We start from the raw sequence: 57671 nt of genomic DNA, 5'->3' as shown, positions 1-57671 counted from the left end.
TACGGCCTCGGGGACGACGACGTGCGGCGGCTGATCGCCGACGGATGCCCGCAACGCCCGGGCGACGGCGAGGTGCCGGCCCACCTGACGCAGGCCCTTGTCACGGCGGCGGTGGCCGTGGGGCTCCTGGCGGGCGAGTGCGGTGCCCCCGCCGACGGCGGGCGGACCAAGGAACCGGTCGTGGCCGCCGCGCTGGCCACGCTGGTGCCGGGTGGACTGCGCAACTTCGTGGACGGCCATGCCCTTCCCACGGTGAGTGAACAACTCGCACCTGTCGTGGACGCGGCGGCGCAGTGGGGCCTGGAAACGGCGCGAGGGACGTCCCGCTCCGGCCGCGACCTCCCGGCGGCGCGTCACTCTTCCCGGTAGACCGGCCCTGTTGATGATCAATCGGGCCGCCGATAGGCTCCCCGAACTTGGTGGTCGGCCCCCACGCCGATGACCGTGGGTGACATGGGAGGTTCGGTGGCACCTCTGGCGCTCGCCATCAGGGATCGGTCCACCCGCTGGCTCCAGATGCTCCGCCTGTTGCCGCACGCGGGGCGCGGACTGGCCCTCGGCGCACTCGCGCTGAACATCACGCTCGGCCTGCTGCCGTCGGCGTTCATCGTCTCCACCAGCATGCTGCTCTCTCGCGTGCCGGCCCTCGCCGCGGAGCCCACGGGGCTCTCGTGGGACGGCATCGTGGTCGTCTTCGCGGTGGCCCTGGGCGCGTTCACCCTGCAACAGCTGCTGACGCCGTTCCAGTCCGCGGTCACCGAGGTCATCGCGCGCCGGGTCGACGAGGTGTGTATCGGGCGGCTGCTCAACGCGGCGCTGGACGACGCGCCGATCGCCCTGCTGGAGAATCCCGAGGCGCTGGACGTGCTCGCCGACGCGCGGGCGGCGTTCGAGCGGCAGGCGTACACCCCCGGCGATGCCGTCGGCGCGATCCCCGCGTTGGTGTCCCGTTACTGCCAGCTGACAGCTGCCGTGGTCCTCGTCGGTGTGGTGTTGAGTCCGCTCGCGGGGATGATCCTGATGATCACCGCACTGGTCATCCGGGTGGGGGTGCGCGGCACGCTCGGGCGGTTCGCGGCGGTGTCGGAGTCCCTGGCCGGGCACCGACGCAGGGCCGGGTACATCGGTGGCCTGGCGACCGGTGCGACCGCCGCCAAGGAGATCCGCGTGTTCGGGCTGCTCGGCTGGCTGCGTGAGCGGCTGCGCTCCGACACCATGGCCAATCTCCGGCTGATGTGGGCCGGTAGCCGACGCCTGCAGTTCTGGCCGTTCGTCGGGTTCTCCGCGGTCGGCTTCGTCGGCGGAGCGGTCGCCATCACGATGCTGGCCGTGGCGGCCGGCCGGGGGCAGGTCGACCTTTTCGAACTCGCCGTCGCACTACAGGGGATCCTGATCCCCATGCGCTTCGGCGTCTACTTCCCGGAATGCGATGTGCAGACGCAGTTCGGACTGCACTCGTTCCACGCCCTGGAGCGTTTCGAACAACAAGCGGGCGCCGCCCGGCCCGTCGGTGCGCGGGCGACGACGATGCCGGTGCCGCCGAGCCGGGAGATCCGTTTCGACAACGTGAGCTTCCGGTACTCCGCGGACGGTCCCACCATTCTCGACGGCCTGGACCTCACGCTTCCGGTCGGCCGTTCCACCGCCATCGTCGGCCTGAACGGCGCCGGCAAGACCACCCTGGTGAAGCTGCTCGCTCGCCTCTACGAGCCGACGAGCGGGCGGATCACCGTGGACGGGGCCGAGCTGGCCCGCTTCGACCCGGATGAATGGCGCCGCCAACTCGCGATGACCTTCCAGGACTACGTCCGCTACGAGCTGACGGTGGCGGAGAACATCGGTCTCGGTGCGCCGCGGCTGCTCGCGGACGACGAGGCGATCACGGCCGCGGCCGAACGGGCCGGTGCCCTGGACGCGTTGCGCGGAGCGCCGGACCCGCTCCGGACGCCGCTGTCCTCGCGCTATCCCGGTGGCACGGACCTGTCGGGCGGCCAGTGGCAGCGGATCGCCCTTGCCCGGGCGCTGCTGGCCGTCCAGGGCGGCGCCTCGGTGCTGGTGCTCGACGAGCCGACCGCGCAGCTCGACGTCCGGGCGGAGGTGGAGTTCCACGACCGGTTCCTGGCCACCGCGAAGGGGATCACGAGCGTCCTGATCTCCCACCGTTTCTCCACGGTCCGCCACGCGGATCAGATCGTGGTGATCGAGCACGGCCGGGTCGTCGAACGCGGTAGCCATGACGAACTGATTCGGCACGACGGCCGGTACGCCGAGCTGTTCGAGTTGCAGGCGAGGAGATTCCGGATGGACGCGGCCGAACCGACGGCGGTGGGATGAGAAAGATCGCCCTCGCGGCCGGTTTCCTCCTGCGCCTCGGCTACCGAACCGACCGCCGCAGGCTGTTCACCGCGATCGTCCTGATGACCGTGGGCTATCTCGCGACGCCGTTGATCGGTGTCGTCCTCGCGGCTTTCACCAACGCGGCGATCGGCCGGGACGGCACTGCGGCCGTGCTGCTTGCCCTGGCCGTAGCCATGCTGCTGGTCTTCGAGCTGACCATGATGCACTTCGCGCACCTGTCCTACTTCGAATTGGGAGACCTGGAGCAACTGGCCCTCACCGACGAGGTCGCCTCGATCGTCCACGGCAGCGCCGGCATCGACCACTTCGACAATCCGAGGTTCGTCGAGGCCCTGACCCTGGTGAACGAGAACCTGATCCGGGTGCGGAACGCGCTCGAGTCGACGCTGCAGTTGGGCGGAGTCGTGCTGCAGATCGGTCTCACCGCCGTGCTGCTGGTCAGCGTCGACCCGTGGCTCGTCATGCTGCCGCTCGCCGCCCTGCCGCCGGTGCTGCTCAGCAACCGCGCGCAGCGGGTGATCGACGACGCCCAGGAGGCCGCCGCCGTCGACATCCAGGTGTCCCGGCACCTGGTGAAGGTGGCTACGACTGGAAGCTCCGCGAAGGAGATCCGGCTCGCGGGTGCCCGGGACGCGGTGATCTCGCGGCAGCGGGCGGCCTGGGCCGCGACGACCGGCCGGCTGTGGCGGGCGCACTGGCGCAGCGCCCTGTTGCGGGCCGGCGGGCAGGTGCTGTTCGCGGCTGCGTACGGGACGGCGATCTTCCTCGTCGTCCGCGGCGCGGTGCGCGGCGAGGCGAACATCGGGCAGGTCGTCCTGGTGCTCACCCTCGCGGTTCAGGTCAGCGTGCAGGTGGCCGGTCTGCTGGGGATGCTCGGGACGTTGCAGCAGATGGGTCGTACCGTCGAGCGCATCGACGTGTTGCGGCAGTTGACGGCCGGTCCGGGGAGTGCGCCCGCGATCGGCCCGGTCCGTCCTCCTGACGGGTCGCCGCCGACGTCGGATCCGTTGCAGGAGCCGGCCGGCCAGAAGGTGGTGTCGTGGACGCCCGCCCGGCTGCGTCGGGGGATCCGGCTGGAACAGGTCTCCTTCGCATATCCGGGTGCCGACGCGCCAGTGATCCGGGACGTCTCGATGGAGATCCCGGCCGGCAGCACGTTGGCGCTGGTGGGTGAGAACGGTGCGGGCAAGAGCACCCTGGTGAGGATGATCTGTGGCCTCTGCCAGCCGACCTCGGGCCGGATCACCGTTGACGGAATCGACCTGCGGGAGTTGACCCCCGAACACTGGCGGTCCCGGGTCGCCACGCTGTTCCAGGACTTCGCGCGCTTCGAGCTGTTGCTTCGGGAGAACGTCGGGCTCGGCCGGCCGGCAGCCGTCGACGCCGACCAGGAGATCATGACAGCGCTCGACCGGGCCGGTGCGCGGGGCATTGTGCGGAGGGTTCCCGGTGGCCTGAACGGTCTGCTCGGGCACAGCTACGGGGACGGGGCGGAGTTGTCCGGCGGGCAGTGGCAGACGTTGGGGCTCGCCCGTACCCTGATGCGACGCGACCCGCTGCTCGTGGCCCTCGACGAGCCGGCGGCGGCCCTGGACGCCCTGGCGGAGAACGCGCTGTTCGAACGACTCGTGAACACCGCGGCGGACGTGCGCGGAGAGCGCGGAGTGATCACTCTCTTCGTGTCACACCGCTTCTCCACCGTCCGGGCGGCGGATCAGATCGCCGTCCTCCATGGCGGACGGCTGTGGGAGATGGGCAGCCACGACGCGCTGATGAGCGCGAACGGCCTCTACGCCGACCTGTTCACCGTCCAGGCGAGCGCCTACCGGTGACGGTGGCCGCGCGTCGGCGGCCGGGTCGCCCCGGCCGCCGACGGTGAGCGGCGTCAGGTCGACGGTCACCCGGCCGACGCCCTACCTCGTGCGGGCGAATCTCCCGTCCACCGGGTACCGGACCTCGGTGCGGGAGGACGCCGCCATGAACTCGCAGTAGGCGAGGTGATAGGCGAGGCCGGCGAAGTGCGGAACCGTCTCGTTGAAGAGGTACGTGAAGTGGTCGATCTCGACGCGCCCGCGCCAGTCCTGCAGGAGGAGACCAGCGTTGCGTTGGGCGACCCCGCGCAGGATCTCGGCGGCGGCCTCGTACTCCTCCCGGGCCTGGCGGATCAGCCCGCGGTTGATCTCGGCGTGCAACAGGTCGGGTTCCAGCGCGAGCGCCCCCTTGAAGGCCGCTTCGGCCTCCTCCAGCTCGTTGAGCATGAGGTGCATGACGCCGACCATGTTGAGGAAGATGGAGTCCTCCGGGGCCAGCTTGGCCGCGGTCTGGAACGCCGCGAGGGCGTCGTGCGGACGATCCGCCGCACGGAGCACGTGGCCGTGGTAGGCCCACACCCGCGGTGCCGACGGGTCCGACTCGACGGCCTTGGAACTCCACTCGACCGCCTGCTCGAAGTTGCCGAGGGCGCGGTGCAGGAAACCCGCGTAGGCGGGCCACAGGCCGAGGTCGGGGTAGTCGGCGATCTGCTTCTCGGTGAGGTCGAGGTAGCGCCGCAGCTTGGCGGTGCGGTCCGCGACCGGCCGGACGTTGCCGGGATGGTTGAGGACCAGACCCGAGGACGCGATGACGCCCCCCATGTCCTGCACCGCCTCCTCCACCGATTCACCGACGAGCCGCCGGTACCGGATGTCCGGGTGGCTGCGGAAGAGCCGCACCGGGCGGTCGACCCAGATCGCGCCCACGGCCGTGAGATTGAACCGAAGGACGGTGTAGGCGAGATGGTCGTCGGGCGCCTGCTCGATGAGGGCGGCGACCCGTGGCCACTCGGTGGCGGGAAACTCCTCGTCCACGTCGAGGAACAACACCCAGGGCGTCTTCACCTGCTCCAGGGCCAGGTTCCGCGCGGCCGAGTAGCCGCCGTCCATCGTCGTCTGGATGAACGTGTCGGTGTGGGAACGCGCGATGTCCTGAGAGCCGTCGGTCGAACCCGTGTCCACGATGACGACGTCGCCGCAGACGGGCCCGGCCTCCGCAAGGCACCTCGGGAGGAACGCGGCCTCATCCTTGACGATGAGGCACAGCGTCAGCTCCGGAATCTTGATCTTGTTCACCATTTCTCCATCTCTCGGATCAGGGCCCGGCTAACCGCGCCCCATCGCCCGCCGGACCGTCGTCGCCCAGGCCCGCTCGGCGGCCAGTGCGTCGTCGTAGGTCTGCGCGAGCGCGTCATCGAGCTTCCCGCCGTCGGCGAGCGCCCGCTCCACGAGCGCACGCCAGCGGCCCGCTGCGGCTGCCGCCGCGAGCTGGCAGGCCGCCGCGTCGGCAGGGCTCGCCCCGGCCCGGTACAGGATCAGCCGCGCCGCGGCGCCCAGGATGTGTTGGCTGTCCACGTACCCGAACTGACGCCACGACGACTCCGGCACGACCCCGGCCAGGAACTCGGCTTTGGCCCGTACCGGCTCCTCGCCGGCGAGAACCGCGTCGGCCACGTCCGCGAGCTCGCTAGCGGCGTCGCGGACCACCTCGGCGGCAGTCGTCGGCGTCGGCCCGGCCGAGACGGTCAGGACCTGCCCGACCAGGTAGGGAACGCCGTGGGCCGCCCAGGCCGCGTGCGCGCGGGCGAGGTGTTCGCTCGGCACGTAGGCCGTCGTGCAGATGTCCCCGAGGACCTGCCGGAGGGTGACCGTCGGTTCGAACGGCACCGCGAACCGCAACGGTGTCTCCCAGGGGTCGAGCGGTGCCTGCCCGCCCGTCGAGTCGACGTGGAACAGCCTGGCGTTCGTCAGCGACTCGAGATGCAGCCCGTCCAGCACGGTGAACATCTCGCGCTGCTCGCGGTAGCCGGTCACCACGATGACGTGCCCCGAGTGGTGGCCGTCGTAGTAGGCGCGGCACGACGGCAGCTCACCCATGTCCATGGGGAGCAGCGGGACGCGGCCGTCGCGCAGGAGCCCGGCGAGTGTCTCCACCACGTTCTCGCCCCCGGAGCTGAACGTGTCGAGACGCAGTCCCAGGTGGGTGCGGAAGATGCGGTCCTGCACCGCGTCCACCTCGGCGCCCAGCCCGGTGTCCCAGCCCGTCGCGCTGTCGGCGCCCCGCCAGCGATCACCGACGTCGTAGCGATCCCACCGGTGGTTGTAGTGGACCCAGAGCTGGAAATGGACGTAGAAGGCGTCGTGCCGCTCCCGGCCCCACCGGGACGCGGCGAGCGCCCGGGGCACCCAGAAGCAGTGCAGCCCGTCCCGGTCGTACATGAGTGGAACGTGGGAGTGGGTGAAGCCGTCCAGGTCGATGTCATCCATGTGTTCCCCCACGCCCGTGGTCGTGCCGCATCGGCCCCTCCGATGTCCGGCGTCCAGATCCGGTGTCGACGGTCATGCGTCTCCCGCTCGGGGTCAGCGGGCGGCGTCGGGACCGTCGTGTGCCGACGCCGCCCGCCCCGATCAGGCCGGCGGGGACTCCTCGCAGAGTTCGAGGTGCCGCCGCCGGTTCGCGTTGGTGCTGGCGAAGCTGCGCAGATAGATGCGTCGGATGTCGTCGTTGCCCCGTGCGTCCCAGAGCCGTTCGTGGTGCTGGTAGCCCTCGATCCGCAGGGAGAACCTCGCCGGTGCGGCGAGGGCGAAGTCGGCGAGCGGCTGCCTGAAGTTGGAGTTCTTCCACCCGACCAGGTCGTAGCCGGACTCCAGGACCACGGTCTCGGGCACGGGCTCGTGCAGCGGGATGAACGACTGGATCTGCAACTGGGTGATCACGTCCAGCTGCTCCCGGAACGAGTCTGACGGCGTCTCACCGGTCAGTTCGCGGTGGAGCCGGAGGCCGCTCTGCGCGAACTCGTGGACGACCTCGGCGAACCGGCCCTCGGTGAACAGGTCGCTGAAGACCGCGTACTGGTAACGCATCGCCCCGAACTGGTTGTCGGTGACCTGCTCGGGTTGACTCTCGGCCAGCTCGCGGATGAGCTCGGCGACCTCCTCGCGGGTGTCGCGCATCATCGCCCGATGGCCGGTGAGGAACCGGCTGGCGAACTCGGCCAGGGTCGGGCACTGCTCGGGATCCGCCAGCATGGAGCGGATCACGGAGGTCGCCCGGACGCCGTTGGTCTCGAAGAAGAAGACCAACTCCCGCAGCCAGCCGTAGAACAGCGCGAAGTTGAAGAAGAAGATGAACTTGAAGAACCGGAGGTACTCCTGCTCCGGGATCGTCGAGGTCGCGACCACGAGCTCGTCCATCTCGAAGGTCTGCACGGAGTCGTACTCGGAGTAACCGTTCTCGGACAGGGCGAATCGGGTCTTCAGGCCGAACTTCTCGCGGTACTCCGCGAAGGCCATCTCGGCCTGGTCGAGGATGTTGAGCGCGTAGATGACGACGTTGTCGAAGCGGTGGTCGAGAACCTTGTCCAGGGAGTTCGTGAAGGAATCGATCGTCTCACCAGGCAATCCGAAGATCAGCTCGGTGGAGAGCACCAGGCTGTGCTCCCGGGCGAAGGCAGCAGCCTCCTCGATCGCGGTGTCCTTGACGTTGACCCGCTTGATGTTCTTCAGGACCTGCTTGTCCAGCGACTGGAAGCTGATGTTGAGCGGGATGAGGTCCCGCATGAGCAGGGTCACCTGCTTGACGTTCTTGGTCAGGTGCTTGTCGGTGTAGACCTGCACCACGGAGGGGTAGGAGAACGTGTCCTTCACCTTCCGGATGTGTTCGGCGATCTCGACGTCGCGGGGGAGGATCCCGAAGTTCTCGTCGGCGATGCGCAGCAGGGGATTCGACGTTCGAGCCTGGATGTAGTCGATCTCCTCCTTGACGCGCTCCACGCTGAACGCCCGCAGCTTGGACCACCAGTCGTGACCCGCCACGCAGAACGTGCACCGGTACGGGCAACCGCGTGACGTCTGGAGCAACGGGATGAACTCGGGATTCGCCAGGAAGTCGTCACACAGGCCGGTCAGGTAGGGCGACGGGATCTCCTCCAGGACGCCCACCCGGTCCAGCGGGTCACCCTGGAGGATCAGCCCCTCCTGCGTGAGCGAGTAGCACCCGTCCACCACCGTCCCCTTGACGTCGCTGGGGTCAGCCAGACCCAGGCACGTCTCGACGAGGTTGGCGAGCGGGTGCTCGCCCTCGCGGGAGATGTAGAAATCGGCGGCCTGGTTCCTGCGCAGGCCGGCCTGCGCGATGGGCTTCTCGGTGGGGATGTTCGGCCCGGCCACCGCGACGACGACCTTGGGGTGTCGCTGCTTCACGACACCGATCACCGCGTTGGTCAGTGCGGTGTTCCACGAGTAGTTGCCGAACGCGAAGACGTCGGGCACCTGCTCGTTCAGCGCTTCGTTGATCTGCTGCGTCGTGGCGAGTTGCTTGATCTGGATCGCGTCGCCGAACCGCGCCTTCAGATAGGAGTGCACGTAGGTCATCCCGAGCGGAACCGTCACGCGCAGGTTCTTTCCGGTCGTGCTGTGCAGGTGCGCCAGGAAGACGACCAGCGGCCGGCCGATCGCGGCTGCCCGGGCGCCGTGCCCGAAAGTGCGAGCATTGAGGCTCTCGACAGGAATGAAGGTTTGTCCAGGCTGCTCGATGACCATGTTTGCCTGCCCTCTCGGCATGGTGGACTGGCGACTCGTCTGCCAGCTCGGTGGAGCTGCCCGGGACGGTCGCTCGACGTGGGGGACGGAAGGACCAGAGTGGATCGCCGCAGCCGGCGTGAGCGTCGACAGCGTCAGGCCGGACATCATCGCGCCGCTGCGATGCGGAGTGCGCCGACCGGCGCGCTACGTCGGGTGTGCCGACGTGGGAGGGGAAACGCGACGCCGCCCGCTCCCCATGGATCGGGCCCTCAACGGATCCGATCCGGCGCTGCCGAGCCGAGGCTGGCTGTGCCGGGGCCGGCGACAGGCTCAGGCGGAGGGTGAACAGGGGATACCTTCAAGCCGCTTCCTTCCCGTGGAACGCCGGTCGGCGCGGTGATCTTGCCGAGGTCGGTTCGACGTTACGCGATCTACCGTCCTGGCACGACCCGTCACGGGCCTCGATTTCTCTGCGGCGGCGTATCTGTTCAGGGGCCCATGACGGTGTGAGACGTTGACGTAGCGAACGGTGCGGTGCCGCGGCGGGCGACGGCAGGATGGCAGGATATATAGCCGATGTCGGCATTTGCCAAGTCTTAGGTAGGTTCATGGAGATCGGTCTGGTCAGCCTCGCCGACCTCACTCCCGATCCGCACACCGACCCACCAACCACCGCCGAACAGCGGATCCGCGGGATCGTCCGGGTAGGACAGCTCGCCGACGAGGCCGGGCTGGACGTCTTCGCCGTCGGCGGACACCGTGCCGGTCAGTGTCCGAGGACGTCTTCGCCGTCGGCGAACACCGTGCCGGTCAGTGTCCGGCGAGCAGCCGGTCGCGGACCTCCCGGCGCAGGACCTTGCCGATCTGCGAGCGGGGCAGGTCCTCGACGATCACCACTCGGCGGGGGACCTTGTAGCCGGCCAGGTGCTCACGGCAGCCGGCCCGCAGTGCGGCCGCGTCGAGGTCGGCGTCGGGGTGCGGGACCACCGCCGCGACGACCTCCTCGCCGCCGTGCTCGCCCGGCAGGCCCACCGCGGCGGCGTCGCGTACGCCGGGCAGCCGGCGCAGCGCGTCCTCCACCTCGGACGGGTAGACGTTGAAGCCGCCGGTGATGATCAGTTCCTTGATCCGGTCGACCACCGTGACGAAGCCGTCCGCGTCCATCGTCACGATGTCGCCGGTGCGCAGCCAGCCGCCGGGCAGCAGCACCTTCGCGGTCTCCTCGGGGCGTCGCCAGTAGCCGGTGAAGACCTGCGGGCCGCGGACCAGCAGCTCGCCGGGCTCGCCCGGGGCCCGGTCCCGGGACGGGTCGTCGGGGTCGACGACGCGCACATCGGTGGAGGGGAAGGGCACCCCCACGGTGCCGGGCCGGCGGGCGGGGGAGACCGGGTTGCCCAGGGTGATCGGCGAGGACTCGGTCATGCCGTACCCCTCGACCAGCAGGCCGCCGGTCACCGACTCCCACAGCTGTACGGTGGCCGGCGGCAGGGCCATCGCGCCGGAGAGGGCGTACCGGACGGAGGTGAGGTCGACGCCGCGCTCCCGGGCGGCGGAGGCCAGCCGCTCGTAGATCGGCGGGACGGCGGGCAGGAACGTCGGCGGGCGGCGGCGGGCCGCGTCGAGGACCTGGTCGAGGTCGAAGCGGGGGAAGAGCACCAGGGTCGCCCCGATGCTCACCGAGAAGGTCAGGCAGAGCGTGAGCCCGTACGCGTGGAACAGCGGCAGTACCGCGTACACCGTCTCCGCGCCGTCGCGCAGGCCCGGCACCCACGCGCGGCCCTGCGCGGCGTTGGCCCGCAGGTTGCGGTGGGTCAGGACCGCGCCCTTCGGGGTGCCGGTGGTGCCGCCGGTGTACTGCAGCAGCGCGGTGTCGTCCGGGCCGGGCGCGGGATGGTCGGCCGGCAGCGGCCCGGCGGCGGCGAGCAGGTCCGCCCAGCGCGTCGCGCCCGGGGCCGGGCCGGTCATCGCCGCCCGGGTCGCGCGGGCGCTGGGCAGCGGCAGCCGCAGCGCCCACCGCTTGAGCCGGGGCAGCGCGCCGGTGAGGTCCACCGCCACCACGGTCTCCACCGCGCCCCGGCCCCGCACCAGGGGGGCGACCTTGTCCCAGACCACCGCCACCCGGGCGCCGTGGTCGGTGAGCTGCTGATCCAGCTCCTGGGCGGTGTAGAGCGGGTTGTGCTCGACCACCACCGCGCCCAGCCGCAGCGTCGCGTAGAAGGCGACCACGTGCTGGGGGCAGTTCGGCAGCACCAGCGCCACCCGGTCGCCCCGGGCGACGCCGAGCCGGCGCAGCGCCTCGGCGGCGCGGGCCACCTGGTCGGCCAGGTCCGCGTACGTGGTGGTGGCGCCGTAGAAGTCCAGCGCGACCCGGGGGCCGAACTGACTGGCGGCGTCCCGGAGCAGGTCGACCAGCGAGCCCGGGGGCTCGGCGATGGTGGCCGGCACGCCGGGGGCGTAGCTGCGCAGCCAGGGCCGGTCGGCGGTGGGTTCCACTCGGCTCTCCTCGGGCGTCGGGCGGCCGTCGGGGACGCCGTCGACCGGCCGCCAGCTTAACCCTACGCCCCGGTAACCTACGGTCGCGTAGGACGGCCTTTCCCGGTCCCGCCGCCGCCATGCCTGCCCAGGCGGGCGGGCGTGGGCCGGCTACCGGCGGGCGACGTAGACAGTGTTGGCGGACTCCCGGCCCTGCAACGGGTTGGGAAAGCGGACGACGTGGGCCAGCGAGGTCGGGAACACCCCGGTGAGCACCCGCTGGAAGTCGGTGTCCGGCGGGTCGTTGGACCACAGCGCGAAGACCCCGTCCGGGTGCAGCAGGTCGGCGAGGCGGCGCAGGCCGTCGGCCGTGTAGAACGGGGCGTGACTCGGGTGCAGCACGTGCCGGGGGGAGTGGTCCACGTCCAGCAGGATGGCGTGGAACCGTCGGCCGGCCTCGTCCGGGTCGAAGCCGGCCCCGCCGGCCACCGCCGCGAAGAAGTCCGCCCTGACGAATCGGGTGCGCGGGTCGTCGGCCAGCCCCGAGGCGAACGGCAGCAGCCCCCGCCGGTGCCAGTCGATGACGTCCTCGATCGCCTCCACCACCACCAGGGAGCGGACCCGGGGGTCCTCCAGGGCGGTGCGGGCCGTGTAGCCGAGGCCCAGGCCGCCGACCACGACGTCGAGGGCCGTGCCGGCAAGCGGCGCGAGCCCCAGCCGGGCCAGCTCGATCTCCGCCACCGGGAAGAGGCTGGACATCAGGAACTCGTCGTCCAGCTTGACCTCGTACACCTCGCGGTCCAGCGCGGGGTCGTGCCGCCGGCGCAGGCTGATCTCGCCGATCGGGGTCTCCCGCCAGGCCAGTTCCTCGAATCGCACGCTCACGCGGTTGCCTCACTTCGGCCGGGGTCCGAGCGGATGTTACCGCCCGCGCCGGCCCGGCCGCCGCAGCGACCCCATCCGGTACGCCCGCGGCGCATCCTCCGATCCGTCCCGGGTAACCCCGCCCGGAGGCGACCGAGCCAGGGCGACCGGCGGGGAGGGGTGGTGCTCGTGGCGGCGGAGATGCTGGCCGGACGACTGCACGTGGCGGACCGGAGGCTGCGGATGGAGACCGTGCCGGTCCCCGAGCCGGACCGGGGCCAGGTGCGGATCAGGGTCGAGGCGGCCGGGGTGTGCCTGTCCGACGTGCACCTGATCGAAGGCGCGCTCACCCCGCTCTACCTGCCCGGCGACGTGGTGACCCTCGGCCACGAGGTGGCGGGGGTCGTCGACGCCCTCGGCGACGACGCCGACGGCTGGGAGCCGGGGCAGCGGGTGCTGCTCCAGGCGGGGGAGCGGGACCGCACGGGGACCGTCTTCACCAGGGGCGTCGACTACGACGGCGGCTGGGCCGAGTACGCCCTGGCCCGCCAGGACACCGTCGTGCCGATCCCCGACGACCTGCCCTTCGAGCAGGCGTGCATCATCCCCGACGCGGTCTCCACCCCTTGGGCGGCGGTCACCGACACCGGCCGGACCCGCCCCGGCGAGGCGGCCGGCGTGTGGGGCGTCGGCGGCCTCGGCGCGCACGCCGTGCAGTTGTTGCGGCTGGTCGGGGCGGCCCCGGTCATCGCGGTGGAACCCCTCGCGGCGGCCCGCGAGCGGGCGTTGACCCTCGGCGCGGACGCCGCCCTCGATCCGGGTGACTCCGCGTTCCGGGACGCGGTCCTCGAGCTGACCGGCGGGCGCGGCCTGGACGTCGCCTTCGACTTCGCCGGGGTCACGCCCGTGCGGGAACAGGCGCTCACCGTGCTGGCGCGGCGGGGCCGGCTGGTGCTCGCCGGCATCGCCAACAAGCCGGTCACCATCGCCTCGGACAGCACCTTCAATTACCTGCAGCAGGCGGTGCTCGGCCACTACGGCTCGGAGGCCGGGCACGTCGAGCAACTCGTCGCCCTGGCCCGGCAGGGCCGCCTCGACCTCGCCGCCTCGATCAGCGACGTGCTGCCGCTCGCCGAGGCGGAGCAGGCCGTGGCACGGGTGCAGTCCAAGCAGGGCAACCCGATCCGCCTGATCCTCCACCCCTGACCCACCCACCACCCACCACGCCCACCCACCCACCCCACATCGCGCTCTTTCAGGGAATTAGTGGCCTCCTGCGCCGGAGAGGCCACTAATTCTCTGAAAGAGGGTGATCAGGTGGGGTGGGTTCAGGTTCGGGCGGTGAGCCGGGCTTCGAGCGCGTCGAGGTCGGGCAGGAACCAGACGTGCTCGGCCCGGTTCGACTCGTGGACCAGGGCGCGCAGGGCCGAACTGGCCGCCAGGTGCCGCGAGATGTCGCCGAGGACGGCCAGGCGTAGCTGGTAGTTGACGAACTTCTGCATGACCTCGCCCGCGAACCGGGTGTCCAGGGCGAAGAAGTCCCCGTCCAGCCGGCTCGCGGGCACGGCCACCACCTCGGCGCCGAGGAAGGCCGCGCCGATCAGGTCCAGCGCGTCCTGCACGGTCGTCACCGGCGGGCCGGCCGGGTCGCAGATCAGCACGGCCACCCCGGCCAGCTCCCGTACCTGGTCAGGCATGGTCGACCCTCCCGGCGAACAGGCCGTTGTCGCCGTCGAGCACAGCGTCGAGCAGGCGCAGCAGGTCGGCGGTGGTGGCGGCGTCGCCCAGGATCACGATCTTCATCCGGTCTCGTTCCTCGTCGTGGACGGTCTGGATGCGCAGCGGGCGCGCGGGGTCGTGGCCGGTGTTCGCCCCGGCCAGGACGAGCGTGCCCAGCCGGTCAGCCGCCGCCCGGTCGACGCCGTCGATCTGCACGATGCTGGACACCTCCACCGACGCGCCACCGGCCCGGGTCGGCAGCGGCTGGGACCGCCCGGTCAGCGCGTCGAGATCGGCACGGGCGATCCGGTACTGCTTGCCGATCCGCACCGCCGCGAGCCGGCCCGAGCGGATGTAGCCGCGGACCGTGCGCACGTGCAGGCCGAGCAGCTCGGCCACCTGCTCGACCGAGTACATTTCTTCCCTCATCGTGACCCATCATAGGCGCGATGGGGAAGGATGAGGAGTGGGGGTGGCACAAAAAGCCGTGGCCTCCGCCCGAAGGAGGAGGCCACGGTTCATGATCGTTGCAGCGGGACCGTCAGCGCAGGCGGGACTCGATGGACTCGATGATCCGTGGGCGCAGTTCCGCGGCGCGGATGACGGCGTCGACGGAGCCGACCTCGACCGCGCGTTGGATGTTGTGCACGCGGTCGAACTCCGTGGCCACCTCGCCGAGCTTCTCCGGGCGGACCGTCGAGCGGAGCTCGTCGAGCTCGGCGGTCAACGCGGCGCGGTCGGCGCCGGAGGCCGCCGCGACGCGGGCCTCCAGGTCCCGCACCCGCGGGTCGGCCGCGGTGCGGGCGTTGACGTCGCCGGAGAACACCACCGCGGCGGCGGGAGCGCCGCCGAGCACCGAGGCGAACGAGCCTTCCAGCGCGAGCACGGTCATGTTCGGGTTCAGCGCCTTCGAGAACACCACGAACGCGCCGCCGTGGTACCGCGAGATCACGCAGAACACGATGGGCCCACGGAAGTTCACGATCGCCCGGCCGATCTCGGCGCCGTACTCCAGTTGAAGCTTCCGCATCGACTCCGGCGAGCCGTCGAAGCCCGACAGGTTCGCCAGCACCACCAGCGGCCGGTTGCCGCTGGCCGCGTTGATCGCCCGCGCGGCCTTCCTCGACGACTGCGGGAACAGCGTGCCAGCCGTGTAGGTGTCCGGGCCGTCGGTGGGCGGGAAGCCCCGCCGGGACACCGACCGTGACTCGATGCCGAGCAGGCACACCGGCATGCCGCCGAGATGCACGTCCTGCACCACCGCGGTCTCCGCGTCGGCCATGCCCGCCCAGCGTTCCAGCACCGGGTGGTCCTGGTCGGACAGCGCCCGCATCACGGACCGGATGTCGAACGGCTTCTTGCGGTCCGGGTTGGCCTCGGCGGAGAAGATCTCGCCGACGGTGGTGAAGTCGCTGCCCGCCACGGTGTGCGGGAAGTCGGAGATGTCGCGGTCGACGGGGTCGGTCGTCCTCGCCCGTCGCGGCCCCTCCTCGCCGGGCGCGACGTACGTGTGGTCGTAGTGCGACATCAGCACGGCCCGCGCGGCGGTCAGGCTCGGCGCCCAGTACTGCGCCTGCCCGTTCGGGCCCATCACCCGGTCGTAGCCGCCGATGCCGAAGTTGTCCTCGGCCGACACGCCACCGGAGAAGTCGAGCGACTGCTTGCCGGTGAGCACCATCGCCGAGTCCGGCGTCATCACCAGGATGCCCCTGGTGTGCATGAGCATCGTCGCCTCGGCGTTCCAGTACGGCTGCGCGCCGACGTTGATGCCCGCGACCACGATGTTGATCTCGCCGCCGTCCTGGGTGAACTCGACGATCCGCTTGAGCGTCGCCGCCACCCAGTCCATGTTCTCCGTGCCGGACTCCATGGAGATCCGCGCGCCGGAGGACAGCGCGTACCACTCCAGCGGCACCTGCATCCGCTCGGCCAGGTCCAGCGCGGCGTTCACGCGGCGGCACTCCGGCTCCGACAACGCCCCGAGCGACTTCGTCGGGTCGCCGAGCAGCACGACCCTGGTGACGCCCTGCGGGTGTCGCCGGGTCGGCGTGGCGACCACGCCCGCGACGATCGCCGCCCGGTTGCGGCCCTTGGGCCGGTCGACCGGAACCAGCACGTGGTTCTCGTCGAGGTCGTGCTCGACGAAGTCGCCGAGCAGCCCGGTCAGCTCGTACGGGTACACCGTGTTGCGGCTGCTCGCCCGCAGCACCTTCAGCCGGTAGTCGTCGAGCGGCTCGACCGGCTCGTCCGACGGCTCGCCGATGGTCAGCTCGGTGCCGCCGGTGGCGTCGAAGGAGACGCGTACGGCGATCTTGGTCAGCTCACCGGTCGTCCGGTCGCGCTGCCGCGCGATGAACAGGATCTCCTCCAGCCCGGCGCCCGCGGTCGTCGGCAGCACACGCCCGGCGATCGTCTCCAGCTCGGCGCGGGTGAGGTCGCTCGGCGGCCAGACGTAGATCACGATCCGGTTGGTGTTGAAGCGCTTCTTCGACGGCCGCCGCGACTGCGCGCGGCGGATGGAGTCGAGGCAGGTGGCGACGGTGTCCTCGGCCGTGGGCAGCGCGATCAGCCTGCCGTCGTGCTCGCGCAGCTCGGTCAGGTCGCGTACCTGGGCGAACGCGACGAGTCGGTCGTCCGACGGGTTCTCCCGCGCCTCGCACTGGAAGAGGTAGACCTCCTCGTCCGACGACGGCAGCCGGGTGAGGTCGAACTTGCGCAGCCGCTCAAGCTGCATCCGCTGCGCGATGTACGGGTGCAGGCCGCGGATCAGCCGCTCCTCGGCCATCCCGGTGGTCGACGGGCGGAACGTGAAGTGGTGGTGCATCACCGCGCCGCGGCTGCCCGCGACGGTGGCGGTGAGCCTGCTGACGTGGCTCGGCAGCGGGTGCGCGGCGATGACCTCGTGCAGGGCGGCGGCCATCGCGTCGGAGTCCTCGGGCTGCCCCTCCCACGCGAGGTAGATGTCGGCGTCGATGGCCTCCTGGCCGTTCGCCAGCTCGGCGAGCCCGCGCAGCGCGTCGCCCAGCGCCTCGAACCTGACCGCCGAGGTCACCAGCCGCGAGCCGGCCCGCTCGGCGACCACGAATCTGCAGCCCGAGACGTCGCCGGTGCGGACACCGGTGAGGCCCTTGTTGCCGTAGTACCGCCGGGTCAGCACCTCCAGCAGCACCGAGTTGTCCATGGCGCCGCGGACGAGCCGCTGGCCGAGCAGCCGTACCAGGGGCTCGGTGCTGCGTACCATCTCGGCGATGCGCTCGGCGCGGTCCGGCGTGTCCGGGTGCTCGTCGAGGAAGCGCAGGTGCTTGCGGACGCCGGCGTACACGAGGGCGCGGTTGCGGCGCAGCAGCGGCTGGCCGAACCACGCGAACACCACGCCGCGGGCGAGGTCGGCCACCACGGGGAAGCGGACCTGCGTCGCGGCCACCAGCCGTTCCAGCGCGAGACCGGCGGGCTCGCGCAGCGTCTCGTCCGGCGGCGGCTCGCGCAGCCACGCCCGCAGCAGCGTCGTGACGACCATGGCGTCGGTCGACGCCCGCTGTAGCGCGAGGAAGATCCGGAACACCGCGGCTTCGAGCTCGGGCGAGCGCTCCAGGTCGGGTACGCCGTAGTGCCCGAGGGCCTTGGCGAGCTTGGCCTGGAACGCCTCCGGCAGCCCGGCCCGCTCGACGTCGAGGCTCTGCAGATAGGTGTGGAAGTGCTCGCGGTCGCTGTGCACGTGGCCGTCGCCGCCGCCGTCCTCACCCGCCGGCCGGTTGCGGCTCAGCTCCGTCAGGTCGGCGAACAGGGAGACGAGTTCGAGCTCCTCGGCGAGGGGGCGCGTGCGGTCCTCGGTGCTCTTCCGGCGCGCGGCGAGGTAGTCGTCGAGCACACGGCGCTCGTCGTGCGGGTCGACGTCGTAGCCCAGCAGCAGGCTGCGCAGGTCTTCCTGGCCGCGCCGGGTGCGCTCCCGCGCCGGCACCTCCTCGGGCGCGGCAGGCAGGTCCAGCTCGACGGCGTTGCCGGCCGAGGCGTTCTCGGCGTCGGCGTCGTCGTCGGCGAGCGGCTCCAGCCGCAGCAGCGGGGCGCCGGTCTCCACCTGGCTGCCCACGAACACGAGGCATTCCTTCAGCCGGGCCTTGAACGGCGCCCGCAGCACCGTTTCCATCTTCATGCTCTCCAGCACCAGCAGCGGAGCGCCCGCCTCGACCTCGCCCCCGACCTTCAGCGGCGTCGCGACGACCAGCGCGGGCGCGGGGGAGCGGACGACGCCGCCCTCGTCGCGGCTGACCCGGTGCGTCACGCCGTCCACCTCGACCAGGTGGATCGGCCCGTACGTGCTGGTGAGCAGGCGGTACCGGGTGCCGTTGACGAGAACCTGCCCGGTGTGCCGGTCGAAGCGGTCGAGCTCGACGTCGGCGGTGCGGACGTCGTCACCCGCCTCGACGCCGACGCGGAATCGGTGCGCGCCGACCCGCGCCACGCGGACGCGGTAGCCGGCGCCGCGCAGCTTCAGATCCAGCGGGCGGCCGCTCTCGTGCTGCACCTGCGGGCGTCCGCCGAACGCCGTCGACACCAGCCGCTGGCGCTCGGCGCGTTCCTCCTCCTCGTACGCCTCGATGGCGGCGGCGGCCAACGCGACGGCGGAGTGCCGGTGCGTGACGAGCCGGCCCTCGCCGCGGACGCGGTCGATCCAACCGGTGTCCGCGCTGGCGTCGATCACCTCGGGCTGGTCGAGCAGGTCGAGCACGAAGCTCTTGTTCGTCGCGCCGCCCTCGATGATCACCGTGGTCTGGGCCATCGCCCGGCGCAGCCGGCCGAGCGCCTCGTCGCGGTCGCGGCCGTAGGCGATGATCTTCGCGATCATGGAGTCGAAGTCGGCGGGGATGGTGTCACCCTCGCTGACTCCGGTGTCCACCCGGATGCCCGGCCCGGCGGGCAGGGCCAGCCGCGCGATGCGGCCCGGGGAGGGCGCGAAGTCGCGGTCGGGGTCCTCGGCGTTCAGCCGGGCCTCGATGGCGTGCCCGCGCTCCGCCGGCGGCTCACCTTCGAGCCGCCCGCCCGAGGCCACGTGCAGCTGCGCCTTGACCAGGTCGAACCCGGTGGTGGACTCGGTGATCGGGTGCTCGACCTGCAGGCGGGTGTTGACCTCGAGGAACGCGAACAGCTTGTCGCCGGGGTGGTAGAGGAACTCGACGGTCGCCGCGCCGCGGTAGCCGACCGCGAGGGCCAGCCGTTCGGCCGACGTCTTGAGCTCGGCCGTCTGCGCGGGGCTGAGCACCGGCGACGCCGACTCCTCGATGACCTTCTGGTTGCGCCGCTGCACCGAGCAGTCGCGGACCCCGAGCGCCCAGGCGGTGCCCGCGCCGTCGGCGATCACCTGGACCTCGACGTGCCGGGCACCGGTGACCAGGCGCTCCAGGAACACGACGCCGCTGCCGAACGCCCGCGCGGCCTCCTGGCTGGTGCGCTCGTAGGCGTCGGCGAGTTCGGCCTCGTTCGTGACCACGCGGATGCCGCGCCCGCCGCCGCCCGCGGTCGCCTTCAGCATCAGCGGGTAGCCGATCCCGGCCGCCGCCGCCAGCGCGGCGTCCAGGGTCTCGACCGCGCCGCGGCTCCACGGCGCGACCGGAACGCCGACCTCCTCGGCGATCAGCTTCGCGCCGATCTTGTCGCCGAGCTTGCGCATGGCCTCCGCGCTCGGCCCGACGAAGGTGACTCCGACCTTCTCGCACAGCTCCGCGAACGCCGGGTCCTCCGCGACGAAGCCCCAGCCGACCCAGGCGGCGTCGGCCCCGGTCTCCACCAGCGCGCGTTCCAGCACCTTCAGGTCGAGGTACGGGCGCGCGGACGCGGGACCGAGATCGTAGGACAGGTCCGCCTCGCGGACGAAGGTGGCCGCACGGTCGACGTCGGTGTGCAGGGCGACAGTCTCGATCCGGGTCCTGGTCTCCGCGGCGATGTCCCGTACGGCGTGGATGAGCCGCATGGCGGCCTCACCACGGTTGACGATGGCGACACGACTGAACACCCGACCGAGCCCTTCTGTAGTCCGACGACGGGTGTGCCGCGACACGGCGACCCCCGGCAGTGTTCACCCTTCCGTCTGCCGGTGGGGAACGCCATGTCGCAGACAACGCACGCTGGACGGCGACAGTTGTAGGAAACCTACAAAGACCGTTGGCCGCACACGCCTAACCAGGGCAGGTGCGAACGGAGTGGGGGCAATTTTCGCTATACGTCGACTGTGACGCGGATCACGATCGCAGCGGGGGGCGGCGCAGGCCGATCCCCGGCCGCCCCGCCGCCCCGCTATCCCGCCGTCCCGTCGGTCAGTCCCACCGGTCCTGGTTGAGGAACCGGGCGAAGCCCCGCCACGAGTTCGGCCCCATCGCCCCGTCGATCGGGCCGGTGTAGCCGTAGCCTGCGGCGAGCCGCTGCACCGCCTTCCACGAGTTCGGCCCCATCACCCCGTCGATCGGGCCGGTGTAGCCGTAGCCGCGCATGGCCCGTTGCAGCGCCGCGTAGGTGTTCGCCCCGGGCACGCCGTCGATCGGGCCGGCGTAGCCGGACGTGATGGACAGCCAGTTCTGGGCGCGCATCCACATGACCGGCCCAGGGGTGCCGTCCTGCTCGGTCGTGGTCTTGGGCAGCGGGTCGTCCGCCGGCGGGTCGGTCGGTCCGCCGTTGACGATCTCGAACGCGCTCGGCTTGGCCACGTTCAGGTCCACCCGGGCGATGCCGCCGGTCGATCCCGCCGAGCTGTACTGGTGCGCGCTCCAGGTCGGGTAGGCGCCGCCCAGGTTCGGCTCACCGGGGTAGCTGCCGTTGTTGGCGCCCCACATCGCCACCCAGAGCTTCACGCCCGCCGCGATCGTTCGCGGCCACGTCCGGGAGCGCAGGTCGGTCGCGCCCAGGTACAGCCAGGGCACGTGGTTGCCGATCCGGTCGCGCATCCGCTGGAAGAAGGTCGTGACCTCGGTGTCGTTCCACAGCCTCGTCGAGTCGTCGAGCACCTCGTTGTCCAGCGCGATCACGTCGCCGGGCCGGTAGTCGCGCAGGTGGGCGGCGAAGTAGTCGGCGGCCTGGGTGGGGGTCTGGAAGTCCCCGGCCAGCCAGTAGTGGCCGACCCTGAGCCCCGCCGCCCGCGCGCCGTTCACCTGGATCGCGTACTGCGAGCCGATGTACGGGCCCTCTGACAGCTGGGAGCCGCCGGCCTTCACGATCACGAACTGGTGGCCGTCGGCGCGGACGTCGGCGAAGTCGATGCCGGCCTGCCAGGTGGCCACGTCGATGCCGGACACCGTGCCGGGCGGCACCGCTGCGGCGGCGGGCGTCGCGGTGGCGGGCGTCACCCCGACGCTCATCGGCAACGCGACGGCGATGGCGACTGCCACCGCGAGCCGCCCCAGAACGGCGGTCATGCCGGGTCTCCTGCCGGAGCGCCCGTGCCGCCGCGTGGCGAGCTGGTCGTTCTACACGCATCGATGATCATCGAGCAATGGTAGAGGGTGGCCAGGCGTGGCACCACCCCTACGCCGGGCGTGCGGGCCGGGCCTTCAAGCATTGATGTACGCCACTTCAAGGGCTACCCTCTGCACGTCAATGATCACCTACGACCGTGCGGAGGAACGATTATGGGCCGTGAACACCTGCCCGGCTGCTGTGGCGGTGGCGGAGAGCAACCGCAGGCCGGGCTCAGTCGCCGTACGCTGCTGCGCGGCACCGCCCTGACCACCGGCGCCCTCGCCGTCGGCGGTGTCTTCGGGCTGCCCGGGATCGCCCACGCCGCGCCGTCGATCTACAACCCGTTCGCCGGCTACGCGATCACCGGATCCTGGCAGGACCACCTCAACAGCGGCTCGCTCGGCGGCATCGACTTCGGGATGGGCGTCGGCACCAACCTGCCGGCCTGCGGCGCCGGCACGATCCAGAACATCCCGAACAACGGCACCGGTGGGCACACCGTCACGATCCACCACGCGGACGGATACCGCAGCCAGTACATGCACCTGTCGCAGTTCCTGCTGGGCAACGGCGCAGCGGTCGGCGCCGGTGCGATCGTGGGACGGTCCGGTGGGGCCGTCGGTGCCCCCGGTTCCGGCAGCTCCACCGGCCCGCACCTGCACTGGCACATGATCAACCCGAGTGGGGTACGGATCAACCCGCTCACCTACATCGGCCAGAACCCGGGCGGCGGCCTGCCCAAGACTTCGACCGAGCAGGACGGCATCCCGGGCGCCATCTTCTACAAGCGGATGCAGAACTGGCTGCGGATCACCTCGGGCTACACCGGCCCGATCGACGGTGTGCCGGGGGCGAACACCTACGCGGCGCTGCAACGGGCCATGCGCGGCTACGGCTACACCGGCCCGATCGACGGGGTGATGGGTACGAACTCGTGGAAGGCCGTGCAGCGGCTCGCCGCAGGCTACGGCTACACCGGCCCGATCGACGGGGCGATGGGGCCGAACTCGTGGCGGGGCTTCGCCCGGTTCCTCAACCAGGACCGGTGGAACTGACCTTCCCCGGACCCGCGTTGCCGGCCGGCTGACCGTCGCCAACGGTCAGTCGGCCGGCTTCTCCCAGACCGAGACGTGTCCGGTGCTCTCGTGGGTGAAGGGCTCCCGGGCCCAGCCCGACCAGCGGTCGCACAGGTGTAGCCCGGCGAGCTGGGCCATCAGGTCCAGCTCGGCGGGCCACACGTACCGGAACGGAATCGAGCGGAACTCGCCGCGTCCGTCGATGACCCTGACGTAGTTCGAGCTGCACGCCTGGGTGGCCGTGTCGTAGACGTCGTACGCCCACCGGGTCGGGCTGGTGTGCCACGGCACGACGTTCTCGCCGGGCGGGAGCTTGCGCAGCAGCGGCACCTCCACCTCGATCACGAAGCGTCCCCCGGGTTCGAGGTGCGCCGCGACGTTACGGAAGCAGGCCACCTGCTCCGCCTGGCTGGTCAGGTTCATGATCGTGTTGTAGACCAGGTAGGCGAGCGAGAACGTCCCGGCCACCCTGGTCGTCGCGAAGTCGCCCATCGTCACGCCGACCGCGTCGCCGCCGGGCTTGGCGCGCAGCCGGGCCACCATCGCCCGGGACAGGTCGACGCCGTGCACCGGCACCCCGCGACCGGCCAGCGGCAGCGCGATTCGTCCCGTCCCGACGCCCAGTTCCAGGGCCCGGCCGCCGCCGGCCAGCTCCGCCAGCACGTCCACCGTGGCGGCCACCACGCCCGGGTCGAACCGCTCGTCCGACGGGTCGTCGTACCTCGCCGCCACCCGCTCCCCGAAGTATCCGTCCCCGTCGTCCATCGACGGACCGTATCGCGACCGCCTCCCGGGACGCCGGGAATTACCGGCGGGTCAGCTCCGGCCGGCGACCCGGGCGACGAAGGTGCGCCAGGCTGCCGGGGGAAAGGTGAGGGCCGGGCCGGTCGGGTCCTTGCTGTCGCGTACGCCGACGACGCCCGGGAGGTTGTCGGCCACCTCGACGCAGTCGCCGCCGTTGCCGCTGCTGCGGCTGCTCTTGCGCCACCGCGCGCCAGTCAGGTCCATGTCTGCGCCACCTCCGTGATCAGCTCGACCGATTGCCAGTGGGACAGCGCCTCGCCGCGCACGTTCTCCCACGCCCCCAGTATCGCCGCGATGTCGTCCGGGTCGCTGACCACCTGCCCCTGGAGCTGATTGTCCAGGTAGCCGGCGAGCCGGTGGTCCGCGCTGGCCGCGATGACGAACGGCCCGTTCAGCCCGGCGTACGCGCCGACCCGGGACGGCACGACGTGCACCCGCACGTGCGGGTGCGCGCACGTCGCGACCAGGGCGTGCAACTGCTCGCGCATGGTCGCAGGGCCGCCGACCGGCCGGCGCAGCACCGCTTCGTCGACGACGGCGGTGAACTGCGGCGGGTCGTCGTGGCGCAGGATGTCCTGGCGGGCCAGCCGGGTGGCCAGGTGCCGCTCCACGTCGCCCCGGGCGATCAGGCCGGTGCCGCCGAGCACCGCGCGGGCGTACGCCTCCGTCTGGAGCAGGCCGGGCAGCACGATGGACTGGAAGGACCGCAGCGAGACCGCCTCGCGCTCGATCTCCTGCCACGGCCGGAACCAGATGGGCTCCCGACGTCTCGATGTGTCCGCCCAGATGTCCCCGATGTCCCGGCCGAGGACGGCTGCCGCCGCCGCGCGGTGCCGGGGATGGGGGATGCGTTCCTCGTGCAGCCATCGCGCGGTCGTCTTTGGATCGACGCCGACCTCTGCGGCGAGTGAGTCGGTGGTGTGCCCGGTGTCGTGCAGCGCGGCCCGGAGAGCGTCGTTCAAGGCCCCTCCCAAGGGGATGTCAGGGATGTCTGCTGACCATACCCTTACGCCCTGTATCTGGGCCATCACGCGCGGCAGGGTTTCTCCGCAGAGGACGGCGCGGCCGGTGGAGGCGATGGCCCGGCGGTCGCGCCCGTCGGCCGCCCCACGCATCCGGCGCGGGGCGGCCCTCCACAGGAGTCGAAAGGGATAGCCATGTTGCACAGGGGACGCCGGCACGGGTCGCGCCGTGGACCGCGCTGCGGATGCGTGCGCTGCCGGGAACACCGGGCCGGGAAGCCGACGCCGGAGCAGCCGCCCGTTCCCCCGTTCCGCCGCCCGGCCGCTGAACGGGAGACGCCGGTGAGCCGCCTCCCGCCCCGGCCGCACCTGCCGATGCGTCCCGCCTGGCTGTGCCGGTCCTGCGCCGCGCCCTGGCCGTGCTCACCGGCCCGGCTCGCCCTGCTCGCCGAGTTCCGCGGCCACTCGATCGCGCTCGCGTTCTACCTGGCGGCGTCCATGTACGAGGCGAGGGACGACATGCGCCGCCTGGGCGCCAGCCCCGCCCCGGGCGTGCTGCACACCCGCTTCCTCGGCTGGCTGTCCCCCCGCCGCCGGCGAAGTCCGCACGAACCGACCCCACCGCAGAGGCGAAGCCGTCCGGAATGAACCAGGGACACGGCGAGGGGCCGGGACGCCGACCCCGTCCGGCGGGCCTGGCCGGGAAACGGCCGTGCCGGCGCCCACCCGGGCCGTAGGGTCGATCCACAGGCCCGGAGCCGGCTCCGGGGAGCGACCGTCGGAGTCGAGGACTGGCGATGGCCCGGACGCACCGCCCGTCACCGGCGTTGCTGGTCAGCCTGGTCACCTCGACCGGTCTGCTGGTCGCGGTGAGCCTGGCGGTGCGCCACCACCCGGTCACCCGCTGGGAACGGGACCTGTTCACCCTGCTCAACCGCCTGCCGGCCGGGCTGACTCCCGGGCTGGCCGTGGTCATGCAGGTCGGGTCGTACGTGGCAGTCTTCGTCGCCGCCGCCGTGGCCGCGCTCATGCGGCGCTTCGCGGTCGCCCGCGACCTGCTCCTGGCCGGCAACCTGGCGTACTGGCTCGCGGTGCTGGGCAAGGCCGCGGTGGCCCGGCAGCGACCCGCGGCGCTGCTGGCCGACGTACGGACGCACGACACGATCACCGGAGCGTTCGGCTACCCGTCCGGGCACGTCGCGGTCGCCTCCGCCCTCTGCCTCGTCACCGCCCGCGCCGTCGATCCGCGCTGGCGTCGACCGTTGTGGGCGGTGATCGTCCTGGTCGCCCTGGCCCGCGTGCACGTCGGTGCGCACCTGCCCACCGACGCGGTCGGCGGGTTCCTGGCCGGCTGGCTGGCGGTGTGCCTGACCCGCCTCATCGTCGGCGAGGTCGGCCCGGAGCAGTCCACCTCGCGGCTGCGCCGGGTGCTCGCGCAGCGCGGCATCGACGCCGTCCGGCTGGAACCGATCACCGGGGACGCCCGTGGTTCACGGCCCTGGCGGGTGGACACCGCCGACGGCCGCCGGATGTTCGTGAAGGTGACCGGCGGTGAACAGCGCGACGCGGACTGGGCGTACAAGCTCTATCGGCGGCTGCGCTACCGGCAGGTGGCGGACGAGCCGCCATACGCCACCGCGAAGCAGAAGAACGAGCACGAGACCTACATGGTCCTGCTGGCGCAGCGCGCCGGGGCGCGCGTGCCCGCAGTCGTCACCACCGCCACCACCGGGCGCGGTGACGCCCTGCTGGTGCAGGAGTTCACCGACGCCCCCTCGCTGGACGCGACGCTCGGACCGCTGCCGCTCGACGCGGCGGCCGACGCCTGCCGACAGGCGGCGCTGCTGCACCGCGCCGGGATCGCGCACCGCGACCTGCGCGCGGCCAACATCCTCATCCGCGGCCGGACCGCGTACCTCGTCGACTTCGGCTTCGGCACCGACGACGCCTCGGCCGACCAGCAGTCCCGGGACGTCGTCGAACTGCTGGTCACCCTCGCCGGTCGGATCAGCCCTCGGGCCGCCGTCGACGCGGCCGTCGCGCAGTTCGGCGGCGGGCACGTCGCCGACAGCCTGCCGTACCTGCAGAAACCGGTGCTCTCCCGGGCGGGACGAAGCACGCTGGGCCGGTTCCCCGACCTGCTCGACCAGGTACGCGGCGAGATCCTGCGGCACTGCCCGGACCGCGACGACCGACTGGCCCGGGTCGTGCGGGTAACTCCCCACGGCATCGGGCTGCTGCTCGTCCTCGGCCTGCTCGTACACCTCCTCCTTCCCCAGGTCGGGCAGGTACGCGCCGCCCTGCACCTGATGGCCCGCGCGAACCCGTTGGCCGTCACCGCGACCCTGCTCGCCTCCGTGGCCACCTATGTGCTCAGCGCGGTCGTGCTGCGTCTCTGCGTCGCCGACCGGATCCCGCTACGGGAGGCGACCGTCGTGCAGGTCGCCGCGTCCTTCGCCAACCGGCTGGCCCCGGGCAGCGTCGGCGGCGCCGCCCTGAGCCTGCGCTACCTGCACCAGAAGGCGATCCCCACGGCGGAGGCGGCCACCGCCGTCGCCGTGTCCCGTGTCGCGGGCATCGTCTCCGTCGTGCTGCTGCTGCCCGTGCTGCTGCCCTTCGCCCGCCAGCCCGCCCGCGCCCTGACCCACGAGGCCAGCGCAAAGGCGCTGCCAATCCTGCTGACCGTCGTGGCGGTGCTGCTGGTCGCCGCCGCGGCCCTCGCCGTCCCCCGGCTGCGCCGGCAGGGACGCGCCGCAGCCGGTCAGGTGCTGTCGGCCCTGCACGCCCTGACCCGTCAGCACCGGCTGGTCCGGCTGGTCGTGTCCTCAGTCGCCCTCACCATCTGCTACGGCGCAAGTCTCTACCTCGCGGTGCTCGCCGTCGGCCACCCGGTCGACCTCACGCTGGTGCCCCCGGTGATCCTGGTGTGCGTCGTCGGCGAAGGCGTCGCCTCCGCCGCCCCCACGCCCGGTGGGCTCGGGGCCACCGAGGCGGCTCTCGTGTCCGGGCTGCTGCTCTACGGGCTGACCGTGGAGACGGCCGTCGCCGCAGTCCTGATCTACCGGCTCGCGACGTTCTGGCTACCCGTCGTCCCCGGATTCGTGGCCCTACGGGTGCTCGTCCACCGACGCCTGGTGTGACCGTGCGGAGCGTGGCGGCGGGCTCGTCGTCGACAGGCGGCCAGTCGTTCTCCGTCAGTCGCCGGGCTGCCGCAGGTACGCCAGCACCGCCAGCACCCGGCGGTTCGCGTCGTCGGTCGGCGGCAGGTTCAGCTTGGCGAGGATGTTCCCCACGTGCTTGCCGACGGCGGCCTCGGAGACCACCAGTTCCCGGGCGATCGCCGAATTCGACCGGCCCTCGGCGACCAGGGCGAGCACCTCCCGCTCCCGGGCGGAGAGCCGGCCGAGGGGGTCGCGCTGCCGGCGCAGGAGTTGCCGGACCACCTCCGGGTCCACCACCGTGCCGCCGTCGACCACCCGGCGCAGCGCCCCGGCGAACTCCTCGACGTCGACCACCCGGTCCTTGAGCAGATACCCGACCCGCCGGCCGGCCCCGGAGTCGAGCAGGTCGGCGGCGGCGCCGTGCTCGACGTGCTGGCTGAGCACCACCACCGCCAGGTCGGGGTGCTCGCAGCGCAGCCGCAGCGCGGCGCGCAGCCCCTCGTCGGTGTGCCCGGGCGGCATCCGCACGTCGGTGAGCACCAGGTCCGGCCGGTGCTCCGCGACCGCCACGAGGAGCGCGTCGGCGTCCCCGACGGCGGCCGGCACCGCGAAGCCGAACCGGACCAGCAGCCCGGCGAGGCCCTCCCGCAGCAGGACGTCGTCCTCGGCGACCACTACCCGGACGGCGGTTCGTGCTGTGTCCACGGCAGCTCCACGGATAGCAGGGTAGGCCCGCCCACCGGGCTGGACAGGAACATTCTGCCGTCGGCCACGGCGACCCGGTCGGCCAGCCCGGTCAGCCCGGATCCCCGGGCCGGATCCGCGCCGCCGCGCCCGTCGTCGCCCACCTCCACCAGCAGCGCGTCGCCGCGCCGCCGCAACCGCACGGTGGCCCGGGTCGCGCCGCTGTGCCGGGCCACGTTGGTCAGCGCCTCCGCCACCACGAACCAGGCCGTTGCCTCCAGATGCGCGGGCGGCCGGGCGGGCAGCACCGCGTCCACGGTCACCGGCACGCCCGCCCGGTCGGCCAGCTCCTCCACGGCGCAGGCCAGGCCGCGGTCGGTGAGCACCTGCGGCCGGATGTCGTGGATCAGCGCCCGCAGCTCCGCCATCAGCTCCTTGGCCTGCCGGTGCGCGTTGGCCACGGAGAGCGCCGCCGGGGAGTCGGGCGGCAGGTCCAGCCGGGCCAGCCCGAGCTGGAGGGTCAGGCTGACCAGCCGCTGCTGCGCCCCGTCGTGCAGGTCACGCTCGATGCGTCGCCGCTCCGCCTCGAACGCGGCGGCGAGCCGGGCCCGGGACCGGGACACCTCGACCAGCTCGGCCCGCAGCCGCTCGTCCGGGCCGGCGGCCAGCAGCGCCCGGGTGAGCGCGCCGTGCCCGCCGGCCAGCAGCCCCACCAGCCAGGGCACGGCCGGGGCCGCGATCAGCCCGACGAGGGCGTACGGCACCGCCTGGCCGATCGTCGCGGCCGTGCCGATGCCGAGCGACACCGGCTGGTCGGAGCCGGCCACCAGGGCGGGCGCGGCCAGCAGCACGCCGATCAGCAGCAGCACCACGGCGACCGCCGTGTAGAGCACCGGGACGACGGTCACCAGCAGCGCCAGGTCCGCCGACTCCCGCCAGGCCGCCGAATCGGCGTACCGGGAGCGCAGCCAACGGCCCGGGCTCTCGGCCGGTGGGCGGCGGGGGACCGGCCGGACGTCGACCAGCGGCAGCCGCCACCGCTCGACCATCGCCACCGGGGCGGCCAGCAGCGGCCCGCACGCCAGGGCCAGGGCCACGGCGAGCAGCGCCGCGCCGGCCCGCGCCGGGCCGGACCCGCCGGCCGCGAGGGCCGCGCACGGCAGCGCGAGCACCCCCAGCGGTACGCCCGCGGCCAGCACCACCGGCACGGTGCCGAGCAGGTACGCCAGCGACCGCCACGGCCAGCGGCCGAACGCGAAACCCGGGCGGGTCAGCGCCGCCAGGACCGTCTCCGGCTCCGCCGGGGCGGTGCGCGGCTCCGCCGCCGGGGCGGCGCTCGGCTCAAGGGACGGCACCGGACCACCGTAGTGCCCGCCCTGGAGGCGGAGGGGTATACCCATCCCTACCTCGACCTGGGGGGCTGCGCGTAGTGCCCGCCCCCGCCGCCGCGTGGTCCGCTGTGAGGCGGAACGGACCGGGCGGGGAGGAAGGGCAAATCGTGCTGGAGCTGGTGGACGTCGGCAAGGTGTACCGGGGCGGCCGACGGGCGGTGGACGGGCTGACTCTGCGGTTGGGGCCGGGGCTCGTCGGGCTGCTCGGTCCCAACGGGGCGGGAAAGTCGACGCTGCTGCGGATCGCCGCCACGGTGACCCGGCCCAGCAGCGGCCGGGTGCTCTTCGACGGGGCGGACGCGGTCGCCCGACCCGAGGCGCTGCGCCGCACCCTCGGGTACCTGCCGCAGGACTTCACCGGCTACCCGAAGCTCAGCGGGCGGGAGTTCCTGACGTACCTCGCGGCGGTGAAGGGGCTGTCCCGGCGCTCGGCGCGGGCCCGGGTCGACGAGCTGCTGGAGCTGGTCAACCTCACCGACGCGGCCCGCCGGCCGCTCGGCGGCTACTCGGGCGGCATGCGGCGGCGGGTCGGCATCGCCCAGGCGTTGCTCGCCGACCCCCGGGTGCTCGTCGTCGACGAGCCGACCGCCGGTCTCGACCCGGAGGAGCGGGTCCGGCTGCGCAACCTGCTCAGCGACCTGGCCGCCGACCGGGTGGTCCTGCTCTCCACCCACATCGTCTCCGACGTCGAGTCGGTGGCCGGGGACATCGCGATCGTGGCCGGCGGTCGGCTGCGCCGCCGGGGCGCTCCCGCCGACCTGCTGCGACCCCTGGCCGGCCGGGTGTGGGAGGTCGACCTGCCGCCGCAGGAGGTCCCCCGACTCGCCGCCGGACACGTGCTCACCCGCACGCTGCGCACCCCGACGGGGGTACGCGCCCGGGTGCTGGCCGCCGCGCCGCCCGCGCCCGGCGCCGTGCCGGTCACCCCCGACCTGGAGGACGCGTACCTCGACGCGATCCACGCCCCGCAGCCGGCCCCGCCCCTGGCGGTGCGGCGATGAGCGACCCCCGGATGCCCGCCCGCCTCGCGGCGCAGGCCCACGCGGCCGGCGCGGTCGCCCTGGCCGACCTGCGGGAGCGGGTACGCCGGCCGGCGTACCTGGTGGTGCTGGGCGCGGCGATCGGCCTGGGCCTGCTCGCCGCGCCCGCCGCCGACGCCCGCTGGGTGATCCTCGACGCGGGCGGCTGGCGGGGCAGCTACGACAGCGCCTGGACCGGCACGGTCACCGCCCTCGCGGCGGCCCTGTGGCTGCTGCTCGGCGGCTTCTACGTGCTGCGCGACGGCATCGAACGCGACGAGCGCGGCGGTGTCGGCGAGCTGCTGGCCACCACCCCGCTGACCCGGGTGGCCTACCTCGCCGGGAAGTTCGGCAGCAACCTGCTGGTGCTGGCGTCGATGACCGGCGTGCTGGCCGGCACGGCGGTGGTGCTGCAACTGGCCCGGGGCGAGTCCCGCGTGCTCGACCCGGTGGCGCTGCTGTCGCCGTTCCTGCTGCTGACCCTGCCCGTGCTGGCGGTCACCGCGGCGGCGGCGGTGCTCTTCGGCACCATCCGGCCGCTGCGTGCCGGGCTCGGCAACGTCGTCTGGTTCTGCTGCTGGATGGTCGCGGTCGTCGGCGGGCAGAGCGCCGGTGCGCCGCTCGGCGGTCTCGGCAGCCACCGGGTCGCCGAGTCCGTGGCCGCCGACCTGGCCCGGCGGGGGGTGCCGACGGGCGGCGCGGAGTTCAGCCTCGGGCTCACCGCCCGGGACGCGCCGCTGCGCGTCTTCGACTGGTCCGGCCTGCACCCGGACGCCGGGTTCGTCGCCGCGCGGTTGCTGCTCCTGCTGCTGGCCGCCGGCCTGGCGGTGCTGCCCGCGCTCTGGTTCACCCGCTTCGACCCGGCCCGGGGCCGCTACCGGCCCGCCCCCGAGGGCCCCGCCGGGCACCCCGCCGCCGTCGTGGCTGCCGGCCCGGGCCCGTTCGCGGCCCCGGGCACGGTGCCCGGTTCCGGCGGGCCGGCGGGGTACCCGGTCGCCGCGTTCGGTGGGCGGCCCCGGACCCCGGCCCGCCCCGGGGCAACCGCCGGGCGGCTGCTCGCCGGCGAGCTGCGGGTGCTGGTGCAGGGGCTGTCCCGCTGGTGGTGGGCGGGGGTGGCGGCGCTCGCCGTCGGGGCCGCCGTGGCGCCGGCCGTCGTGGCCACCCGGGGACTGCTGCTGGCCGCCTGGATCTGGCCGGTCCTGGTCTGGTCCCGGCTCGGCACCCAGGCGCACGCCGAGGGCGTCGAGCCGCTGCTGGCCGCCCACCCCCGGCCGTACCGTCGGGTGGTCGCCCAGTGGGCGGCGGGCGCGGCGCTGACCGCGGGCGTCGGCGGGGTGCCGGCGCTGCGGATGGTGCTGGCCGGCGACGGGCCGGGGCTCGCCGCGTGGGCCGCCGCCGTGCTGCTCCTGCCCGCCGGGGCGCTGGCGCTCGGCGCGCTCACCCGCAGCCCGCGCCCGTTCCAGGTCGGCTGGGTGGCGCTGTGGTGGGCGGCGGTGAACGGGCTCGGCGGGCTCGACGTCACCGGCGCGGTACGCCAGGACGGGCTGCCGGCCGGCCCCGCGCCGCTGCCGCTCGTCGGTGCCGCCGCCGCGCTGCTGGCCGTCGGGCTACTCGCCGCCCACCTGCGCGAAACCACCCGCTGAGGTGGGCGGGCCCACCCCCGCCGGGGCGGTGGCGGGTGGGGCGGGGTGGGGTCAGCCGACTGCCTCCTGTATCCCTGACGACCGGCCCGGCCCCTCCGGTCGGCGACGGAGGGTCTTCGAGGGATCGACGCAGCGTTTATCCTGTGCCCCGACCGACCCGTCGGAGGGGACCGCATGCCGTCGCGGCAGGACCAGCTTCACTCGTACCAGTTCACCGTCCAGCGGGCGGTCGCCGCCCTGGTCATGCGGGAGACGGACCCGGCGCGGTCGCCGTTCCGGCGGCTCGCCGGGGCCGGGCTGGCCAGCGTGCTGGTCGCCGCGATCGTCCTCGGCGGCTTCGCCCTGTACGGGCTCTTCACCGGCGGTGGCAGCAAGTGGCGCGACGCCGGCGCGGTGATCGTGGAGAAGGAGTCCGGCGCCCGCTTCGTCTACCGCGACCAGAAGCTGCACCCGGTGCTCAACTACGCCTCCGCGCTGCTGATCATCGGCGCCGAACGCCCGCAGACCGTGCTGGTCGCCCGCCGCTCGATCGAGGGGGTGCCGCGCGGCCTGCCGCTGGGCATCCCCGACGCCCCGGACTCGCTGCCCGAGCGGTCCCGCCTGGCGACCGCCCCGTGGACCGTCTGCTCGGTCGCCGCCACCGAGGCGGAGCGGCCCGCCCCCCGCTCCGCCGTGCTGATCGGGGTGGCCGCCGCCGGCGGCCGGGCGCCGGGCGACGACGCGGTCCTGCTGCGGCACCCCGGCGGCGGCCTGCACCTGGTCTGGCACGCCCGCCGGTACCTGCTGCGGGACGCCGGCCGGTCGCTCGCCGCGCTCGCCGCCACCCGCCAGCGCGCGGTGCCGGCCGCGCCAGCCCTGATCGACAGCATCCCGGCCGGGGCCGACCTCGCCCCGCCGGAGCTGCCCGGCCTCGGGCGGCCCTCGGCCCGGGTGTCCGGCGCGGCGGTCGGCGACGTCTTCCTGATCCGCAACTCGGGCGGTGGCCGGCAGTACGCCGTCGCCCTGTCCGACGGCCTCGCCGGAATCACCGAGTTGCAGGCCAACCTGCTGCTCGCCCGCACCGGCCAGGGCGAGCCGGCGGCGCTGACCCTCGGCCGGTTCGCCGCGCTGCCCAAGCAGCCCGACCTCGTGCCGACCGGCCCGACCGCCCCGCCGACCGGCCCGCCCCGGCTGGCCGCCCCGGACGGCGGAGCGCTCTGCGTCGGCGTCGGCGACGACGGGGAGGTCCGCGACGTGCGGCTCGGCGCGGCCGTGCCCGACCTGTCCGGCAGCCCGCAGACGGCGGGCGCGTCGGCGGTCGCCGATCACGTGGTGGTCGAGCCGGGGCACGGCGCGGTCGTGGAGTCGGCCGCCGCGCCGGGGGCCACCGGCGGCGCGGTCTCCGTCGTCACCGACCTCGGCCGGCGGCACGTGCTGGCCGACCCGGAGGTGCTCGGCGTGCTCGGCTACCGGGACGTGCGACCCGTCCGGTTGCCGGCCGGCCTGGTGAGCCTGGTGCCCGCCGGCAGCCCGCTCGACCCGGCCGCCGCCCGCGCCGTCGCCGGCCCCGCCTGATCGTCGGCCTACGGGGCCAGGGCTCCGGCCGACCCGGGGTGTCCGGGCCGGCCCTCTCGCAACCCGGAATTCCCTCGACAGCGGCGTTGAAGGCGGAGTCGATGTCCGCGAGGAAGACGCCGTCGGGGTCGACCTGCCAGGATCCGCGGCGTCAGCCGGGCAGGCCGCCGGGTGGGCGGCGCAGCACGGTGACCGCGAAGTCGGCGTCGTCCCGCCAGGGGCGCAGGTCCCAGGTGGCGAAGCGGTGCTCCTGGCGCAGCCCGGCGGCGACCGCGTCGGCGTCGAAGTCGGCCAGCGGGTAGCCCCGGTCGGTGCCGAAGCCGACCACGACCACGCCGTCCGGGCGCAGGTGGGCGGAGACCCGGCGGAGCACCTCCGGCTCGGTGCCGGGGGCGACGAACGCCATCACGTTGCCGGCCACCACGGCGGCGTCGAAGGGCTCGGCCTCCCCGGCCGCCGCCAGGTCCAGCTCGGCCAGGTCGCCGACCAGCCAGTGCGGGCCGGGGTGGTCGGCGCGGGCGGCCTCGACCAGCGCCGGATCGGCGTCCACGCCCACCACCGTGTGGCCCCGGGCATGCAGCGCCGCGCCGACCCGCCCGGTGCCGCAGCCGGCGTCCAGGATCCGGGAGCCCGGCGGGACCAGCGCGTCCAGCAGCCGGGACTCCCCGGCCAGGTCGGCGCCCTCGGCCGCCAGGCGGCGGAAGCGGTCGATGTACCACTGCGAGTGCTCGGGGCCGGTGTCGGTCGTCCAGCGGGTCGGGTTGGCCATGACCCCACGCTAGCCGGGGTCCGGGGTGGCCCGGACGGCCACCCGGGGAGGCTGCGGGAAAGGTCACCGTCGGTGCTGCGAGAGGGCCGGGAGGCCCCCAGTGGGTCCGCGGCGACCAGGACGGGCGGGAGGTGACCGTGGGCCGGCCGGTACCGGCCGGCCCACCGGGCGATCGAGGATCGGAAACCCCGCGGCCAGCGGAATCGACACGGCCGAGGCGGATCAGGCGACGAAACGAGTGCGGCGACGACGGGCCAGTAGGTAGCCGCCCGCGCCGACGGCGATCAGCAGGCCGCCGAGGCCGGCGATCAGGCCGGTGGCGGCCCCGGTGATCGGCAGCGTTCCACCGCCACCCCCACCGCCACCGGTGCCGGTGCCGCCGGTCGACTTGACCGTGATCTTCGCGGTGTCGTTGGCGGGGTTCAGGTCCTTGGCCGGGCTCCCGCCGCTGGTGAAGCCCTGCAGCCGCACCGTGCCGGTCTGGCTGCCGGCCCGGTCGATCCGCAGCTTGAACTCGAACTTCACCCGCTCGCCCCGGGGGATCGTGCCGCGGGCGGAGCACGAGTAGATCCGGGCTCCGGGCTTGCCGGGCTTCCACTCCTTCTCGGACGGGTCAACGCAGGAGTTCGACACGGCGACGGCGGTGACACCCTTGGGCAGGGTCACCGTGGCGTTGATGGTGAGCGCCTTCTGGCCGCTGGGCCCGACGCGCGCGGGGCCGTTGTTGAGGTAGCCGACGGTCATCGGGACGGTGGCGCCGACCGCACCGGTGACGGTGGCGCCCTCCGCGGCGACGTCGGCACGGTTGTTGTCACCGGCGACATTCAGCGTGATCCCGGTCTCGTTGTTCATCGGGTCGGTGTCGGTCTGGCCGAGTGCACGGGCCTGTGCGCCGCCGACCGGCACCAGCTTCAGAGCCTCGTCGGTGCCCTTGTGGCCGAGCGAGTTGATCAAACTGGACCTTTCCCAGTCGGCCGGGGTGAACCACGCGACCCAGCTGTAGTGCACGTTCGGCGCCCAGGCGTCGGCCGGGATCGTCCCGCCGAACGTCGAGTCCACCCGGACCGCCTCGCCGGGGGCCAGCGAATCGTCGAAGGTGCAGGCGAAGTTGCTGTCGTCGAGGATCAGGCTGCTGTACTTGCAGTTCTTGTACCGCTTCGACGGGGTGAACCCGAAGGAACCGGAGAGGTACAGCACCATGCCGCGAACGGTCTTCGTGCCCCGGTTCGCCACCGTGAGCGGGACGTCGACCCGCTCACCGAGCTTGCCGTCGAGCGGGAGCTCACGCTCGGTGGCGAGGTCGACCCCCTCGCCGACGACGACGGTGGAGCGGTACGTCCCGGTGCCCACACCGGGCGCGGTGAGCGTGAACGCCAGCGTGCCCTGCTGGCCGATCTCCGCGCCCGCACGCGCCTTCACGGTAACGTCGAACAGGCTCGTCGGCTCGCCCTCGTCGGCCATCTCGCAGGTGATGACCTCGCCCTGCGTCGTGCAGTCCCCCCAGTCGCTGGCCACCGTGACCTCGGCGACCGCGGCGACCGCGCTGCGGTCCAGCCGCACGGTGTAGTTGCCGAAGGGCCGGTCGGACAGTGGGCGCAGCTCGACCGACTTCTGCGGGCCGTCGGGGGCAACGATCACGTTGTTGGCGTACAGCTTGACGTCGGCGGTCGGCGGGGCGGCGGCGGCGGGGGCGCCGACGGACGCCGTGACGATCATGCCGGTCACGGCCAGCCCGGCGAGGCAGCGCCGGGCGCGATGGGTGTGCATGACGGATGCCTCCGGTTGCGGGCGACAGATGAAGTTCGGTGGAAGCAGTCGCGACGCCGGCGACGACGAGCGCCGAGTAGCGGGTCGGGCGAGACCTGCGTCGAACGGCGTGCCGGGAAGCGGCGGGCCACGTCGGGGTGCAGGGTTACCGCCAAGGCTCTCACGGATGCCGCTGCCGTGGGCCCCCGCCGAACCCGGATGCACGACATTGCCGTCAGCCCTTCTCCGCGCCGCTGGTCAGGCCCTCGGTGAGCAGCCGTTCGCCGGCGAAGAACAGGAGCACGATCGGCAGGGTGAGGATCACCGAGCCGGCCATCAGCACCGTCTTGGGCACCTCGACGCCGTCGGCGAGCAGCGACAGCCCGAGCGACACCGTCCACCGGTCCGGCTTGTCGACGAGGAAGAGCAGGGCGAACAGGTACTCGTTCCAGGCGATCATGAAGTCGTAGAGCGCGACCGCCATGATCGACGGGGCGGCCAGGGGGAGGCTGACCCGGCGGATGATCCCGAGCCGGCCCGCTCCGTCGATCGCGGCGGACTCCTCCAGGCTGATCGGGATCGTCCCGAAGTAGTTCTTCAGCATGTAGACCGAGACCGGCAGGGTCTGCGAGATGTAGACCAGCACCAGCCCGAACAGCGAACCGCGCAACCCGGCCCGGGTGAAGACCACGAAGAGCGGGATCGCGATGACGATCGACGGGAACAGGTAGACCGCCAGGAACAGCGCGCTGACCTGCCGGCGGCCGAAGAACCGCAGCCGGGAGACCGCGTACGCGCCGGGGATCGCCACGACCAGGGTGAGCGCGGTGGCGGCGAGGGCGACCAGGCCGCTGTTGCGGATGAAGGTCGCGAAACCCTGGCCGCCGTCGTCGGCGGCCCGGAGCACCTCGGCGTACGTGGCGACGGTGAGCTCGCCCAGCGGCACCAGCAGCGATCCGGGGTGCAGCAGCAACTGCTCGATGGGGCGCACCGAGAGCACCAGCATGTACCAGAACGGCACCACGGTGATCGCGAGGAAACCGCCGATCACCGCCCGGCGCAGCCAGCGCAGGGTCACCGTCTCGAACTGGTCCCGGTCCATCACGACTCCTCCCGGCCGGCGAAGAAGCGCAGGTACAGCGCGACGAAGGCGAGCAGCACCACGGCCAGCACGACCGCCTGCGCCGCCGCCGCGCCGACGTCGGTGCGCGCGGTGAGGAACTGGTAGACCCGGACGCTGACCACCTCGGTCCCGGCGGCCCCGCCGGTGAGCAGGTAGACGTCGTCGAACTTGTTGAACGTCATGATGAACCGCAGCACCCCCAGCAGGGCGATCACCGGCATGAGCTGGGGCAGCAGGATGTGCCGGAAGCGCTGGGTGGGGGTGGCCCCGTCCACCCGGGCGGCCTCCTCCAGCTCGCCCGGCACGGCCTGGAGCCGGGCCAGCAGGAACAGGAACGCGAACGGGAAGTACCGCCACGCCTCGAACGCGATCACCGTCCACAAGGCCGTGGAGTCCTGGGACAGGAAGGGGATCGGGGCGTCCCAGCCCAGGAACCGCTGCCCCCAGTCGTTGACGATGCCGAGCTGAGGGTCGAGCATCACCTGCCAGACGAAGGAGACGGCGACCACCGGCGCCACGTACGGCAGCAGCATCGACGCCCGGACGAGGGTGCGCCCCCGGAACGGCCGGCGCACCACCAGCGCGGCGACCAGGCCGATCAGGATCGAGCCGGTGGTGCCGCCGAGGCTGTAGAGCACGGTGGTCCCCAGCGTGCCGGCGAAGCCGGGGGTGTGCACCACCCGGTCGAGGTTGTCCAGGGTGAACTCGCCGAACAGGCCGGTCTTGCGCAGGGTGGCCAGGCGTACCCGCTGGAAGGCCAGCAGGACCGTCCAGACGATCGGGACGCCGACCACCGCCAGGACGACGAGCAGGGTGGGTGCGACCAGGGCGAGGCCGGCGCGGGACTCCCGGCGGCGCAGGGTGAGCGGGCGGCGGCCGGGCCGGGCGGGCCGTTCCCGGGCGGGGGAGTGGCCCGGGCCGGGCGCGGTGGTGGTCAATTGGCACCCGCCTTGATCGCCTCGACGTCCTTCTTGGCCCGCCGGGCCGCCGCCGCGGCGTCGGACTTCCCGGACACCACGCCGGCGAGGGCCCTGGGGACCGGCAGTTCGCCGAGGATCGCGCCGACCAGCTTGCCCTGGCCCTGGGTGAGGCCCCAGCGTTGGAAGCTGTCCGGGCTGCTGCGCAGGGCGGCCAGGACGTCGTCGCCGTACACCTGGGCCAGTGGCTGCTTGCGGTCCACGCCGGCCTGGCTGGCGTTCCAGGCGGTGAGGAACCTCTCCGGGTCGTCGGCGGTGCCCTTGCGCACCGGGAACCGGCCCTCGGGGGACATCCCGAACCAGCGCGGGTACCCGTCGCCGAGCATGAACTGGACGAGGGACTTCGCCGGGTCGGCCGCGTCGTCGAGCACCGCCCAGGAGCTGATCTCGCCGTACTGGGCGGGCTGGGCGCCGTTCGGGCCCTTGATCGCGGTGACGAAGCCGCTGTTGCGGGCGAGGTACGTCGGGTCGGCCTGGCACTGCGGGCAGGTCGGCCTGGCGTCGTCGCGCAGCCCGGCCAGCTCGTCGAGGATGAACGGCGACCAGACCAGCATCGCCGCCCTGCCGGCGAAGTACGTCGCCCGGGTGGTGTCCACGTCCTGCGCGCCGGGGACGGAGGCGGTGCGCATCAGGTCGCCGTAGAACCGGAACGCCTCGACGCACTCGGGGGAGTCCAGCGTGACCGACCCGGAGTCGTCGGCGAGCTGGCAGTTGTTGGCCAGGGCCAGGTGCTCGAAGGTCTGCTGGGTGAACACGTCGCCCGCCGCGGTGGCCGCGGTGATGCCGGCGACCCCGCCGGTGTTCAGCTTCGCCGCGGCGGCGGCGATCTTCTCGTACGTGTCGGGGACGGGCAGGCCGGCGGCGGCGAACAGGTCCTTGCGGTAGACGAGGAGCTGCCCCCACCCGTCGCTGGGCACGGCGAGCTGCCGGCCGCCGTCGGCGGTGAGCTCCAGGGCCCGGGCGGAGAAGGTCTGCCGCCCCAGCGCGTCGACGATCTCGCCGTTGGCGGACGGGTGCAGCAGCTCGTTGCCGGCCAGGGTGCGCACGCCGGCCAGCGGGACGGACCCGATCACGTCGGGCAGCTCGCCGGCGGCGGCGCTGGTGGCGATCAGGGACGGGAACTGGTCCTCGTTGACGGTGACCAGGTCCACCTTGGTCCCGGTCCGTGCGGTGAAGTCGGCGATGAGCGCCCTGGTGGCGGTGACCCGGTCGGCCACGTCCTCCAGGCTCCACACGGTGAGCGTCTTCTCGTCGCCCGCCTCGTCGTCGCCGCAGGCCAGCAGGGAGACGCCGGTTACTGCCAGGATCAGGGCCGAGGCGAACATCCGCATCGAGGGTGATGGCATCGGTGGCACTCCTCTCGAAGGGGTATATGACGGATTGAATACCTTCGATTGATCAATTACAAGACATATGCCGATATTTTGTTCTACGATGGAGCCCAGTGCTACCGGGATGTGACTCATGGTCAACTGGGTTGTCTCACTCGCCGGGCCTCGACGGATCAGCCTCGAGCCCTGCGCCCCGGACCCGCTCGGCCCCGGCCAGGTCCGCGTCCGCACCTGCTACTCCGGCATCTCGGCCGGCACCGAGCTCACCCTCTACCGGGGCAGCAACCCCCGGCTGAGCAAGGACTGGGACGACGCCACCCGGATGTTCGTCCCCCGCCGGGCGCCGGTGCCCTACCCGCTGGCCGGCTTCGGCTACGAGGAGGTCGGCGAGATCGTCGAGGCGGCCCCGGACGTCGCCGACCGGCACCCCGGCCAGACCGTCTGGGGCATCTGGGGCCACCGCGCCGAGGCGGTCGTCCGCGCCGACGCGGTCCACCCGCTGCCCGCCGGGCTCGACCCGCTCGCCGCCGTGTTCGCCCGGCCCGGCGCCATCGCGCTCACCGCCGTCATCGCCGCGGACCTGCACCTCGGCGACTGGGTCGGCGTCTTCGGCCAGGGCGTCATCGGGCTGCTCGCCACCCGGCTGGCCACCCTCTCCGGGGCCCGGGTGGTGGCGGTGGACCGGCTGGCCGTCCGGCTGGGCCACGCAGCCCGCTGCGGCGCCCGGCTGGTCGTCGACGCGGACGCCGAGTCCGCCGCCGTCGCGCTGCGCCGGGTGAGCGGCGGCCGGGGCGCCGACGTCTGCCTGGAGCTGTCCGGGGCGTACCCGGCGCTGCACGAGGCGATCCGGGCCACCGCCCACGCCGGCCGCGTCGTGGCGGCCGGCTTCTACCAGGGGCACGCCGACGGGCTGGGACTCGGCGAGGAGTTCCACCACAACCGGATCCAGCTCGTGGCGGCCCAGGTGTCCGGGGCCGACCCGGCGCCCGGCCTGGCCGGCCGGTGGACCGGGACCCGGGTCGCCCACACCTTCATGGACCTGGTGGCCGAGGGCAGCGTCGACCCGCTGCCGCTGGTGAGCCACGTCGTCGACGCGGGCGCGGTGGCCGACGCGCTGGCGTTGCTCGACCGCGGTGACTCCGACGTCCTCCAAGTGGTGCTGAGGTTCTAGAGATGACCATTCCGCTCGCCTGCCAGGAGCAGCTGCTCCCCGGCGGAGACCTGATCCAGAAGCACGCCCTCGCCGTCGCGCTCGGCTTCGACGGGCTCGAACTGCGCGGCCGGGGCGACCTGTCCTTCGCCCGCCGGCTGCCCGAGCTGCGCCGGGCCCGCGCCGCGGGGGTGGCGATGCCGACCGTCTGCGTCGAGATGGACCACTTCATCGGCGACTTCGACCCCGACCGGTCCCGCGACGCCGTGACCAACCTGCGCTCCCAACTGTCGGTCATCGCCGAGCTGGGCGGCGTCGGCGTGATGACCCCCGCCGCCTGGGGGATGTTCTCCCGCCGGCTGCCGCCGTTCGAGCCGCCCCGCCCGCCGGCCGCCGACCGGCGGGTGCTCCTCGACGCCCTCGGCGCCCTCGGCGAGCACGCCCGCGCCGAGGGGGTCACCCTCTTCCTGGAACCGCTGAACCGGTACGAGGACCACATGGTCAACCGGCTCGACGAGGCGGTGGCCCTCTGCGCGGCCGTCGGGCTGCCCTCCGTGCGGGTGGTCGCCGACACCTTCCACATGAACATCGAGGAGGACGACGTGCACGCCGCCCTGCGGGCCGCCGCGCCCTACCTCGGGCACGTGCAGGTCAGCGACTCCAACCGGTGCCAGCCCGGCACCGGGCACCTGGACTGGCGGGCGCTGGTGCGTACCCTGCTCGAGGTCGACTACCGGGGCTGGCTGGCCCTGGAGTGCCGGCTGCGCGGCGAGCCGGTGCGGGCGCTGCAACAGGCCGCCACCGTGCTCCGGCACGCCGAGCCGAAGCGGGCGGCGGCGTGAGCGCCGGCACCGCCGCCGACGACGCGCCCCCGGTCGGCCCGGCCACGGCCCGGGACCTCGGGGCGCTGCGCCGGCTGGCGGTCGCCACCCTCGACGGCAACTGGGAACACGACCACACCGTCCCGTCGCGCACCCTCTACCCGCACCAGTGGAGCTGGGACTCGGCGTTCATCGCGATCGGCCTGGCCACGGCGCGTCCCGACCGAGCCTGGCGGGAGCTGCGCACCCTGTTCGCCGCCCAGTGGGCCGACGGTCGGGTGCCGCACATCGTGTTCAACCCCGCGCTGCGCGCCGGGTCGTACTTCCCCGGGCCCGGGTTCTGGGACTCCGCCCGTGCCCCGGGCGCGCCCGCCGTGGCCACCTCCGGCATCGTCCAGCCGCCCGTGCACGCCCTCGCCGCCTGGCTGGCGTATCGGCGGACCCCGTCCGAGCGCAGCCGGGCGGAACTGGCCTGGCTCTACCCCCGGCTGGTCGCCCAACAGCGCTACCTGACCGGCCGGCGCGACGTCGGCGGTGCCGGGCTGGCCTGCCTCGTGCACCCCTGGGAGTCCGGGCTGGACAACAGCCCCGCCTGGGACCCGCCGCTGGCCGCGGTGCCCGCCGACGAGGCGGTCATGCGGGCGTACCGGCGGCACGACACCGCCCACGCCGACGCCGCGCACCGCCCCACCGACCTCGACTACGCGCGGTACGTCGCGCTGGTCGACGCCTACCGGGCGGGCCGGTACGGCGACGACGGGCTGGCCGGGCGGCATCCGTTCCTGGTGGAGTGCCCGCTGTTCAACACCGCGCTGGGGCTCGCCGAACACGCCCTCGCGGCGATCGCCCGCGCCGTCGGCGGCGACCCCGGCCCGCACCGCGAACGGGCGGCCCGGATCACCGCGACCCTCGTCGACCGGCTGTACGACCCGGCGACCGGTGCCTTCCACCCCCGGGACCTGCGCACCGGCCGGCTCGTGCCGGCCCGCACCGCGCTCGGCCTCGCCCCGCTCGCGCTGCCCGACCTGCCGCCCCGGCAGGTCGCCACGGTGATCGCCGAGGCGTGCTCGCCCCGGTTCGGGCTGGCCGCGCGGATGGACCGGCCGCTGCCCAGCCACGACCGGACCGCCCCGGACTTCGAGCCGCTGCGCTACTGGCGGGGGCCGAGCTGGATGAACCTCGACTGGCTGCTGTGGCGGGGGCTGCGCACCCACCACCGGCTCGACCTCGCCGCCGGGCTGCGCTCGTCCATGGTGGACCTGGTCGCGTCGGCCGGCTGCCACGAGTACTTCCACCCGGACACCGGGGCCGGCCTCGGCTCGCCCGCGTTCGGCTGGACCGCCGCCCTGCTGCTCGACGTCCTCGGCGACGAGTCGGCGGGCGACTGAGCCGCCGGCCCTCAGGGGCAGACCACGACGTCGTCCAGGACCACCGTTCACGCCGGTCGGTGGGCCGGATGAACGCGGCTGCGGGAGCGGACTCCCGTAGCATCTCCCTGCGGGGCGGCGGTGTGTTCGGCTACGACGGATGGTGATGGCGGCGGAATGGATGATCTGACCGAGGAGCGGTTTCTCGACCGGTGGCGTCCCGTCCGGGGTCGCACGTTCGAGCTGCTGGGCTGGCTGACCGACCGGGAACTGGAGCAGCTTCCGGCGGAGCGGGTCGGCCACCTGTGGCGGCAGTTCCGGCACCTCGGCCGGATCGAGTGCAACTACGCGAGCGCGCTCACCACGAAGGAGATCAAGTTCGGGGCGCCCGAGATCATCGCGGACGGGTCGTCGAAGGCCGATCTGCTGGCCTACCTGGCCCGGGTGGACACCGACGTCCTCGTCCCGGCGGTCAAGGCCGCGAAACGGGCGGACACCGTGACATGGCCGGGCGAGGATCCGCTTCCCCTCGCCGCGCACCTGGAGCGGATGGTGCAGCACGAGGTGCTGCACCAGGGGCAACTGATCATGGCGGTCAGCCTGCTCGACTTCGAGTTTCCGCCGGGCTGGCGGGTGGCGTGGGGCCTACCCGGCTGAGGCCAGCCGGGCGACTGACGGATCGCCCTCCGCCTCCCACCGGGCCACGATCTCCGCCAGCCGCTCGCGGTACGAGGACTCCGGCGCGTCGGGTGCCAACCGTCGGCGGCAGGAGCAGCCCGACCAGGTGACGGCGGCCTCCAGCGCGTCCGGGCCGGGCCGGAGCCGGAACGCGCGGAGGGTGTCGATCAGCATCGGCCGGCAGGCCGGGCAGCCGTCCGGCCTGGCGCGGACGATGTTGCCGATGTCCGGGTTGAACCATGAGATGTCCAGGTCCCCCGTGCCGTCCTCGGTGAGCCCCTCCTCGACGCAGGCCGACAGCGCCGCGACCAGCGTCCACAGCGAAGGCGGGGACCAGAGCCCTCGGTGGCCCGCCCAGTCCAGCAGCGTCCCGCGCTTGGAACTGAGCGGGAAGAGCATCTGGATGGAGAAACCGGCGGCGCGGGTGCCCCGTACGCTCGCCACCGCGTCCAGGAACGCCTGATGCTCGGAGAGGCCGAGGCCGCCGAGGGCGATGTTGGCGATGGGCGCGACCCGCCGGCTGCGCAGCATCCGGACCGCCGTCGTGTACGCGGCCTGCCGCGCGGGCTTGAGGTGGCACAGCCGCCGCACGTCCTCGTCCCAGGACTCCACGCCCAGGTGGCACGAGACGGACGTACCGGGCAGCAGGTCGAGCAGGTTGTCGATGTTCCCCGGCGTGCACAGCTCGGGCCGCGTCTCGAAGGTGAACGCCATCGGCCGGCGGGCGGCGACCGCCCGGAGGATTCGCAGCCGCAGTCGCGGCGGCACCTCGCGCTCGTCGAAGAGGCTGCCGGAGGGGGAGACGTAGACCAGATTGCCCGGTGGTATCCGGGCGAGCGTCGTCTCGACGGCGGCAGCGATCGTGTCCGGGTCGATCTCCGGCCCGGTGCCGTAGTTGCACATGCTGCACTGCCCCGCACGGTCGAACGTGCAGCCGCGGGTGCGGAACCAGATCTGGTACAGGTCGACCTGCCGACGAGGCCGGCGCAACCAGACGGTGCCCTTGCGCATGTCGACGTCCTGGCCGGCGGACAATTGACTACGAACGGAGCGCACCATACGGTTTGCATTGGTCAGCCGGAGTCGTAATCGTCGATCATCAGAGATCATTTTTCCTCCACCAACCAGCAAATGATGGCAGCCGAAACAATGGCAGTATAGGTGACCCGAGGAGCGAATGTGGATCTTGAGGATGCGGCGCGATCATTTGTCGTGGACCACGCGCTCGGTCAGGCGGAGATCGATGCCGCCGTGCGCGTGCTCACGTCGCGCGCCATCACGACCGGCCCCGAGGTGCGCCTCTTCGAGCGCGAACTCGCCGGTCGGTTCGGCGTGCCCGACGTGCTCGCGATGGGCTCGTGCACCGCGGCGATGCATCTCGCCCTGATCGCGAGCGATATCGGCCCCGGTGACGAGGTCATCACGACGCCGATCACATTTCCGGCGACCGCGAACGTCATTCTGGCCGTCGGTGCCACCCCGATCTTCGCCGATATCGACCCAATCACGCTGAATCTGGATCCGGAATCGGTCGCCGCGGCGATCACTTCGAAAACCAGAGCGGTCATGCCCGTACACCTGGGCGGCGCGGCCTGCGATCTGACCGGCCTGAAAAGCGTGGCCGATCGGTTCGGACTGACCGTCATCGCGGACTGCGCGCACGCGGTGGACAGCCGCGTCGACGGCGTGCACGTCGCCCGCGCCGCCGACATCTCCTGCTTCAGCTTCTACGCCACGAAGAACATCACGTCGGTGGAGGGGGGCGCGCTGGTCGCGGGCCCGGACGTCCTGGCCCGGGCCCGGCTTCTGGCGCGGCACGGGCTGGACTTCACCTGGGACGGCGCGATGTCGGCGACCGCGGCCGGCTACACCCCGCGCGAGGCCGGCTACAAGTACAACCTGAGCGACCTGCATGCCGCGATCGGCCGGGTGCAACTCGGCCGGATGGACTCGCTCCAGGCCACCCGCCGCGCGGCCGTCGCGGTCTACGACGACCTCCTTCGCGGCCTGCCCGGCGTGGCGCTGCCAGCCCGGACCTCGACCACGGACCACGGCTGGTACCTGTACCAACTCCGGTTCGCCGGAACGGACGGTGCCGCCGCAGCCGCCCGCCGGGAACACGTGCGTAGCGAACTCGCCGCGGCGGGCATCGCGACCGGCGCCTACTATCGCCCGCTGCACCAGTACGAGCTGTACCAGCGCACCGCCCGCGTCGGGCCGGGCGGGCTCGCGGCGGCCGAGGACGCCTACCCGAGGCAGCTCGCGCTGCCCCTGCACGGGCGGCTGACCACGGTGGACGCCGCCGAGATCGGCAACGCGGTGATCGCGGCCCTGGGCACCGCGCCGTGACGGCCGCACCGCCGCGCGCCCTGCCCGACCGAGCCCGGTTCCCCATTCTCGGTCGGCGCTCCTACCTCAACTCCGCCGCCAAGGGCGCGCTCTGCGTCGCGGTCCGCGACGCGGCCCTGGACAGCCTCGACCAGTGGGACCACGAGGGCGCGCCCTGGGACGTCTGGCTCGGCGAGATCGAGCGCACCCGGGAACAGTTCGCCGCGCTGGTGGGGGCCCACCCGGAGCAGGTCTTCGTCACCGGCTCGGTGTCGGCCGCGTTCACGGCGCTCCTCGCCGGCCTCGACTACCGGGACCGCTCGGACCTGCTGCTGGTGGAAGGGGACTTCCCGACCCTCGGCGATGCCGCGCTCGCGGCCCGCCGACTCGGCGCCGAGCCACGGTTTCTCTGCCTGACCGACCCGGCGTCCGCCACCGGGACCATCGTCGCCGGGCTTCGGCCGTCGACCCGGGCCGTCGTGGTCAGCGCCGTGCACCACGCCGGCGCCTTCACGCTCGATCTTCCGGTGCTCGCGCGGGCCTGCCGCGCCCAGGGCGTGCTCTGCCTGGTCGACGGCTATCACGGGCTGGGCGCGACCGCGCTCGACGTGCGGGCCGCGCCGGTCGACGCACTGGTGAGCGGCAGCATGAAGTACCTGCTCGGGTCGGCGGGCGGGTACGCGCTGACCTACTGCGGTCCCCGCCTCCTCGCCCACGCCGCACCGATTCCGCACGGCTGGTTGGGCGCGGTCGACCCGTTCGCCGGCCATCGCGGCGCGGTCCCCCGGCACGCCGGCGCCCGCCGTTACGACGCCGGCCTGCCGTCAATCCTGGCGGCGGCGTGCGCCCGCGCGGGTCTGGACGAAGTGTTGAGCTGGGACCGGGTCGCCACGGTGGACCGGATCCGCGGCCTTGTCGAGCACTGCGCCGCGCGGCTGGTCGAGGACGTCCTGATCGACCCGTCCGAGCTGCGGACGGCCGGCCCGCTGGTTTGCGTCCGTCAATCGGATCCGGCCGCCGCGAGCGAACTGGTCCGGCGGCTCGCCGCCGGCGGCGTGGTCACCGGGAGCTGGCAGGAGTGGCTGCGGATCTCGTGGCACGCCTACAACAGCGCCGCCGACGCCGATGCCCTCTTCGCCGCCCTGCCCCGGGCGCTGCCGCGGCGGCTCCGATGAACGCGGGACGCCGTCCCGCTACAAGGTCGCGGCCTTGGACCGCACCCAGCGGAACTCGGATGCCCGCAGGGCCGCGACGATGCCCGGGTACGCCTCGGGTGCCGCCTCGGCCAGAGCGTCGGTCAGCCCGCCGAAACAGGCGCGCTGCAACCACTCGTCGGGCTCGGCGGCCCACGCGCGCAGGTGCCCGGCAAGCAGGTGCCCATGGGTACGCGCCAGGTAGCGCAGGCAGAACGGGACGTTCTTGCGGACGTACGGCGCGGGATCGCTCAGCGGCACCCGAAGCAGCCGGGTCAGCTCGGCGACGGCGTCGGGGCGCTGCCGGGACGGCTGCCGGGCGACCACGAGGAACGCGCGGTGCTCCCGGTCGTTGGCGGTCGACCCGGCCCACGCGCGCACGCCCGGCGCCACGACGGGGTACGCGGCGATCAGCGCGTCCCGCACGCCGAACGTCGCTGACTCCCGGACCGTCCAGTCTTCGTCGTTCACGAGGCGGTTGACCAGCTCCCACGGCGCCGGGTCACCGCCCGGCAGGGCGTTCGCCATCGCGTACCCGACGGCCGACCGCGCCTCGGGCAGCGGCGACGCGGCCCACTCGACGAGTTCGGACCGGCTCAGCCGGCGGGCGGCCGCGCGCTGCTCCTGCACCGGCCGGCCGGCCAGCTTCTGCGGGTTCACCTCGTTGCCTCCGTAGCTGCGTGGGCATTGCGTCGCGATGTCAAACGGTCGTGCCCGTCCCCGGTAACGTGATGGCGCGAAGCGCCGCGGCGGCCGTGGGCGGTACGCCGGACGGCGTCGACCCGCCCGGCAGGCCGATCTCCCGGCACCAGGCGAGCGTCCGCTCGACCGCGACGACCGTCGGGGCGGCGCGTTCGACGAAGCGCGGGCTGCGCCAGCCCCGCCCCACCGGCACACCGCACTCGGCCAGCAGCCCGGCCGACCGCTCCGGCTCGGCGTTGGCGAGGCGCACCGCCTCGGCGTAGGCATCGAGGAACGCGTCGACCTCGACGCGGCGCTCGGCGAGCCTGGGGGTGAGCATGCACAGCGTGGGCGGGGGCGGCGCGAGGTCGCGGTCGTCCGCGAGCAGGACGGCGCGGCGCTCCTGGCACCAGTCGCCGATCGGCGCCGGCAGGATCGCGAGGTCGAGCGTGCCCGCCACCAGGTCCCGCCCCCGGCGGACCAGGTCCGGCACGTCGATGAGGTGCTGCCGGGCGCGGACCAGGCCGGCCCGGGGCAGCAGCACCGACGCGGAGTAGTCGGCGATCGTGTGCCGCGAGTAGCCGACCCGCGCCGGGGACGGCACCGGCGTGGCGTGCGCCAGCAACTGGAACATGCCCTGCGGGCCCGGTTCGGATGCGAGCACGGTGAGCACCGTGACCCGGGTGCCGGTGAGCGACAGCGCCAGCACGCCGACCAGGTTCATCAGGACGATGTCGAGCCGGCCGGCCAGCAGGTCGGCGTCGCGTCGCGCCGCGCTCTCCGCCGTCGACAGCTCGACGTCGACGCCGCCGGGGCCGAGCAGACCGGCTCGTTCGGCGACGACGAAGGGAAGGATCTTCTCCCCGCTGAGCAGCCCGACCCGGAGGGGTTCACCGGCCATCGCGGGAGCCTAGCCGGCCAGGACCGAGGCGGACCGACGGTCGACGAGTCGTCTGGGCTTGCCCTCCCCGTCCCGCGCGGTCAGCTCCTCCGAGGTCACCCACTCCACCGCGAACCGCAGCGACTCACCGGCGGCTGAGATGTCCAGCGACAGCTCGCGCAGCGCCTGGAGGACGTCGTCCACCTCGGGGTCGGGCGGGCGGGGGCCGGCCGTGGCGCACCGGATCGTGAGTTGATCGGCGATCGAGAACCACTGCCGGTCGGCCTCGACCTCGCTCAGCTCCGCCCGGAAGTCGACGATGCCGGCCTGGCCGAGCAGCACCTCCTCGAGCTGCCAGAGTGACAGCTTCTCGCCGGATTCCAGCACCACAGACGACTCCAGCCGCCCCAGCACGCGGGCGTCGAGGCTGACCAGCCCGGCCAGCTCCGCGACCGCGCCCACCTCGACCACATCGCCGGTGCGGTAGCGCACGAGGGGCATACCCTCCTGGAACAGCGTCGTGACCACGAGTTCGCCGCGAACTCCCGGCCTCAGGTCGGCGGGCTCGCCGTCGACCAGGACCTCGTACCCGAACTCGTCGCTGAGCCGGACGCACGTGTCGCCGCGCACGTCGCAGCCGAGGTGGCCGAACTCGGCGGTGCCGTAGTACGTCCGGACCTCGTCGACGCCCCAGGCGCGGCAGAGGTCCCGCCGGGACATTTTGGAGATCGCCTCACCGGAGAGCAACAGCATCCGTACCCCCAGCTCGGCGCCGAGGTCGCCGGGGCCGGAACCCGAGTTGACGGCGAGCCTGCGGGCGTAGCTCGGCGACGTGGCGATGACCGTGGCGCCGTACTCCCGCATGAGCTGCACCGACTGGACGACGCTGGGCCCCTTGCCGATCGGCAGCACCCGCAGCCCCAGCTCCTCGCCGGCCGACGAGAAGTCCGATCCGATCAGCCAGATCCCGAAGCCGTGCGCGACCACGAGGGTGTCCGAGCCGGTGACGCCCGAGCCGATCAGGCTCTGGACCGTCCGGCGAACCGTGCCGGCCCGGTCCCGCGCGGTGAAGAACGCCGGCTTGGCCCGCCCGGACGTGCCGCTGCTGGCGTAGACGGTCACGGCAGGGGTGGCGGCGAACCGCGGGCCGTCGCGCATCAGGTCGCGGGGGAGCGTGCAGGGCACCGAGGCCCAGTCGGCCGGCGGGGTGGAGAGGGCACGGCGGTAGTACGGCGACGATTCGGCAGCCCGAGCCGCCGCGGCGAGCAGGACCTCCGCCGGCCGGGTCGCCCTCATGCCGGCGTGCCGAACAGCTCGACCGACATCAGTTGAAGCTCCGGCTTGTACGGCTGCGGCAGCCGCGCGTTGTCGGCGTTGAAGAAGCTCTTCGAGATGTTGTCCATGTAGTGCACCCCAGCCGGCGTGACGGTGAGCGTGTCGTCGCCGAGTTCGACCAGCCCGTGCCCGGCGAGCCGGTCGACGACGCCGGGGAACGCCTCGGTGACGGTCGTGCCGAAGCGTTCCCCGAAGGGTGCCAGCGGCACGGCGAGGTGCTTGACGCCCAGCACCCAGTACCGGGACCGATGGTCGGAGTCGGTCAGCCGGCGGCCGGCGAGCACGGCCGGGTCGCCGCCCGAGAGCACGTCCAGGTACTCCCGGATCGTGTGCACGTTCCAGTAGACGTGGCCGTTGAGGTAGCCGACCGCGCCCGGTCCGACGCCGACGTACTCGGACTGCGGCGCGGCCCGGTGGCACATCTCGTACGCCGATTCCGTTCCGGGGCGGCAGAGGTCGAAACCGGCGCTGCTGCACGAGCCGTAGTGCCGGTAACCCCCGCCGCCGATCACCTCAAGGCCCTGCGCGGCCAGGTCGAGTTCGAGCGCCTCGTCGCCCTGCGGCTTGGTGCGCCCGAAGCGCACGCTCCGCCCCAGCGGGCTGGCCGGATCGAGCAGCATCCGGTACAGGCTGATGTGTTCCGGCCCCTGCTCCAGCGCGATGTCCAGCTCCCGCTGCCAGCTCGCTCGATCCTGGCCGGGCAGCATGAACATCAGGTCGATCGCGATGTTGTCGAAGCCCGCGGCGCGGGCGTTGCCGGTGCAGGCGAGGCCCTGCGCGGCCTGGTGGTACGACCCGATGACGCGCAGCACCTCGTCCTGGTAGCTCTGCACGCCGAAGCTGATCCTGTTGACGCCGGCCGACCGGAGCCCGGCGAGGTATTCCACCGTCGCGTGGCTGGGATGACACTCCAGGTTGACCTCGGTGTCGTCGAGGTCGAACCGCTCCCGCAGCCGCTCCAGCAGTCGCCGGATCTCGCTCGGGCGCAGCACGGACGGGGTGCCGCCGCCGAAGTAGACGAAGTCCAGCTTCCGGACTGACGGCGACACCACCGTGTCGTAGCTGGCGATCTCGCGCAGCATCCCCTCGACCAGCGGACCGGCGTGCGACTCGGCGGGAAACTTGTTGTAGTTGCAGAACGGGCAGATTCGGTCGCAGAGCGGCACGTGGAGGTAGACGCCGAATCCGGCGGACCCGTCGGTCTCCCTCCCGTGCAGCGCCGATCCGGCGAGCGGCGCGATGTTCAGGGGAAAGTACGTCACGTACTCGCAGTCGCGTTGCAGGGCCTCGAGCGACACGTCAGTAGTCCTCTCGTAGGAGTGCCTGGCTGAACGCCTCGGTCGCCGCGTTCACGGTTTCCATCTCGTCACCGGCGGCCGCGAACCCGAAGTACGGAAACTCCTGGTCGGTGGCGGTGACAACGGTGGGCACGAATTGCACGCCCGCTGCGGGGCCCAGGCTGCGGGCGCAGGCGAGAAAGCGGTTTAGCATCTCCTGTTCCGTCGCCGGTCTGGGCAGCAGCACCCGGTCGTTCGTCCGCACGACGACGCCGGTGCCGTCGGCGTCGGCGGCGAGGTTCTGCGCGATCGACAGCGCGGCGGTCGGGCCGGTGCGCCGCGCGTTCGTCTCGGTGGGCACGAGAACGTCGTCCTCGGTGCGGATGAAGTCGATGTCGAACCAGCCGACGTACCCCGCCTCCCGCATGAGCTGCCCGACCGCGGTGCCGAACGCCTCCATCCGGCGGCGGACGCCGTGGTCCAGCCCGCCGCCGACCACGGCGCCGGCGTACTTTGTGTCCACGACGTCCATCGCGGCGCACCCGCGCAGTCGCAGCGTCCCGTCGGGTTCGATCTCGGCGTTGACGTTCGTCTGCGACCACAACCCCGGCGGGTGCGGAACGTACTCCTCCACGATCAGCGGCAGCACGCCGTAGATCGCGTCCTCCTTGATCAGGGCGGCGAGCAGCCGGCGTGCGGTCGCGGGCGTGGCGGCCTGCTCGGGCGCGATCATGGTGGTGCCGAAGCCGCCGACGCCGAAGTCGGACTTGAGCATCTGCGGGCGACCGGTGTCGGCGATCCGGCGGGCGAGGGTGACAGCGGCCTCCTCGATCGATGCGCAGACGTCCTGCCTGGCCACGACGACCCGCTCGGCAGCGGCCGCCGCGAGCCGGAACCGCTCGTTCGCCCGGACCTTGGACTCGAACCGGGCACAGTCGACCTCACCGGCGCCCGGGCCGGCGGCTCCGGGGCCGGGAGCGGGCCCGTCTCCATCCGCCCCGGCCACCCGGGCCCGCAGCTCCGCGACGCCCGCAGTGTTCCCCCACGGCAGGAGGACCGACCCGGCCCGGACCGCCTCGGCGACGTCGGCGAGCAGCCGGTCGTCGGCGAGTACGGCCGCGCAAATTCCGGCGGCGTCGTCCCGCACGCCGGTCCGCAGATCGAGATGGGGCCAGCGCATGACCGCGAGCTGTAGCTCCACCCACTCCGGCCGAGGCGTCAGCGGCATGACGACGATGCCGGGATCGCTGCTGTAGAAGGGCGCTAGGCAGGCGTAATGGTGCCCCTCCAGCTCCCAGGTCCCCAGATGGTCGGGCCGGAAGTCAGCCGGGAAGAACTGGCGGTTGAAGTCGGCGACATTTCCGAGATTGACGGATGCGCGCGAATTATTCATGTGCCTCCTGCCCGGGTCCGCCTGGCACCGGATCACATTATCGCGACCTCGCCGGACCCCGAGCAATCGATGGCGACGAAGGTCTGGAGTTTCCGGCTGATCGTCTGCGTCGGCAGACCGGTGAGGGAGGACCACCGGCAGCGACAACGGTGCCGGGCCGCACGGCCACGGGGCCCCGCAGCGTCCGGACAGCCAGAGAGGACGGATCGGGAGGTGCGGGCTGCCCGGCATCAGCGGTACCGCAGCGCGGTCGTCCGCGCCTCTTCGTCGCTGATCGGCAGGAACCGCTTCACGACTAACGAACCAGCGCAGATCGGCAGTAAATGGATCGCACCGCCGGCACCATCATGTAAATCTTGCGGGATGGCTCAACCAGTCCTGCGCACCGGCCGCCTGCTGCTGGTCCCGCTCGCGGACCGGCACCTCGATGCGGAGGTCCAGCTCGACTCCGATCCGGAGGTGCTTCGCTACCTCTACGGCCGGGCGCGGTCCAGGGACGAGGTGGTCGAGTCCCATTCGTGGAGGATGGCCCTGGCCGACAAGGTGGACGGGCTGGGCTACTGGATGGCGTTCGGCACTGACGGTGGCGCGCGGGGCTCGACGCCGCCGGCCCGCGAGGACGAGGGCGATTTCGTCGGGCTGATGATGCTTCCGCCGGCGCACGGCCCCGACCAACCCGACGACCCGACCGTCGCGGAACTCGGTTACCGCCTCGCCCGTCGGTACTGGCGCAGGGGGTTGGCCAGCGAGGCGTCCCGCGTCCTGCTGCGGCACGCTTTCGACACCGTCGGGCAGAGTCGGGTGATCGCGCAGACCATGGCCGTGAACATCGGCTCCCGGGGCGTGATGGAGGCCGTCGGCATGCGGTACGTGCGCACGTACTTCCCGACCTGGGACGACCCGCTGCTGTCCGACCACGCAGGCGGCCAACCCGGTTCGCACAAGCGCCCATGACCGCAGGATTGGTGACGCGGCCGTGACAGACTGGCCTGAGGCGGAAAGCGGGCTCACCGCCGAGCTTTGTCGGCGGCATGAGAGTGTGGTGTTAAGGAGTCCCGAGGGGCGGTCAGGCAAATCCGCCGTTGCTGAACAGCAGTTGACCGTTGATCCACTGACCTTGTGGCGAGCACAAGAAATCAACCAGATATGCGGTGTCCTGTGGGGTGCCGAGGCGGCCGAGTGGTGTCTGCCGGATGCAGCCGGCTCTTCCCGCCTCTGTCATCCAGCCCGTGTCCACCGGGCCGGGATTGATGACATTCGAGCTGATGCCGAGGTGTGCCAACTCGTGGGCCGCAGCCAGGGTGATGCGGTCGAGTGCGCCCTTGCTGGCGCCGTACGGCAGGTTTCCCACAGTATGATCACTGGTGAGGGCGATGATGCGACCGTCGCCGTGCCGGCCGCGGAAGCGCCGCCCGTGCTCACGAATCAGCAACCATGTCGCCCGCGCGTTAACGGCGAAGTGCCGGTCGAAACTCTCCACGGTGGTGTCGAGTAGTCCAGAGTCGACTGACTCGCAGTGGCACATCACCAAGGCGGTAACTGGGCCGAGCTTGCGCTCGGCCTCGTCATAGATCGCAGTGGGTGCCGTGGTGTCGGTGAGGTCTGCTTCTATGGCGGAGACGGCTGCGCCGCGCGCGGTGAGTGCTTGCGCGATGGCGTCGGTGGCCTCGGCTTCGATGCCCCAGCTCATGCGCTCGTCGTACGCGGTCCAGAAGGTGAAGGCGATATCCCATCCTGAGGCCGCCAGCTGGCTTGCGATGCCAGCGCCGATACCGGTCGTGCGGCCAACCCCCGTGATGAGTGCTGTCGGCCGGGACCCGCCGGACGTCGCGGGTGGAGTGCCGTCCGGTCTCTGCCCAGGGTTCGCCATGACGGGAATCCTCCTCGATCGCCAAGAGACCGCGCAATCGCCTTTCGCTCCGCAGGCTCGATCAAGCGAATCGCCTGTCACAGAACTTCGCGTCGGACAATCCGGCCGCCGCGCTCACCGAGATCCTCTGTAGTCTCGGGTCACCGCGGGCGACCTGGATCCGGACCGACGATCCCGCCAGCGTCCGTACCCTACGTGGGATCGATTCCGAACTGGTCGACCTGGTACACGCCCGCTGTCCCGGCACCTGGGCCGAGGACGACTGACGCCCTGCCTCGCTCCACCGTCCGTGAGGTAGCGGTCCGCTTTACCAGGTGCAGGAACAGCGCGCGGGGATCAGCCGCATCATCTGAGCCGTCGGCCGACCGCCCGCCTCTGTTGGGTCGGCGTGGGTGGTGGTCACGGCGTGCCGGCTGTGGTGCCGGCGAGCTGGCGCAGTAAGGCCGGGCGGGCTCGGTACCAGAAGTTCAGGTGCTTGTTCCAGGAGGCGCGTCGTCGGATGCTGCTGCGACGGACTGCTTGCCGAATTCCCGCTGCAGTTCGGCCAGGATTGATACGGCCGTGTCCCGAAGCGCCGCGAACGCTTCCGGTTCGGTAGCAGCTAGTTCCTCAAGGTATTGCACGCCCTCGGTCGTCATCGCGACGACGCGGTCGCTCGCAACGCCTACGGCAAGTCCTACTACACCCACGTTCCGGAGCGATATGGCGAGGTTGGGCAGGTGGGCGTCGCGGTTTGTGGCGGCCAGTTCCCGGCGCAGGGTGATGGCTTCCTCGATGGCGGTCAGGGCTTCGGTGGGGTGGCCGGTCTGCGCGAGTCGGAGTGCCTGGTTGTTGATGGATATGGCGAGGTTGGGGAGGTAGGCGTCGCGGTTGGTGGCGGCGAGTTCGCGGTAGAGGTTGGTGGCTTCGGTGCTGGCGGTCAGGGCTTCGGTGGGGTGGCCGGTTTCCGCGAGTCGGACCGCGTGGTTGTTGATGGATATGGCGAGGTTGGGGAGGTAGGCGTCGCGGTTGGCGGTGGCGAGTTCGCGGTGGAGGGTGATGGCTTCGGTGCTGGCGGTCAGGGCTTCGGTGGGGTAGCCGGTTTCCGCCAGTCGGACCGCGTGGTTGTTGACGGACATGGCGAGGTCGGGGAGGTAGGCGTCAGGGTTGGTGGCGGCGAGTTCGCGGTGGAGGGTGATGGCTTCGGTGCTGGCGGTCAGGGCTTCGGTGGGGTGGCCGGTCTCTGCGAGTCGGAGTGCGTGGTTGTTGACGGACATGGCGAGGTTGGGGAGATGGGCGTCGCGGTTGGTGGCGGCGAGTTCGCGGTAGAGGTTGGTGGCTTCGGTGCTGGCGGTCAGGGCTTCGGGACGGCGGCCGGTCTCCGCCAGTCGGACCGCGTGGTTGTTGACGGACATGGCGAGGTTGGAGAGGTAGGCGTCGCGGTCGATGCCGGCCAGTTCGCGGTAGAGGGTGATGGCTTCGGTGCTGGCGGTCAGGGCTTCGGTGGGGTGGCCGGTCTCCGCGAGTCGGAGTGCGTGGTTGTTGACGGACATGGCGAGGTTGGGGAGATGGGCGTCGCGGTTGGTGGCGGCGAGTTCGCGGTAGAGGGTGATGGCTTCGGTGCTGGCGGTCAGGGCTTCGGGACGGTGGCCGGTCTCCGTCAGTCGGAGTGCGTGGTTGTTGACGGACATGGCGAGGTCGGGGAGGTAGGCGTCGCGGTTGGTGGCGGCGAGTTCGCGGTAGAGGGTGATGGCTTCGGTGCTGGCGGTCAGGGCTTCGGTGTGGCGGCCAGCCTCCGCCAGTCGGAGTGCGTGGCCGCCGTGCCAGACCGCTCGTTCCTGCGGGGGCGTCGTTGGCGGGAGGTCGATGAGGACCTTGGTGGTCAAGGCCATCGCGACCTGGCCCAGTTCCAGGGACGGATAAGGCACCCGCTCCGCCCACACGCGCGCCCATTCGGGATCGATCGCGGCTGTCATGAGCAGAGTCGCTACCCGGGCGGCGAACCTGCCCGGGAACTGCGTCCCAACCTGTAGCACCGCCTCGGTCATCACCGGCACGTCAGCACTCAACGCTATTTCGATCACCTTGACCGCGTCCGGTTGATGCACACACGCCCGACCCAGCACCGTCAACGCCCGCACGGCTTGCGCCCTGGGCAGCCCAGAGAACACCGCCGTCTGCTCGGCCGGCGCGCAGTCGCGTAACACCGCCACGGCCAGGCCCTCCGCGAGCAGGTCCGGCTGCAACGTTCCCAATGCCCCACCCGATCCCGCCGACGGATACAAGTTCCGCAGCCAACGCACGAAGGCGCCCACCACCGGTGCCGGCGTGTCCTCGCCCAGCAGCGGTGCCCGACGTACGAGGCCCGCAGCCTGCCCGTCGTCGTCGGCACCGAGTAGCGCCGCGAGGCCCACCACCTGACGCAACGCCGCGTCCCGGGAGGTCACGTCACCGGAAGCGACCAGCCGGGCGCGTCGGGCACAGCCGCGCCAGTAGCGCGCTTCGTGGCTGATCACCTCGGCCAGCACGTCGTAGCGGCCGCCACCGCGTGGGCCACCGAGGACCGCGACCAACGCCTCGGCGTGCAACCGCAACACCGGCGTATCCACATCGTGGGCCTGTGGCGTGAACTCCGCCGGCGGCGCGTACCGAAGGTGGTCGGCGAACTGTGCCACCGCATCCGCGACGATCTCGGAGGGGGCACGCTCCTCGACGCGTGCCGGCAGCTCGATCACGTTCGCCGGCATCGTCAAGGCATCCACCAGGTGCGCCTGTTCCGGGTACGCGGCCGACAGGGTGGCCCACCACAGCCCGGCCGTGCGGGCCAGCAGCAGCACCCGCACACCCTCGGCCCGTTGCGCCGTACACAGCAGAGCCGCCAGCGACGCCGGGTCGCGGGTCTCGGCGTAGTCGACCACCAGCAACAACCGGGCGGGAGCCGCACCATCGGCGACCAGTTGCGCCACCCGTGCTTCCCCCTGTGGCGCGACCGGCCACCACGTCCAGCCCGCCAGGCCGGTCGCGAAGTGTTGGGCCAGCCGGGTCTTGCCCACCCCGCCGCTCCCCACC

Annotated in this window: 45 protein-coding genes (2 of these 45 cut by a window edge); 17 read left to right on the top strand and 28 right to left on the bottom strand. The window is 72.6% G+C overall.

The annotated features are described in order from the left end of the window. The 3 genes from ACH4T9_RS24115 to ACH4T9_RS24105 all read left to right on the top strand — a co-directional run. Positions 1-369: the 3' end of a hypothetical protein gene (locus tag ACH4T9_RS24115; RefSeq protein ID WP_396673606.1), read on the top strand. 813 nt of this gene lie to the left of the window's left edge; the window shows 369 of its 1182 coding nt (coding positions 814-1182); its start codon lies off the left edge, out of view; the stop codon is at positions 367-369. 96 nt (positions 370-465) lie between these two features. Then, positions 466-2334, top strand: a complete 1869-nt coding sequence (locus ACH4T9_RS24110; protein WP_396673605.1) for an ABC transporter ATP-binding protein — start codon at positions 466-468, stop codon at positions 2332-2334. Then, the gene (locus tag ACH4T9_RS24105) at positions 2331-4190 is read left to right on the top strand and encodes an ABC transporter ATP-binding protein (protein WP_396673604.1); all 1860 of its coding nucleotides are present in this window, start codon (positions 2331-2333) and stop codon (positions 4188-4190) included. The genes ACH4T9_RS24110 and ACH4T9_RS24105 overlap by 4 nt, the downstream gene beginning before the upstream one ends. Positions 4191-4271: 81 nt before the next feature. Here the strand turns inward: ACH4T9_RS24105 and ACH4T9_RS24100 are convergent, their stop codons facing one another. The 6 genes from ACH4T9_RS24100 to ACH4T9_RS24075 form a co-directional block, all read right to left on the bottom strand. Then, a complete protein-coding gene (locus ACH4T9_RS24100) occupies positions 4272-5468 on the bottom strand; it encodes a glycosyltransferase (protein ID WP_396673603.1) in 1197 nt (398 codons plus the stop codon). 27 nt (positions 5469-5495) lie between these two features. Further along, the gene (locus ACH4T9_RS24095; RefSeq protein ID WP_396673602.1) at positions 5496-6656 is read right to left on the bottom strand and encodes a BtrH N-terminal domain-containing protein; all 1161 of its coding nucleotides are present in this window, start codon (positions 6654-6656) and stop codon (positions 5496-5498) included. A 141-nt stretch (positions 6657-6797) separates the two neighbouring features. Next, on the bottom strand, positions 6798-8780 hold the full coding sequence (locus tag ACH4T9_RS24090; protein ID WP_396686859.1) for a B12-binding domain-containing radical SAM protein: 1983 nt from the start codon (positions 8778-8780) through the stop codon (positions 6798-6800). 728 nt (positions 8781-9508) lie between these two features. After that, entirely contained in the window at positions 9509-9670 is a 162-nt protein-coding gene (locus ACH4T9_RS24085; protein WP_396673600.1) for a hypothetical protein, read from the bottom strand. Between the two features lie 52 nt (positions 9671-9722). After that, positions 9723-11405, bottom strand: coding sequence for a long-chain-fatty-acid--CoA ligase (locus ACH4T9_RS24080; protein WP_396673599.1), 1683 nt, complete (start codon positions 11403-11405; stop codon positions 9723-9725). A 150-nt stretch (positions 11406-11555) separates the two neighbouring features. After that, entirely contained in the window at positions 11556-12269 is a 714-nt protein-coding gene (locus ACH4T9_RS24075) for a spermidine synthase (protein WP_396673598.1), read from the bottom strand. Between the two features lie 168 nt (positions 12270-12437). On the opposite strand from ACH4T9_RS24075, the gene ACH4T9_RS24070 reads away from it, so the two are divergent. After that, positions 12438-13454 carry a zinc-binding dehydrogenase gene (locus ACH4T9_RS24070; RefSeq protein WP_396673597.1) on the top strand — a complete coding sequence of 339 codons (1017 nt, stop codon included), beginning with the start codon at positions 12438-12440 and terminating at the stop codon, positions 13452-13454. Between the two features lie 122 nt (positions 13455-13576). Here ACH4T9_RS24070 and ACH4T9_RS24065 read toward each other — a convergent pair whose 3' ends face one another. The 4 genes from ACH4T9_RS24065 to ACH4T9_RS24050 form a co-directional block, all read right to left on the bottom strand. Next, positions 13577-13945, bottom strand: coding sequence for a DUF4180 domain-containing protein (locus tag ACH4T9_RS24065; protein ID WP_396673596.1), 369 nt, complete (start codon positions 13943-13945; stop codon positions 13577-13579). Continuing rightward, positions 13938-14396, bottom strand: a complete 459-nt coding sequence (locus tag ACH4T9_RS24060) for a helix-turn-helix domain-containing protein (RefSeq protein ID WP_396673595.1) — start codon at positions 14394-14396, stop codon at positions 13938-13940. Before ACH4T9_RS24060 ends, ACH4T9_RS24065 begins: the two co-directional genes overlap by 8 nt. A 112-nt stretch (positions 14397-14508) precedes the next feature. Further along, entirely contained in the window at positions 14509-19974 is a 5466-nt protein-coding gene (locus ACH4T9_RS24055; protein WP_396673594.1) for a carboxyl transferase domain-containing protein, read from the bottom strand. Between the two features lie 301 nt (positions 19975-20275). Then, positions 20276-21367, bottom strand: a complete 1092-nt coding sequence (locus tag ACH4T9_RS24050) for a GH25 family lysozyme (protein ID WP_396673593.1) — start codon at positions 21365-21367, stop codon at positions 20276-20278. Positions 21368-21580: 213 nt separating this feature from the next. On the opposite strand from ACH4T9_RS24050, the gene ACH4T9_RS24045 reads away from it, so the two are divergent. Then, complete coding sequence (locus tag ACH4T9_RS24045; protein ID WP_396673592.1) at positions 21581-22465, top strand: peptidoglycan DD-metalloendopeptidase family protein; 885 nt, start codon at positions 21581-21583, stop codon at positions 22463-22465. 45 nt (positions 22466-22510) lie between these two features. Here ACH4T9_RS24045 and ACH4T9_RS24040 read toward each other — a convergent pair whose 3' ends face one another. From ACH4T9_RS24040 to ACH4T9_RS24030, 3 genes are read right to left on the bottom strand one after another with little or no spacing between them, the layout of a single operon-like run. Next, positions 22511-23251 (bottom strand): class I SAM-dependent DNA methyltransferase, encoded by a 741-nt coding sequence (locus ACH4T9_RS24040; protein WP_396673591.1) that lies wholly within the window; start codon positions 23249-23251, stop codon positions 22511-22513. Between the two features lie 51 nt (positions 23252-23302). After that, complete coding sequence (locus ACH4T9_RS24035) at positions 23303-23494, bottom strand: DUF397 domain-containing protein (RefSeq protein WP_396673590.1); 192 nt, start codon at positions 23492-23494, stop codon at positions 23303-23305. Next, a complete protein-coding gene (locus ACH4T9_RS24030) occupies positions 23485-24252 on the bottom strand; it encodes a DUF5753 domain-containing protein (RefSeq protein WP_396673589.1) in 768 nt (255 codons plus the stop codon). The genes ACH4T9_RS24035 and ACH4T9_RS24030 overlap by 10 nt, the downstream gene beginning before the upstream one ends. A gap of 342 nt (positions 24253-24594) precedes the next feature. Between ACH4T9_RS24030 and ACH4T9_RS24025 the strand changes: the two genes are divergently transcribed. Together ACH4T9_RS24025 and ACH4T9_RS24020 are read left to right on the top strand one after the other, a co-directional pair. Next, positions 24595-24900 carry a hypothetical protein gene (locus tag ACH4T9_RS24025; RefSeq protein WP_396673588.1) on the top strand — a complete coding sequence of 102 codons (306 nt, stop codon included), beginning with the start codon at positions 24595-24597 and terminating at the stop codon, positions 24898-24900. A 149-nt stretch (positions 24901-25049) separates the two neighbouring features. Next, positions 25050-27392 carry a lysylphosphatidylglycerol synthase domain-containing protein gene (locus ACH4T9_RS24020; protein WP_396673587.1) on the top strand — a complete coding sequence of 781 codons (2343 nt, stop codon included), beginning with the start codon at positions 25050-25052 and terminating at the stop codon, positions 27390-27392. A 54-nt stretch (positions 27393-27446) separates the two neighbouring features. On the opposite strand, the gene ACH4T9_RS24015 is transcribed toward ACH4T9_RS24020, so the two are convergent. Together ACH4T9_RS24015 and ACH4T9_RS24010 are read right to left on the bottom strand one after the other, a co-directional pair. Further along, a complete protein-coding gene (locus ACH4T9_RS24015) occupies positions 27447-28118 on the bottom strand; it encodes a response regulator (RefSeq protein ID WP_396673586.1) in 672 nt (223 codons plus the stop codon). Continuing rightward, positions 28088-29452, bottom strand: a complete 1365-nt coding sequence (locus ACH4T9_RS24010; RefSeq protein ID WP_396673585.1) for a sensor domain-containing protein — start codon at positions 29450-29452, stop codon at positions 28088-28090. Before ACH4T9_RS24010 ends, ACH4T9_RS24015 begins: the two co-directional genes overlap by 31 nt. Positions 29453-29595: 143 nt before the next feature. Here ACH4T9_RS24010 and ACH4T9_RS24005 point away from each other — a divergent pair, with 143 nt between their 5' ends. The 3 genes from ACH4T9_RS24005 to eccB all read left to right on the top strand — a co-directional run bounded on the left by ACH4T9_RS24005 (position 29596) and on the right by eccB (position 33704). Then, entirely contained in the window at positions 29596-30489 is an 894-nt protein-coding gene (locus ACH4T9_RS24005; RefSeq protein WP_396673584.1) for an ABC transporter ATP-binding protein, read from the top strand. Beyond that, positions 30486-32150 (top strand): hypothetical protein, encoded by a 1665-nt coding sequence (locus tag ACH4T9_RS24000; RefSeq protein ID WP_396673583.1) that lies wholly within the window; start codon positions 30486-30488, stop codon positions 32148-32150. Before ACH4T9_RS24005 ends, ACH4T9_RS24000 begins: the two co-directional genes overlap by 4 nt. A 174-nt stretch (positions 32151-32324) precedes the next feature. After that, positions 32325-33704, top strand: a complete 1380-nt coding sequence (gene eccB, locus ACH4T9_RS23995; protein WP_396673582.1) for a type VII secretion protein EccB — start codon at positions 32325-32327, stop codon at positions 33702-33704. Positions 33705-33855: 151 nt separating this feature from the next. On the opposite strand, the gene ACH4T9_RS23990 is transcribed toward eccB, so the two are convergent. The 5 genes from ACH4T9_RS23990 to ACH4T9_RS23970 form a co-directional block, all read right to left on the bottom strand. Beyond that, positions 33856-34473 carry a class I SAM-dependent methyltransferase gene (locus ACH4T9_RS23990; protein ID WP_396673581.1) on the bottom strand — a complete coding sequence of 206 codons (618 nt, stop codon included), beginning with the start codon at positions 34471-34473 and terminating at the stop codon, positions 33856-33858. Positions 34474-34695: 222 nt separating this feature from the next. Continuing rightward, positions 34696-36240, bottom strand: coding sequence for an LPXTG cell wall anchor domain-containing protein (locus ACH4T9_RS23985; protein ID WP_396673579.1), 1545 nt, complete (start codon positions 36238-36240; stop codon positions 34696-34698). Positions 36241-36454: 214 nt separating this feature from the next. Then, positions 36455-37321: a carbohydrate ABC transporter permease gene (locus ACH4T9_RS23980; protein WP_396673577.1), complete on the bottom strand. Its 867-nt coding sequence runs from the start codon at positions 37319-37321 to the stop codon at positions 36455-36457. Then, complete coding sequence (locus ACH4T9_RS23975) at positions 37321-38280, bottom strand: carbohydrate ABC transporter permease (RefSeq protein ID WP_396673575.1); 960 nt, start codon at positions 38278-38280, stop codon at positions 37321-37323. The genes ACH4T9_RS23980 and ACH4T9_RS23975 overlap by 1 nt, the downstream gene beginning before the upstream one ends. Next, positions 38277-39665, bottom strand: a complete 1389-nt coding sequence (locus ACH4T9_RS23970) for an ABC transporter substrate-binding protein (RefSeq protein WP_396673573.1) — start codon at positions 39663-39665, stop codon at positions 38277-38279. Before ACH4T9_RS23970 ends, ACH4T9_RS23975 begins: the two co-directional genes overlap by 4 nt. Before the next feature lie 118 nt (positions 39666-39783). Here ACH4T9_RS23970 and ACH4T9_RS23965 point away from each other — a divergent pair, with 118 nt between their 5' ends. The 4 genes from ACH4T9_RS23965 to ACH4T9_RS23950 all read left to right on the top strand — a co-directional run bounded on the left by ACH4T9_RS23965 (position 39784) and on the right by ACH4T9_RS23950 (position 43645). After that, complete coding sequence (locus ACH4T9_RS23965) at positions 39784-40821, top strand: zinc-binding dehydrogenase (RefSeq protein ID WP_396673571.1); 1038 nt, start codon at positions 39784-39786, stop codon at positions 40819-40821. 2 nt (positions 40822-40823) lie between these two features. Beyond that, complete coding sequence (locus ACH4T9_RS23960) at positions 40824-41642, top strand: sugar phosphate isomerase/epimerase family protein (RefSeq protein WP_396673570.1); 819 nt, start codon at positions 40824-40826, stop codon at positions 41640-41642. Positions 41643-41707: 65 nt separating this feature from the next. Further along, positions 41708-43009 (top strand): MGH1-like glycoside hydrolase domain-containing protein, encoded by a 1302-nt coding sequence (locus ACH4T9_RS23955; protein WP_396673785.1) that lies wholly within the window; start codon positions 41708-41710, stop codon positions 43007-43009. A gap of 156 nt (positions 43010-43165) precedes the next feature. After that, on the top strand, positions 43166-43645 hold the full coding sequence (locus tag ACH4T9_RS23950; RefSeq protein ID WP_396673568.1) for a DinB family protein: 480 nt from the start codon (positions 43166-43168) through the stop codon (positions 43643-43645). Here the strand turns inward: ACH4T9_RS23950 and ACH4T9_RS23945 are convergent. Next, positions 43634-44677: a hypothetical protein gene (locus ACH4T9_RS23945; protein ID WP_396673566.1), complete on the bottom strand. Its 1044-nt coding sequence runs from the start codon at positions 44675-44677 to the stop codon at positions 43634-43636. The genes ACH4T9_RS23950 and ACH4T9_RS23945 overlap by 12 nt on opposite strands. Before the next feature lie 168 nt (positions 44678-44845). Here ACH4T9_RS23945 and ACH4T9_RS23940 point away from each other — a divergent pair, with 168 nt between their 5' ends. Both ACH4T9_RS23940 and ACH4T9_RS23935 read left to right on the top strand, forming a co-directional pair. Then, complete coding sequence (locus tag ACH4T9_RS23940; protein ID WP_396673565.1) at positions 44846-46015, top strand: DegT/DnrJ/EryC1/StrS family aminotransferase; 1170 nt, start codon at positions 44846-44848, stop codon at positions 46013-46015. Next, positions 46012-47169: an aminotransferase class V-fold PLP-dependent enzyme gene (locus ACH4T9_RS23935; RefSeq protein WP_396673563.1), complete on the top strand. Its 1158-nt coding sequence runs from the start codon at positions 46012-46014 to the stop codon at positions 47167-47169. Before ACH4T9_RS23940 ends, ACH4T9_RS23935 begins: the two co-directional genes overlap by 4 nt. 18 nt (positions 47170-47187) lie before the next feature. On the opposite strand, the gene ACH4T9_RS23930 is transcribed toward ACH4T9_RS23935, so the two are convergent. From ACH4T9_RS23930 to ACH4T9_RS23910, 5 genes are read right to left on the bottom strand one after another with little or no spacing between them, the layout of a single operon-like run. Beyond that, positions 47188-47847 carry a hypothetical protein gene (locus ACH4T9_RS23930; protein ID WP_396673561.1) on the bottom strand — a complete coding sequence of 220 codons (660 nt, stop codon included), beginning with the start codon at positions 47845-47847 and terminating at the stop codon, positions 47188-47190. A 40-nt stretch (positions 47848-47887) separates the two neighbouring features. Beyond that, on the bottom strand, positions 47888-48769 hold the full coding sequence (locus ACH4T9_RS23925) for an ABC transporter substrate-binding protein (protein WP_396673559.1): 882 nt from the start codon (positions 48767-48769) through the stop codon (positions 47888-47890). A gap of 9 nt (positions 48770-48778) precedes the next feature. After that, positions 48779-50044, bottom strand: a complete 1266-nt coding sequence (locus tag ACH4T9_RS23920) for a phenylacetate--CoA ligase family protein (protein WP_396673558.1) — start codon at positions 50042-50044, stop codon at positions 48779-48781. Beyond that, a complete protein-coding gene (locus tag ACH4T9_RS23915; RefSeq protein WP_396673556.1) occupies positions 50041-51381 on the bottom strand; it encodes a coproporphyrinogen-III oxidase family protein in 1341 nt (446 codons plus the stop codon). The genes ACH4T9_RS23920 and ACH4T9_RS23915 overlap by 4 nt, the downstream gene beginning before the upstream one ends. A gap of 1 nt (position 51382) precedes the next feature. Next, positions 51383-52753 carry a hypothetical protein gene (locus ACH4T9_RS23910; protein WP_396673555.1) on the bottom strand — a complete coding sequence of 457 codons (1371 nt, stop codon included), beginning with the start codon at positions 52751-52753 and terminating at the stop codon, positions 51383-51385. A gap of 363 nt (positions 52754-53116) precedes the next feature. Between ACH4T9_RS23910 and ACH4T9_RS23905 the strand changes: the two genes are divergently transcribed. Next, positions 53117-53707 (top strand): GNAT family N-acetyltransferase, encoded by a 591-nt coding sequence (locus tag ACH4T9_RS23905; protein WP_396673553.1) that lies wholly within the window; start codon positions 53117-53119, stop codon positions 53705-53707. 112 nt (positions 53708-53819) lie between these two features. Here the strand turns inward: ACH4T9_RS23905 and ACH4T9_RS23900 are convergent, their stop codons facing one another. Both ACH4T9_RS23900 and ACH4T9_RS23895 read right to left on the bottom strand, forming a co-directional pair. Beyond that, a complete protein-coding gene (locus tag ACH4T9_RS23900; RefSeq protein ID WP_396673551.1) occupies positions 53820-54623 on the bottom strand; it encodes an SDR family oxidoreductase in 804 nt (267 codons plus the stop codon). Between the two features lie 467 nt (positions 54624-55090). Further along, positions 55091-57671, bottom strand: the 3' portion of a protein-coding gene (locus tag ACH4T9_RS23895) for a hypothetical protein (RefSeq protein ID WP_396673549.1). Its footprint extends 284 nt past the window's final position; the window shows 2581 of its 2865 coding nt (coding positions 285-2865); its start codon lies off the right edge, out of view — the gene reads right to left on this strand; the stop codon is at positions 55091-55093.

The organism is Micromonospora sp. NPDC020750 (assembly GCF_044334565.1).
GTDB lineage: Bacteria > Actinomycetota > Actinomycetes > Mycobacteriales > Micromonosporaceae > Micromonospora.
Note: the sequence above shows the minus strand (reverse complement) of the source record. Positions and strands in the feature narration are given on the sequence as shown.

Excerpts from the sequence above, each read along its gene's own strand:
- eccB (WP_396673582.1), top strand. The coding sequence starts at position 32,325 with ATGCCGTCGCGGCAGGACCAGCTTCACTCGTACCAGTTCACCGTCCAG.
- ACH4T9_RS23945 (WP_396673566.1), bottom strand. The coding sequence starts at position 44,677 with ATGCGCAAGGGCACCGTCTGGTTGCGCCGGCCTCGTCGGCAGGTCGAC.
- ACH4T9_RS24060 (WP_396673595.1), bottom strand. The coding sequence starts at position 14,396 with ATGAGGGAAGAAATGTACTCGGTCGAGCAGGTGGCCGAGCTGCTCGGC.
- ACH4T9_RS23910 (WP_396673555.1), bottom strand. The coding sequence starts at position 52,753 with ATGAATAATTCGCGCGCATCCGTCAATCTCGGAAATGTCGCCGACTTC.
- ACH4T9_RS23950 (WP_396673568.1), top strand. The coding sequence starts at position 43,166 with ATGGATGATCTGACCGAGGAGCGGTTTCTCGACCGGTGGCGTCCCGTC.
- ACH4T9_RS23920 (WP_396673558.1), bottom strand. The coding sequence starts at position 50,044 with ATGAGGGCGACCCGGCCGGCGGAGGTCCTGCTCGCCGCGGCGGCTCGG.
- ACH4T9_RS23925 (WP_396673559.1), bottom strand. The coding sequence starts at position 48,769 with ATGGCCGGTGAACCCCTCCGGGTCGGGCTGCTCAGCGGGGAGAAGATC.
- ACH4T9_RS23985 (WP_396673579.1), bottom strand. The coding sequence starts at position 36,240 with ATGCACACCCATCGCGCCCGGCGCTGCCTCGCCGGGCTGGCCGTGACC.
- ACH4T9_RS23905 (WP_396673553.1), top strand. The coding sequence starts at position 53,117 with ATGGCTCAACCAGTCCTGCGCACCGGCCGCCTGCTGCTGGTCCCGCTC.
- ACH4T9_RS24035 (WP_396673590.1), bottom strand. The coding sequence starts at position 23,494 with ATGGACCTGACTGGCGCGCGGTGGCGCAAGAGCAGCCGCAGCAGCGGC.
- ACH4T9_RS24045 (WP_396673592.1), top strand. The coding sequence starts at position 21,581 with ATGGGCCGTGAACACCTGCCCGGCTGCTGTGGCGGTGGCGGAGAGCAA.
- ACH4T9_RS24065 (WP_396673596.1), bottom strand. The coding sequence starts at position 13,945 with ATGCCTGACCAGGTACGGGAGCTGGCCGGGGTGGCCGTGCTGATCTGC.
- ACH4T9_RS24105 (WP_396673604.1), top strand. The coding sequence starts at position 2,331 with ATGAGAAAGATCGCCCTCGCGGCCGGTTTCCTCCTGCGCCTCGGCTAC.
- ACH4T9_RS23990 (WP_396673581.1), bottom strand. The coding sequence starts at position 34,473 with ATGGCCAACCCGACCCGCTGGACGACCGACACCGGCCCCGAGCACTCG.
- ACH4T9_RS23980 (WP_396673577.1), bottom strand. The coding sequence starts at position 37,321 with ATGGACCGGGACCAGTTCGAGACGGTGACCCTGCGCTGGCTGCGCCGG.
- ACH4T9_RS23965 (WP_396673571.1), top strand. The coding sequence starts at position 39,784 with ATGGTCAACTGGGTTGTCTCACTCGCCGGGCCTCGACGGATCAGCCTC.
- ACH4T9_RS24050 (WP_396673593.1), bottom strand. The coding sequence starts at position 21,367 with ATGACCGCCGTTCTGGGGCGGCTCGCGGTGGCAGTCGCCATCGCCGTC.
- ACH4T9_RS24000 (WP_396673583.1), top strand. The coding sequence starts at position 30,486 with ATGAGCGACCCCCGGATGCCCGCCCGCCTCGCGGCGCAGGCCCACGCG.
- ACH4T9_RS23900 (WP_396673551.1), bottom strand. The coding sequence starts at position 54,623 with ATGGCGAACCCTGGGCAGAGACCGGACGGCACTCCACCCGCGACGTCC.
- ACH4T9_RS24100 (WP_396673603.1), bottom strand. The coding sequence starts at position 5,468 with ATGGTGAACAAGATCAAGATTCCGGAGCTGACGCTGTGCCTCATCGTC.
- ACH4T9_RS24040 (WP_396673591.1), bottom strand. The coding sequence starts at position 23,251 with ATGGACGACGGGGACGGATACTTCGGGGAGCGGGTGGCGGCGAGGTAC.
- ACH4T9_RS24095 (WP_396673602.1), bottom strand. The coding sequence starts at position 6,656 with ATGGATGACATCGACCTGGACGGCTTCACCCACTCCCACGTTCCACTC.
- ACH4T9_RS23970 (WP_396673573.1), bottom strand. The coding sequence starts at position 39,665 with ATGCCATCACCCTCGATGCGGATGTTCGCCTCGGCCCTGATCCTGGCA.
- ACH4T9_RS23960 (WP_396673570.1), top strand. The coding sequence starts at position 40,824 with ATGACCATTCCGCTCGCCTGCCAGGAGCAGCTGCTCCCCGGCGGAGAC.
- ACH4T9_RS24020 (WP_396673587.1), top strand. The coding sequence starts at position 25,050 with ATGGCCCGGACGCACCGCCCGTCACCGGCGTTGCTGGTCAGCCTGGTC.